General features: G+C 71.4%; 35 protein-coding genes, 1 tRNA gene and 1 pseudogene. 15 read left to right on the top strand and 22 right to left on the bottom strand.

The annotated features are described in order from the left end of the window. Window positions 1–336 precede the first annotated feature (336 nt). Complete coding sequence (locus ABZ371_RS04995; RefSeq protein WP_358673566.1) at window positions 337–693, top strand: DUF805 domain-containing protein; 357 nt, start codon at window positions 337–339, stop codon at window positions 691–693. A 118-nt stretch (window positions 694–811) separates the two neighbouring features. Here the strand turns inward: ABZ371_RS04995 and ABZ371_RS05000 are convergent, their stop codons facing one another. The 3 genes from ABZ371_RS05000 to ABZ371_RS05010 form a co-directional block, all read right to left on the bottom strand. After that, on the bottom strand, window positions 812–1,627 hold the full coding sequence (locus ABZ371_RS05000) for a hypothetical protein (protein ID WP_358673569.1): 816 nt from the start codon (window positions 1,625–1,627) through the stop codon (window positions 812–814). A gap of 182 nt (window positions 1,628–1,809) precedes the next feature. Beyond that, window positions 1,810–2,862 carry a metallophosphoesterase gene (locus ABZ371_RS05005; protein WP_358673572.1) on the bottom strand — a complete coding sequence of 351 codons (1,053 nt, stop codon included), beginning with the start codon at window positions 2,860–2,862 and terminating at the stop codon, window positions 1,810–1,812. A gap of 174 nt (window positions 2,863–3,036) precedes the next feature. Then, complete coding sequence (locus tag ABZ371_RS05010; protein WP_358673575.1) at window positions 3,037–4,149, bottom strand: LacI family DNA-binding transcriptional regulator; 1,113 nt, start codon at window positions 4,147–4,149, stop codon at window positions 3,037–3,039. Window positions 4,150–4,637: 488 nt separating this feature from the next. Between ABZ371_RS05010 and hisC the strand changes: the two genes are divergently transcribed. The 5 genes from hisC to ABZ371_RS05035 all read left to right on the top strand — a co-directional run bounded on the left by hisC (window position 4,638) and on the right by ABZ371_RS05035 (window position 14,070). After that, on the top strand, window positions 4,638–5,726 hold the full coding sequence (gene hisC, locus ABZ371_RS05015; RefSeq protein ID WP_358673577.1) for a histidinol-phosphate transaminase: 1,089 nt from the start codon (window positions 4,638–4,640) through the stop codon (window positions 5,724–5,726). A gap of 355 nt (window positions 5,727–6,081) precedes the next feature. After that, window positions 6,082–7,590 carry a cytochrome ubiquinol oxidase subunit I gene (locus ABZ371_RS05020; protein ID WP_358673580.1) on the top strand — a complete coding sequence of 503 codons (1,509 nt, stop codon included), beginning with the start codon at window positions 6,082–6,084 and terminating at the stop codon, window positions 7,588–7,590. An 18-nt stretch (window positions 7,591–7,608) separates the two neighbouring features. After that, window positions 7,609–8,619 (top strand): cytochrome d ubiquinol oxidase subunit II, encoded by a 1,011-nt coding sequence (gene cydB / locus ABZ371_RS05025; RefSeq protein ID WP_358673583.1) that lies wholly within the window; start codon window positions 7,609–7,611, stop codon window positions 8,617–8,619. 40 nt (window positions 8,620–8,659) lie between these two features. Then, window positions 8,660–12,280: a thiol reductant ABC exporter subunit CydD gene (gene cydD / locus ABZ371_RS05030; RefSeq protein WP_358673585.1), complete on the top strand. Its 3,621-nt coding sequence runs from the start codon at window positions 8,660–8,662 to the stop codon at window positions 12,278–12,280. Between the two features lie 56 nt (window positions 12,281–12,336). Next, window positions 12,337–14,070 (top strand): GAF domain-containing protein, encoded by a 1,734-nt coding sequence (locus ABZ371_RS05035; RefSeq protein ID WP_358673588.1) that lies wholly within the window; start codon window positions 12,337–12,339, stop codon window positions 14,068–14,070. A gap of 226 nt (window positions 14,071–14,296) precedes the next feature. On the opposite strand, the gene ABZ371_RS05040 is transcribed toward ABZ371_RS05035, so the two are convergent. The 3 genes from ABZ371_RS05040 to ABZ371_RS05050 all read right to left on the bottom strand — a co-directional run bounded on the left by ABZ371_RS05040 (window position 14,297) and on the right by ABZ371_RS05050 (window position 17,170). Continuing rightward, complete coding sequence (locus ABZ371_RS05040; protein ID WP_358673591.1) at window positions 14,297–15,142, bottom strand: Cof-type HAD-IIB family hydrolase; 846 nt, start codon at window positions 15,140–15,142, stop codon at window positions 14,297–14,299. Between the two features lie 151 nt (window positions 15,143–15,293). After that, window positions 15,294–16,190: an LLM class flavin-dependent oxidoreductase gene (locus tag ABZ371_RS05045; RefSeq protein ID WP_358673594.1), complete on the bottom strand. Its 897-nt coding sequence runs from the start codon at window positions 16,188–16,190 to the stop codon at window positions 15,294–15,296. Window positions 16,191–16,297: 107 nt separating this feature from the next. After that, window positions 16,298–17,170, bottom strand: coding sequence for a DUF72 domain-containing protein (locus ABZ371_RS05050; RefSeq protein ID WP_358673597.1), 873 nt, complete (start codon window positions 17,168–17,170; stop codon window positions 16,298–16,300). A gap of 171 nt (window positions 17,171–17,341) precedes the next feature. On the opposite strand from ABZ371_RS05050, the gene ABZ371_RS05055 reads away from it, so the two are divergent. Next, window positions 17,342–17,632, top strand: coding sequence for a hypothetical protein (locus ABZ371_RS05055; protein ID WP_358673600.1), 291 nt, complete (start codon window positions 17,342–17,344; stop codon window positions 17,630–17,632). 36 nt (window positions 17,633–17,668) lie between these two features. On the opposite strand, the gene ABZ371_RS05060 is transcribed toward ABZ371_RS05055, so the two are convergent. Next, window positions 17,669–18,211, bottom strand: coding sequence for an RNA 2'-phosphotransferase (locus ABZ371_RS05060; RefSeq protein WP_358673603.1), 543 nt, complete (start codon window positions 18,209–18,211; stop codon window positions 17,669–17,671). Between the two features lie 387 nt (window positions 18,212–18,598). Further along, complete coding sequence (locus ABZ371_RS05065) at window positions 18,599–20,371, bottom strand: SDR family oxidoreductase (protein WP_358673606.1); 1,773 nt, start codon at window positions 20,369–20,371, stop codon at window positions 18,599–18,601. A gap of 420 nt (window positions 20,372–20,791) precedes the next feature. Between ABZ371_RS05065 and ABZ371_RS05070 the strand changes: the two genes are divergently transcribed. From ABZ371_RS05070 to ABZ371_RS05090, 5 genes are all read left to right on the top strand, one after another. Continuing rightward, on the top strand, window positions 20,792–21,805 hold the full coding sequence (locus tag ABZ371_RS05070) for an ABC transporter ATP-binding protein (RefSeq protein ID WP_358673666.1): 1,014 nt from the start codon (window positions 20,792–20,794) through the stop codon (window positions 21,803–21,805). Next, window positions 21,795–22,703, top strand: coding sequence for an ABC transporter permease (locus ABZ371_RS05075; protein ID WP_358673609.1), 909 nt, complete (start codon window positions 21,795–21,797; stop codon window positions 22,701–22,703). Before ABZ371_RS05070 ends, ABZ371_RS05075 begins: the two co-directional genes overlap by 11 nt. Then, complete coding sequence (locus ABZ371_RS05080; protein WP_358673612.1) at window positions 22,700–23,611, top strand: ABC transporter ATP-binding protein; 912 nt, start codon at window positions 22,700–22,702, stop codon at window positions 23,609–23,611. Before ABZ371_RS05075 ends, ABZ371_RS05080 begins: the two co-directional genes overlap by 4 nt. A gap of 30 nt (window positions 23,612–23,641) precedes the next feature. Further along, window positions 23,642–24,361: an ABC transporter permease gene (locus tag ABZ371_RS05085; protein WP_358673615.1), complete on the top strand. Its 720-nt coding sequence runs from the start codon at window positions 23,642–23,644 to the stop codon at window positions 24,359–24,361. A gap of 420 nt (window positions 24,362–24,781) precedes the next feature. After that, window positions 24,782–24,868 (top strand) — tRNA-Ser (locus ABZ371_RS05090). Between the two features lie 164 nt (window positions 24,869–25,032). Here the strand turns inward: ABZ371_RS05090 and ABZ371_RS05095 are convergent. From ABZ371_RS05095 to ABZ371_RS05135, 9 genes are all read right to left on the bottom strand, one after another. Then, on the bottom strand, window positions 25,033–25,848 hold the full coding sequence (locus ABZ371_RS05095; protein ID WP_358673618.1) for an HAD family hydrolase: 816 nt from the start codon (window positions 25,846–25,848) through the stop codon (window positions 25,033–25,035). After that, a complete protein-coding gene (gene serS, locus ABZ371_RS05100) occupies window positions 25,845–27,122 on the bottom strand; it encodes a serine--tRNA ligase (protein ID WP_358673621.1) in 1,278 nt (425 codons plus the stop codon). Before serS ends, ABZ371_RS05095 begins: the two co-directional genes overlap by 4 nt. A 569-nt stretch (window positions 27,123–27,691) precedes the next feature. Next, window positions 27,692–28,627: a prephenate dehydratase gene (gene pheA, locus ABZ371_RS05105; RefSeq protein ID WP_358673624.1), complete on the bottom strand. Its 936-nt coding sequence runs from the start codon at window positions 28,625–28,627 to the stop codon at window positions 27,692–27,694. A gap of 39 nt (window positions 28,628–28,666) precedes the next feature. Beyond that, a complete protein-coding gene (gene efeB, locus ABZ371_RS05110) occupies window positions 28,667–29,962 on the bottom strand; it encodes an iron uptake transporter deferrochelatase/peroxidase subunit (RefSeq protein WP_358673627.1) in 1,296 nt (431 codons plus the stop codon). A gap of 5 nt (window positions 29,963–29,967) precedes the next feature. After that, complete coding sequence (locus tag ABZ371_RS05115; RefSeq protein WP_358673630.1) at window positions 29,968–31,986, bottom strand: copper resistance protein CopC; 2,019 nt, start codon at window positions 31,984–31,986, stop codon at window positions 29,968–29,970. Window positions 31,987–31,998: 12 nt separating this feature from the next. Next, a complete protein-coding gene (locus ABZ371_RS05120) occupies window positions 31,999–32,445 on the bottom strand; it encodes a copper chaperone PCu(A)C (protein ID WP_358673633.1) in 447 nt (148 codons plus the stop codon). Next, window positions 32,442–33,095, bottom strand: a complete 654-nt coding sequence (locus ABZ371_RS05125; protein WP_358673636.1) for an SCO family protein — start codon at window positions 33,093–33,095, stop codon at window positions 32,442–32,444. The genes ABZ371_RS05120 and ABZ371_RS05125 overlap by 4 nt, the downstream gene beginning before the upstream one ends. Window positions 33,096–33,144: 49 nt before the next feature. Beyond that, window positions 33,145–33,879: a YcnI family protein gene (locus tag ABZ371_RS05130; protein WP_358673639.1), complete on the bottom strand. Its 735-nt coding sequence runs from the start codon at window positions 33,877–33,879 to the stop codon at window positions 33,145–33,147. Between the two features lie 100 nt (window positions 33,880–33,979). Then, window positions 33,980–34,816 (bottom strand): hypothetical protein, encoded by an 837-nt coding sequence (locus ABZ371_RS05135; RefSeq protein WP_358673642.1) that lies wholly within the window; start codon window positions 34,814–34,816, stop codon window positions 33,980–33,982. Between the two features lie 257 nt (window positions 34,817–35,073). On the opposite strand from ABZ371_RS05135, the gene ABZ371_RS05140 reads away from it, so the two are divergent. Beyond that, a complete protein-coding gene (locus tag ABZ371_RS05140) occupies window positions 35,074–35,637 on the top strand; it encodes an ATP-binding protein (RefSeq protein ID WP_358673645.1) in 564 nt (187 codons plus the stop codon). A gap of 33 nt (window positions 35,638–35,670) precedes the next feature. On the opposite strand, the gene ABZ371_RS05145 is transcribed toward ABZ371_RS05140, so the two are convergent. Further along, window positions 35,671–37,134 (bottom strand): aminopeptidase P family protein, encoded by a 1,464-nt coding sequence (locus ABZ371_RS05145; RefSeq protein ID WP_358673648.1) that lies wholly within the window; start codon window positions 37,132–37,134, stop codon window positions 35,671–35,673. Window positions 37,135–37,233: 99 nt separating this feature from the next. Beyond that, window positions 37,234–38,658, bottom strand: a complete 1,425-nt coding sequence (locus ABZ371_RS05150) for a PP2C family protein-serine/threonine phosphatase (protein WP_358673651.1) — start codon at window positions 38,656–38,658, stop codon at window positions 37,234–37,236. Window positions 38,659–39,244: 586 nt separating this feature from the next. On the opposite strand from ABZ371_RS05150, the gene ABZ371_RS05155 reads away from it, so the two are divergent. Continuing rightward, window positions 39,245–39,928 (top strand): bifunctional DNA primase/polymerase, encoded by a 684-nt coding sequence (locus ABZ371_RS05155; protein WP_358673654.1) that lies wholly within the window; start codon window positions 39,245–39,247, stop codon window positions 39,926–39,928. A 292-nt stretch (window positions 39,929–40,220) separates the two neighbouring features. On the opposite strand, the gene ABZ371_RS05160 is transcribed toward ABZ371_RS05155, so the two are convergent. The 3 genes from ABZ371_RS05160 to ABZ371_RS05170 form a co-directional block, all read right to left on the bottom strand. Continuing rightward, window positions 40,221–41,186 carry a DUF5926 family protein gene (locus tag ABZ371_RS05160; RefSeq protein ID WP_358673657.1) on the bottom strand — a complete coding sequence of 322 codons (966 nt, stop codon included), beginning with the start codon at window positions 41,184–41,186 and terminating at the stop codon, window positions 40,221–40,223. Between the two features lie 133 nt (window positions 41,187–41,319). Next, a complete protein-coding gene (locus ABZ371_RS05165) occupies window positions 41,320–42,003 on the bottom strand; it encodes an ATP-binding protein (RefSeq protein ID WP_358673660.1) in 684 nt (227 codons plus the stop codon). An 89-nt stretch (window positions 42,004–42,092) separates the two neighbouring features. After that, window positions 42,093–42,920 carry a glycerophosphodiester phosphodiesterase family protein gene (locus ABZ371_RS05170; RefSeq protein ID WP_358673663.1) on the bottom strand — a complete coding sequence of 276 codons (828 nt, stop codon included), beginning with the start codon at window positions 42,918–42,920 and terminating at the stop codon, window positions 42,093–42,095. Window positions 42,921–43,117: 197 nt separating this feature from the next. On the opposite strand from ABZ371_RS05170, the pseudogene ABZ371_RS05175 reads away from it, so the two are divergent. Continuing rightward, window positions 43,118–43,350: pseudogene (locus ABZ371_RS05175) on the top strand (protease); the annotation flags it as partial.

Below are 43,350 nucleotides of genomic sequence, written 5' to 3' on the forward strand. Positions count from 1 at the left end.
GACCATGACCGGTCCCGGGCGGCGCCGCGGCCGTTGCGTCACCGGCCGTCATGGACGGGCCCGCTGCCGTACCGTCACCGGTCACCACGGACGCGCGTCCCGCACCTGTGGGCCGAAGTCGCGCTCCCTGGCCGGTGTCTGTCGGCGGATCCGCTCGAGGAGGGCTTCCGGAGTGGCGTTCGGCGACGGAATGGACACGGTATAGCGGCAGGTGGATGTACGTTCTCGCAGCGGTCCGAACTCGGTTGACCGCATCCTTATCTGTGCTTTATGTTCCGCTGTGCTTGGCCGAAAGTGTGTGCGCCCCGATCGGGGGCGCCAGGGGAGGGAAGCACAGTGAACTGGTACCTGAACGTACTCAAGAACTACGCGGGATTCAGCGGGCGGGCGCGCCGCAAGGAGTACTGGATGTTCGTACTCTTCAACGCCATCGTGGCCGCGGTGCTGGTCGGCATCGGCGCCGCCCTCGAGACCCAGATCCCGTACATCATCTACATGGTGGCTGTGCTGATCCCGACGCTCGCCGTCGTCGTCCGCCGTCTGCACGACACGGGCCGCTCGGGCTGGTGGTTCTTCATCACGTTCGTCCCGCTCGTGGGCGGCATCATCCTGCTCGTCTTCATGTGCACCGAGGGTGCGCGCACGGCGAACGAGTACGGCGCCGACCCGAAGCTGGTTCCGCAGGGGGTCTGATGGCGTGCTCCGTGAGGAGCTTCACCACCTGGTGACGCGGAGGCCGGGGCGGCGACGAGCCGCCCCGGCCTCCGTCGTTCCGGGAGCCGTGCGCCATCTGCCGGGAGGCCGGCGCCCGTCACTCCGGCTGGTGCTCGGGGCCGCCGAAGTCAGGGCTGGTGAAGTCGGGGCTGGTGAAGGTCGGCCGCGGCCCGGCGGCGGGGCCGTCCCGCGGACCGGAGAAGTCCGGCCGGCTGTAACCGATCTTCGGCATGCGGTTGGCCGAGCGGTGCGGAGTCCGCGCGGCCGGTCCGGCCGTCGGGTCGGCCAGGGCGTCCCGGAGGAAGGGCAGGATGCCGCGTTCCAGCAGGGCGTGGCGCCAGGCCTCCCGGGCGCGGGCCACCTCCTCCGGCAGTTCGTCGCCCTCGCCGGGAGCCGGCAGCGCCGTGGCGCCGTTGCGCAGGGCGGTGACGAGCAGTCCGGCGGCGGCGACCAGGATGGCCGCCGCCGCGGCGGCGGCGAAGAACCATCCCGCGGTCACCATGGTCGAGGCGAAGGCCAGTGAGGGACTGATGGCCTTCAGGACGTAGCCGACCAGCAGGAATATCGCGGCGGCCGCTCCCGTGAGCACGGGAGCCAGCGCGGCGATCACCGCCAGGGTCCCGGCGCCCGTCCGGTCGGGCCCGCCGGGCGGCGGATCCGCGTCCGCGGCCTCGGCGGCAGGCCCGCGGAGCTCGCTGCGGGCCTTCACGTAGTGGTCGTACTCGGTGGCCGCCGCCGAGGTGATCAGTACGGTCGCGTCGAGGGCCATCGTCCGCAGCTGTTCCGCGTTCAGCCGGTCCCCGACCCCGTCCAGATCGGGGCGTTCGTGCGCATGGCGCAGGGCGTCGGCGAGGATCCGCTCGTACTCGGGCCTGTCCTCGGCGAGCAGGTGCGGAGCGCTGTTCATGTGCATCCCCCGATACTCCGTAGGGCCTGATCGACCGCACGGGGGCGGGTGATCGGGCGGAAACGGAGGAGAGCCTGCTACTGATACGCCGATGGTAGAGCGACTACGCCACGGGGTGACAGAGGGTTTCCGGAAATAGGCCCAGCAGCCTGCGGCGTCGGGTAGCGGGGCGCCTTCCCCGGCAGGGGTCAGTCACGCAGGGGGAGTTGGACGACGAGGAGCTTCCCGGCCATGGTCACTCCGCCGTCCATGGCGATGGCCAGTCCCTCCGCGTACACGTGCGGGCCGTCGACCACGGTGCGCCGGCTGTCCTCGCCGTCCTCCGACCCGACCTCGCCGAGCAGGTACGGAATCGGGCTGTGACCATGCACGATCCGACGGCCGCCGTAGGTGGACATCAGCTCGCGCACGGCCTGCGCCCCGCCCTCGTCCCGGAAGGCGAACCGCTTGGTGAGCTTGCGGAACAGGTCCCAGCACTCGTCGGCGTCGTGACGGGTGAGGATGGCGTGCACGGTGTCGTTGACGTCCTCGATGGTGGATCCGTAGTCGAGGTAGGCCGTCGTGTCGGAGTGCATGAGCAGGTGGCCGTCCTCCTCGACGACCGCGTCCAGACGCGCCATCCACTGCAGATGGACGTCCTGAAGCCGTTCCATGTCGCACTTCTGCCCGCCGTTGAGCAGCCAGGCGGCCTGGAAGGTGGCGGTTCCGGCACCCGAGTTGACCGGGGTGTCACCGAACCTCTTCGCACCGATGAGCAGGAGTTCGTGGTTGCCCATGAGGGCCTTGCAGTACCCGCCGGCGGCCGCGGCCTCCGCGGAGAGCCGCATGACGAGGTCGATGACCCCGATGCCGTCGGGCCCGCGGTCGGTGAAGTCGCCGAGGAACCACAACCGCGCGTTGCCGGCGGACCAGTGGCCGTCGGCGTCGACGAGGCCCTGTTCGGCGAGCGCGGCCAGCAGTTCGTCCAGATACCCGTGTACGTCGCCCACGACGTACAGCGGACCGCGTTCGGTGTCGGCGGCCGGGTGCGGCTCGGCGGCGTGCTGCACCTGGAGGGTGTCGCCGCGGTTGATCACGGGGAGGTCGCGCTCGGTCGGGGTGTACCCCTCCGGCAGCTCGTCACCCGCCATGGCGTTGCCGGGATGCGGCAGGGGCACGGGCGCCTGCGCATACGGCGGTACGCGGAAGTCACGCAACGTCGCTGTCCGCACCACGGGTTCCTGACCGGCCCCCTGAGTCATCGACCCCTCCACCACCGTCGCGCCGCCGTACACCTGACGGGCCCTGCCTGGTAGAGGTGGTCCGCGGTGTCGTGCGCCCATCATAGGAATGCGGATCGTGCTGTGTGACGCACCAGGGGTGGTGAATCCGGGCGTACACGTGGTTCCCCGGCCGTTTGGTCCGGATTGAGACGTTCAGTCCCCGGCAGGTGACCGAGGAGGGCTGACCGTGGTGCGGGGTGGACGCCGCTGCGAGGACGTCCGCACGATGAGCTCCGTCGGTATCACCCGCTCCAGCGGACCGTCGTGTTCGACGCCCTCGATGGCGTCGATGAGGAGCTGGACGACCGCCGTGCCGATTCTGCGCGGCTTGAGCGAGAGCGTCGTGATGGGCGGCTCGGTGGTCGCGTAGACGGTCGACTCGCTGCAGCAGACCAGCAGCAGGTCCTCCGGGACCCGTAAGCCGTAGCGGCGGGCCGCGGCGAGCAGATCGGTGCCGTTGGGGTCGAACAGGCCGTACACGGCGTCGGGGCGGTCGGGCCGGGCGAGGAGGCGGTCGGCGGCGACGGCGCCCGCGCAGGGGTCGTGGGCCGGGTAGGACTCGTAGACCGGGTCCTGTCCGACCCGCTCGCACCAGTGGAGGTAGGCGGTGGTGGAGAGGCGGGTGTACGTGTCGGTGGTGGTGCCGGTCAGCAGGCCGATGCGGCGGGCACCGGCGGCCGCCAGGTGGTCCAGCAGGTCGAGGACGGCGGCGCGGTGATCGTTGTCGACCCAGGCCGTGACGGGCAGCGTCCCCGCGGGGCGGCCGTCCGACACGACCGGCAGCCCCTGGCGTACGAGCTCGGTGACCACCGGGTCCTGGTCCGAGGGGTCGATGACCACGGTGCCGTCGAGGGCGACGTTGGACCAGACGTCGTGCCGGGAGGTCGCGGGCAGGATGACGAGGGCGTACCCCCGGGCGAGCGCCGCCGAGGTGGCGGCCCTGGCCATCTCCGCGAAGTACGCGAACTCGGTGAAGGTGAAAGGTTCATCCCCGTACGTGGTCACGGTCAGGCCGATCAGCCCCGACCTGCCGGTACGGAGGGTTCTGGCCGCGGCGGACGGGCGGTAGCCCAGCCGTTCGGCGACCTCGCGGACATGGCGGCGGGTGGAGTCCGGGAGCCTGCCCTTGCCGTTGAGCGCGTCGGAGACGGTCGTGATGGAGACGCCGGCCGCCGCGGCTACGTCCCGGATGCCCGCGCGTCCCGGCCGACCGCTGCGCCGGGGCGTCTCTGTCCGGCTCACCTGGTGCTTCCCTGCTGCTGTCATGGCGAGCCGATAGTAGGGCTCAGAGGGCGGGTCGGGCCGGACGCATATGCACACGTGCGCAGGCGTGTTTCTGCAAGGCGAATACGATCCTGCGCCTTCTTTACGTAGGCATATGAGGCCATACTCCTTGCGATGGCCTCTTCGGGTGCGCGACTGCCCGCCGAACGGCCACGGTGCGGAAGAGGTCCCAACTCACCTGTTCGGGGGATGCGCGCCACGGCGTGAGCCACCGGCGTGCGCGGGAGGAGCCGACGCTCCCCTCGGCAGGCCGTCAGGTGCTGGCGCGTGCGGCGGGTCCGGATCGGCGGTGTCCGGCGGCTCCCCGGGTGGCGGGCCGGATCGGGGCGTCCGGCGGCTTCCGGCCGGCGGCACCCGGGGAGCGCGGGCGGCCCGGCAGGGGACGATTCGGGCCGGGCCATTCGCAGCGCGGCCCAATCCTCATAAGGTGAGCAGTATTGATGTGAACGGATGGTCGAGGAGGACCTGCGGTGAGCGAGACGAGCCCCAAGCTGCGCGCCGAGCTGGACGGCGTCCCTGTGTACGTACCGGGGAAGCCGGCGGCGGCCGACGGTCCCGTGGCCTTCAAGCTGTCCTCCAACGAGAACCCGTACCCCCCGCTTCCGGGCGTGATGGAGTCGGCGCTCGCCGCGGCCGCCCACTTCAACAGGTATCCGGACATGGCCTGCACGGGTCTCATGCACGAACTGGCCGACCGCTTCGGTGTGCCGCTCTCGCACCTGGCCACCGGCACCGGCTCGGTCGGGGTGGCGCAGCAGCTGCTCCAGGCGACCTCGGGCCCCGGTGACGAGGTCATCTACGCCTGGCGCTCGTTCGAGGCCTACCCGATCATCACCCAGGTCAGCGGAGCCACGTCGGTCAAGGTGCCACTGACCGGAGGAGACGTGCACGACCTCGACGCCATGGCCGGCGCCGTCACCGACCGCACGCGGCTGATCTTCGTCTGCAACCCGAACAACCCGACCGGGACGGTGGTGCGCAGGGCGGAGCTGGAGCGGTTCCTGGACCGGGTGCCCGGGGACGTGCTGGTGGTCCTCGACGAGGCGTACAAGGAGTTCGTCCGGGACCCGGAGGTGCCGGACGGCATCGAGATCTACCGGGACCGGCCGAACGTGGCGGTGCTCAGGACCTTCTCCAAGGCGTACGGGCTGGCAGGCCTGCGGGTCGGCTTCGCGGTGGCGCACGAGCCGGTGGCGGAGGCCCTGCGCAAGACGGCGGTGCCCTTCGGTGTCAGCCAGGTCGCCCAGGACGCGGCGGTGGCTTCGCTGCGCCGGGAGGACGAGCTGCTGGGGCGGGTCGGATCGCTGGTCTGCGAGCGCCTTCGTGTCCACGAGGCATTGGCGGGGCAGGGCTGGACCGTCCCCGAGTCCCAGGCGAACTTCGTCTGGCTGCGACTCGGGGACCGTACGTCGGACTTCGCCGCGGTGTGTGAGCGGGCGGGTGTCGTGATCCGGCCGTTCGCGGGTGAGGGGGTCCGGGTCACGATCGGGGAGTCCGAGGCGAACGACGTCTTCCTGAAGGTGGCGGAGTCCTACCGGGCGGGTCTGCGGGCGCGGTAGCAGGGGCGGCCTCGCACCCGTACGCCCACCGGTGGCCCCCGATCTCGACGCCCGAGGTCGGGGGCCACCGGCATGCGGTGGTGCCGACCGTGTCCGGAAGTCGATGACGTCGCCCGCGCGGCGGGAACCCGCAGCCCTGCGGCCCCTGCTTCCGTGCCGGCCGCGGTGTGGCGGTACGGCTTCCCGCCTGGTGTCCGTCCGAAAACGACCCCCCCTCGACGTGATCGAAAGTTCGTGCGCCATAATTGCTTGTGAATGTGAACGCGTTCACAAGCGCGTCCCGTTTCTCCCATGATCGGTGGGATTGGACGGGCGGGCTGCGGCTGTGAGCACGGCGACGCAAGGAGAAGAGGGCGTGAACCTAGCTCTGGCACCAGAGACTCTGGCGCGATGGCAGTTCGGCATCACCACCGTCTACCACTTCCTGTTCGTCCCACTGACGATTTCCCTCGCAGCGCTGACGGCCGGCCTGCAGACCGCCTGGGTGCGCACGGACAACGAGAAGTACCTCAGGGCCACGAAGTTCTGGGGCAAGCTGTTCCTGATCAACATCGCCATGGGTGTGGTCACCGGGATCGTGCAGGAGTTCCAGTTCGGCATGAACTGGTCCGACTACTCGCGTTTCGTCGGCGACGTCTTCGGTGCCCCGCTCGCCTTCGAGGCGCTGATCGCGTTCTTCTTCGAGTCCACCTTCATCGGGCTGTGGATCTTCGGCTGGGACAAGCTGCCGAAGAAGATCCACCTCGCCTGCATATGGATGGTCTCCATCGGCACCATCCTGTCGACGTTCTTCATCCTGGCGGCCAACTCCTGGATGCAGCACCCGGTCGGCTACCGCATCAACGAGGAGCGCGGCCGTGCCGAGCTCACCGACTTCTGGCACGTGCTCACCCAGAACACGGCGCTCGCCCAGTTCTTCCACACGATCACGGCTGCCTTCCTCGTCGGAGGCGCCTTCATGGTGGGCATCGCCGCCTTCCACCTGGCACGCCGGAAGCACATCCGCGTGATGAGGACATCGCTCCGGCTGGGACTGGTCACCGTGGTGGTCGCGGGACTGCTCACCGCCGTCAGCGGTGACGTGCTCGGCAAGGTCATGTTCAAGCAGCAGCCCATGAAGATGGCGGCGGCCGAGGCCCTGTGGGAGGGCGAGCACGGTGCGCCCTTCTCCCTCTTCGCGGTGGGGGACGTCGCCGAGGGGCACAACACCGTCGAGGTGTCGATCCCCGGAGTCCTGTCCTTCCTCGCGGACGACACCTTCACCTCCTACATCCCCGGCATCAACGACATCAACAAGGCGGAGCAGGAGAAGTACGGCCCGGGCGACTACCGGCCCAACATCCCGGTCGCCTTCTGGAGCTTCCGCTGGATGATCGGGTTCGGGATGGCGTCCCTGACGCTCGGCATGCTGGGCCTGTGGCTGACGCGCAGGAGGTTCATGCTCCCGCCGGCCCTGCGCACCGGTGAGGACGAGGTGCCTCACCTGGTGCTCTTCCGGAACAAGGCACTGAGCGCGAAGTTCACCAAGCTGTACTGGATCACCGCCCTCTGGACCATGCTCTTCCCGCTGATCGCGAACTCGTGGGGCTGGATCTTCACCGAGATGGGCCGCCAGCCCTGGGTGGTCTACGGGGTGTTCCAGACCCGGGACGCGGTGTCCCCCGGCGTCTCCCAGGGAGAGGTCATCACCTCGTTGCTCGTGTTCACCGCGCTGTACGCGGTGCTCGCCGTGATCGAGGTGCGGCTGCTCCTGAAGTACGTCAAGGCCGGGCCGCCCGAGCTCACCGAGGCGGACCTCGACCCGCCCACCAGGATCGGCGGCCACGACCAGGACGCCGACCGGCCGATGGCCTTCTCCTACTGAGAGCAGCGGAGCTGAGAGATGGAACTCCACGACGTCTGGTTCGTGCTCATAGCCGTCCTGTGGACCGGCTACTTCTTCCTGGAGGGATTCGACTTCGGCATCGGTGTCCTCACCAAGCTGCTGGCTCGCGACCGCAAGGAGCGAAGGGTCCTGATCAACACGATCGGGCCCGTCTGGGACGGCAACGAGGTGTGGCTGCTCAGCGCCGGCGGTGCCACCTTCGCGGCCTTCCCGGAGTGGTACGCCACCCTCTTCTCCGGCTTCTACCTGCCGCTGCTGCTCATCCTCCTCTGCCTCATCGTGCGCGGTGTGGCCTTCGAGTACCGCGCCAAGCGGCCCGAGGAGCGCTGGCAGACCAACTGGGAGCACGCCATCTTCTGGACCTCGCTCCTGCCGGCCGTGCTCTGGGGTGTGGCCTTCGGCAACATCGTCCGTGGCGTGAAGATCGATGCCGGTATGGAGTACGTCGGCACCGTAGGGGACCTGCTCAACCCGTACGCCCTGCTGGGCGGCCTGGTCACGCTGTCCCTGTTCACCTTCCACGGAGCGGTGTTCGCCGCGCTCAAGACGGTCGGGGACATCCGGCGGCGGGCGCGCGGACTGGCGTTGAGGCTCGGGCCCGTGGCGGCGGTCCTCGCGCTCGGCTTCCTGCTGTGGACCCAGGCCGAACGCGGTGACGGCGGGAGCCTGGTGGCACTGGTCGTCGCCGCCGTGTCGCTGGTGGCGGCGGTCGTCGCCATCGCGGTGGGCCGTGAGGGCTGGTCCTTCGCGTGGTCCGGTCTGACCATCGCGGCGGCGGTCGCCATGCTCTTCCTCACGCTGTTCCCGAACGTCATGCCGTCCTCGCTGAACGACGCCTGGAACCTCACGGTCACCAACGCGTCGTCGAGTCCCTACACCCTCAGGATCATGACGTGGTGCGCGGGCGTCGCCACCCCCGTGGTGCTGCTGTACCAGGGGTGGACGTACTGGGTGTTCCGCAAGCGCATCGGTACGCAGCACATAGCCGACGCCCACGCCACCCACTGAGGCGGATCGACGCCATGAGTGCCACGGGGAGCTGTTTCACGTGAAACCGATCGACCCGCGCCTGCTCCGTCACGCGCGAGCCACCCGTTTCTTCCTGATGGCCGTGGTGGCTCTCGGCCTGGCCGGAGCGGCCCTGGTGATCGCTCAGGCGATGCTGGTCGCCGACGTGGTGGTCGGCGGGTTCGAGGACGGGCTGACCGTCAACGGGCTCCGTACCCCCCTGGTGCTGCTGGCCGCGGTGGCGCTGGGACGGGCTCTGGTGGCCTGGCTGACCGAACTCGCCGCGTACCGGGCGAGTGCCGCCGTCAAGTCCGAACTGCGCGGGCGGCTCGTCGCGCATGCCACCGGTCTGGGGCCCGACTGGCTCGGCACCCAGCGCACCGGGTCGCTGGTGGCTCTGGCCACTCGAGGCGTCGACGCCCTGGACGACTACTTCTCCCGCTACCTCCCGCAGCTCGGGCTCGCGGTCGTCGTGCCGGTGGCCGTCCTGGCCAGGATCGTCACCGAGGACTGGGTTTCGGCGGCGATCATCGTCGTCACCCTGCCCCTGATCCCGCTCTTCATGGTCCTCATCGGCTGGGCCACCCAGTCCCGGATGGACCGTCAGTGGCACCTGCTGTCGCGGTTGTCGGGTCACTTCCTCGACGTGGTCGCGGGGCTCCCCACCCTGAAGGTGTTCGGGCGTGCCAAGGCACAGGCGGAGTCCATCCGCACGATCACCTCGCAGTACCGCAGGGCCACGCTGAAGACCCTCCGGATCGCGTTCCTGTCCTCCTTCGCCCTCGAACTGCTCGCCACCCTCTCCGTCGCGCTGGTCGCCGTCACGATCGGCATGCGGCTCGTCCACGGCGAGCTCGACCTCTACACGGGACTGGTCGTCCTGATCCTGGCACCCGAGGCGTACCTGCCGATCCGCCAGGTCGGGGCGCAGTACCACGCCGCGGCAGAGGGGCTCTCGGCGGCCGAGGAGATCTTCGCCGTACTGGAGACCGAGCCCAGGGCGGCCGGTACCGGGGAGCCGCCGGCGCGGCTGCGACTGGAACTGGAGGATGTGACGGTCAGGCACCCGGGCCGCCTCGCGCCTTCGCTGGACGCGGCCTCCCTGGTGGTGGAGCCGGGTGAGACGGTCGCACTGGTGGGACCCAGCGGGGTCGGCAAGTCCACGTTGCTGGACGTCATCCTGGGCTTCGCCGTGCCGGACGGCGGGCGGGTGCGGGTCGGCGGTACCGATCTCGGCGACCTCTCCCCCGAACGCTGGCGCGAGCGGATCGCGTGGGTGCCGCAACGCCCCCACCTCTTCGCGGGGACCATCGCGGACAACGTACGGCTCGCCCGCCCCGAGGCGGACGACGACGCGATCGCGACGGCTCTCCGGCAGGCCGGTGCCTCCGACTTCGTGGCCGCCCTCCCGGACGGTACGGCAACGGTGCTGGGCGAGGACGGGGCCGGGCTCTCCGCCGGACAGCGGCAGCGCCTGGCGCTGGCCCGGGCCTTCCTCGCCGACCGGCCGCTCCTCCTGCTCGACGAACCGACGGCGAGCCTGGACGGCGAGACGGAGGCGGGCATCGTCGAGGCGGTGCGGCGGCTGGCGGCGGGGCGCACCGTCCTGCTCGTCGTGCACCGTCCGGCACTGCTGGCCGTCGCCGACCGGGTGGTGTCGTTGAAGCCCCGTGAAGCCGGGGCCGAGCCGGCCGGGACGGTCGCGACCGCGCCGATCGATCCCGCCCGGCGGACGGCTCGGTCCGTACCGGCTCCGGACGAGCCGACGGACACGGGCGAGCACAGCGCCTTCCTGGTCACGGGCACGGGCACGGGCGCGGGCCACCGGGTCCTCGCACGCGTCCGTGCGGCGGCCGGAGCACAGCACGGGAAGCTCGGCCTGGCCCTGCTGCTGGGCAGCCTGGCCGTGGGGTCGTCCGTCGGTCTCCTGGCCGTCTCCGGATGGCTGATCTCCCGGGCCTCGGAGCAGCCGCCGGTGCTCCACCTGATGGTGGCCGTCACCGCGACCCGTGCCTTCGGCATGGGCCGGGCGGTGTTCCGGTACGCCGAGCGGCTCCTCTCCCACGACGTGGTCCTCAGGATGCTCGCCGAACTCAGGGTCGCCGTCTACCGCGGGCTCGAACGCGTCGCGCCCGCCGGACTGCGGACCACACGGCGCGGCGACCTGCTGTCCAGGCTCGTCTCCGACGTGGACGCGCTGCAGGACTACTGGCTGCGCTGGCTGCTGCCCGTGGGCACGGCGCTCCTGGTGGGGGCGGGGGCCGTCGGGTTCACCGGCTGGCTGCTCCCCCAGGCAGGGATCGTCCTCGCGGTGGGGCTGCTCCTCGCGGGAGTGGGTGTGCCCCTGGTGAGCGGTGCCTGTGCCCGGCACACGGAGCGCCGGCTGTCGCCCGCACGGGCCGCGCTGGCGGTCCGGGTCGCGGACCTCCTGGACGGCACGGCGGAACTGATCGTGGCGGGTGCCCTGCCCGCGCGGAAGGAACGGGTGCGGGAGGCCGACGCCGTCCTGACCAGGACCGCGTCCCGCGCCGCGACCGCTACCGCCCTCGGTGGGGGGCTGTCGGCGCTGATCTGCGGGCTCACCGTGGTGGGCGCTGCGGTCGCCGCCCTTCCGGCCGTGCACGACGGACGGCTGGCGGGCGTGGCGCTCGCCGTCGTGGTCCTCACTCCGCTCGCGGCCTTCGAAGCCGTGAGCGGCCTGCCGCTCGCGGCGCAGTACCGGCGACGGGTGAGGCGAAGCGCCGAGCGGGTCCACGAGGTACTGGACGCTCCCGTGCAGGTGCGGGAGCCCGCCGCACCGGCTGCCGCTCCGGGCCGTCCGTTCCCGCTCGTGGTGACTGGGCTGTCGGCCCGGTACGAGGGCGCGGAGCGTGACGCCCTGCGCGGCGTCGATCTGACCCTGCTGCCCGGCAGGAGGGTGGCCGTCGTCGGACCGTCCGGTTCGGGGAAGACGACGCTCGCCCAGGTCCTGCTCCGCTTCCTGGACGCCCGGGAGGGGAGCTACCGCCTGGCGGGTGTCGAGGCGGCGGATCTGGACGGGGACGCGGTGCGCCGGTTCGTCGGTCTGTGCGCCCAGGACGCCCACGTCTTCGACAGTTCCATCCGCGAGAACCTGAGGCTCGCCCGCACCGGGGCGACGGACGAGCAGCTGTGGGACGCCCTGGCCGGGGCCATGCTCCAGGACTGGGTGCGGTCGCTGCCGGACGGCCTCGACGCCCTGGTGGGTGAACACGGGGCCCGGCTCTCCGGAGGCCAGCGGCAGCGGCTCGCGCTGGCCCGCGCCCTCCTGGCCGACTTCCCCGTGCTCGTACTGGACGAGCCCGCCGAACACCTCGACCTGGCGACGGCCGACTCCCTGACCGCGGACCTGCTGGCAGCCACCAGGGGTCGCACCACCGTGCTGATCACGCACCGGCTGGCCGGTCTCGATGCGGTGGACGAGGTGCTGGTACTGGACGGGGGCAGCGTGGTGCAACGGGGTACGTACGCCGCCCTCGCCGCCCAGGACGGGCCGTTGCGGCGCATGCTGGACCGTGAGCGGGAACCCTCCGGCGGCGGACCGGGCGGACCGGGGGCGGGGGGTGGCCCGGCGGTGGTACAGGACCGGGACCAGGGCTCCGTCGCCGTGGGCACGCTGCCCTCCTCGGCGGTGCGGTCATGAGGTGACGGACGCAGAGCCGACTTTCCGGGCCGAGGGCCCCTCACTACGCTCGCTGTATGCGCGAGGAGCACGGACACGAGCCGCCGGGAGAGGGTGAGCGGCCTCCCGGCCGTCGCCCGGGCCGGCGGTCTGCCGCTCCCCGCCCGGGCGAGCGGGCCGCACCGACCGAGCGCGTACCGGGCCTGCTCGAGGCCTCGACGTCCGCGGGTGCGGCCCTCGGTCTGCACTCCGTCCTCCGGCGCATCTGCGCGACGGCGGCCGAGCTCACCCGGGCCCGGTACGCCGCCCTCGGCGTCCTGGACGACTCCGCCGACGGACTCGCCGACCTCGTGACCCACGGAGTCCCCGAGGAGATCACCCGCACGATCGACCGCCGGCCCGACGGACGTACGGGCCTCCTCGGCGCAGCACCGCAGGACTCCGTCCCGGCCCGGCTGGTCGCGCTGACGGCCGACCCGGACCTCACCGATTTCCCACCCGATCGACCGGCGGCGCGGACCTTCCTCGGGGTCCCGCTCCGGGTCGAGCGGGAGGTCTTCGGGAAGCTGTGCGTGGCGGAGAGGGACGACGGAGGGGCGTTCGGCGACGACGCACTGCACATGTTGCGGGTACTGGCCACGGAGGCCGGGATCGCCGTGGGGCACGCACGGCTGCACGAAGCGACGCGGGAACGTGAACGGTGGATCGAGGGCTCGGTCGCCGTCACCACGGCGCTGCTCTCGGGCGGGGACGCGGACGACGCGCTGACCGTCGTCGCGGAGCAGGCCCGCCGGCTGGCCGACGCCGCCGCCGGAATCGTGCTGCTCCCGGCGGAGGGCGGCGGTCTGGAGATCGTCGCCGTCGCGGGGGAGACGCCGTCCGCTTCCCTGGGGGTAACCATCGGGCCAGGGAGCCCCGTCGTGGCGGCGCTCCTCGCTGGTGAGACGGTCTTCGTCGACGACCCGGTCACGGACACCCGCGTGGTCACCCGGCTGGCCGACCAGTTCGGCCCGCACATGCTGCTGCCCCTGCGCAGCGGGGGGCGGGTGCTCGGCGCACTCGCCCTGCCGCGCGCACGGGGAGGCCGGCCGTTCACCCAGGCGGAGCGGGCACTGGCCAGCCAGTTCGCCGCCCAGGCCGCGCTGGCGTTGAAGCTGGCCGAATCGCAGCGGGACCGGCAACGGCTCGCCGTGTACGAGGACCGGGACCGGATCGCCCGCGACCTCCATGACCTGGTGATCCAGCGCCTGTTCGCCACGGGGATGACGTTGGAGCGTGCTCAGCGCCGCTCGACGGTTCCGGCCGTGCGGGCCGGGGTGGGCAGGGCCGTCGACGAACTGGACGTCACCATCCAGGAGATTCGCACGGCCGTCTTCGCCCTGCAGCCGGAGCAGGCCGAGGCACCCTCGGGGCTGCGGACCCGGGTGCTGCGGGAGATCAATCTGGCCGCGGTCCCCCTGGGCTTCCGACCGACGCACCGGTTCACCGGCCCCGTCGACACACTCGTCGGGGAGTCGGCGGGCAAGAACCTCATCGCCGCTCTGCGCGAGGCCCTGTCCAACACCTTCCGGCACGCCGCGGCCTCGCGCGTCGAGGTGAGCGTGGACGCGACCGCCGTCCTGGAGGACGGCCGGGAGGCGGTACGGCTGTCCGTCGCCGACGACGGCGTCGGGATCCCGGACAGCGGGAGGCGCAGCGGACTGCGCAACCTGGCACGGCGGGCCGAATCACTGGGCGGATCCAGCTGGTTCGGGCCGGGGACGGGCGGGGACGGCGGCGGTACGACGCTGGTCTGGCAGGTCCCGCTCTGAGGTGACGCACCGGACGCGACGCGACGTGACGCGGGCCCACCAGGCATCTACGTGACCTCGCGCCCCGCCATGGAGGACGGTGCGGGCGGACGGCACCTGACTCGGGCGCCGCCGCTTGGCTTCGGCGGGTGACCCAGGCGGGTGACCCGAGCCGACGACCCGAGCCGATGACCAGGGGTGCGCGACTCGGGTGGCCGGCTCTGCCGGGAGGCGCCGGCGGAGGGTTTCAGCGGGTGGCGAGGATGCGCTCGATGACGACAGCGACACCGTCCTCGTCGTTGGTGAGCGTCACGCCGGAAGCCGCGGCCACGGCGGCCGGATGGGCGTTGCCCATGGCGAAGGAGGTGCCGGCCCACGTCAGCATCTCCACGTCGTTGGGCATGTCCCCGAAGGCCACCACCTGCTCCGCGGTGATGCCGCGCTCGGCGCAGCAGGCGGCGAGCGTGCCGGCCTTCGACACGCCGTGACCGCTGATCTCCAGCAGGGCGGTGGGGCTGGAGCGGGTGAACGAGGCGCGGTCTCCCGCGGCTTCGCGGGCCAGGGACAGGAAGGTGTCGGGAGCCAGTTCGAGGTGGTGGGCGAGGACCTTCAACACCGGGGCGCCGGTGCCGGGAGCCTCCTCGTGGAGCAGTTTCTCCGCCACGGCGACGGTGGCGCCCGGGTCCAGGTGGAACGGCGGATAGGCCGGCTCGTAGTGGATGCCGGTGGTCAGCTCGACGGCGAACGACGTGCCGGGGGCCGCCTCGCGCAGGAGGCGGACCACGTCCAGGGCCACGGCACGGTCCAGGGGGTGGACCTCGAGCAGCCGGCCGTCCGCGTGCAGATCGGCCACGGCGGCGCCGTTCGCGCAGATCGCGATGCCGTGGCCGTGCACGTGGGCGCTGACGACGTCCATCCAGCGGGCGGGCCGGCCGGTCACGAAGAAGACGTCGATCCCCGCTTCCTCGGCCGCTGCGAGGGCGGCGACCGTGCGGTCCGACAGGGTTTTGTCGTCGCGCAGCAGGGTGCCGTCCAGGTCGGTGGCGATCAGCCGGGTCACGGCAGGCAGAGGCGTATCGGTCGCTGAGGTCACCCCGTCATTCTCCCGCACAGGGGTGCACGGTCGTGCGGAGGGGCGCACATATGAGTCCGCGCGCCCCTGAGCGGCGTGCATGTCTGCGGCATATGCCCGTCGCCTGCTGTCCCGGCCTGCACGGGGTTCGCCACGCCCCGGTGGCGGGGGCTCAGCCGAGTTGGGCGAGGCCTTCGGTGGCGATGCGTTCGAAGACCGCGCTGTCCGCCGCGAAATCGGAGTCGGGGATCGGCCAGTGGAGGACGATCTCCGTGAATCCGAGCTCGCGATGTGTTCCGGCGAAGTCGACGAACGCGTCGAACGACTGCAGCGGCCGGTCCGGGGTGAAGCCGGTGAGCAGGATCTTGTCCATCTCCGAGACGTTCCGCCCGACCGACTCGCCCGCCGCCCCGAGCCGGGAGATCTGGCCGCGCATCGCCGCCACCGACTGCTCCGGGGTGCCGGCCTCGTACAGCTTCGGATCGCCTGTGGTGACCCACGCCTGGCCGTACCGCGCGGCGAGCTTCAGGCCGCGCGGCCCTGTGGCGGCGACCGCGAAGGGCAGCCGCGGCCGCTGTACGCAACCGGGGATGTTCCGCGCCTCGCTCGCCGCGTACAGCTTCCCCTCGTGGGTGACCGACGGCTCCTTCAGGAGACGGTCGAGCAGTGGGACGAACTCCTCGAAGTGGTCGGCACGTTCCCGCGGGGTCCAGGGCTCCTCCCCGGACCTGCGCAGAGCCGTCGCGTCGAACCCGTTCCCACCGGCACCGATGCCGAGGGTGATCCGTCCGCCGGACACGTCGTCCAGCGTGATGAGGTCCTTGGCGAGCGTCACGGGGTGACGGAAGTTGGGCGAGGTGACGAGGGTGCCCAGGCGCAGCCGCTCGGTGGCGCACGCGGCCGCCGTCAGGGTGGGGACCGCGCCGAACCACGGTCCGTCGCGGAACGACCGCCAGGACAGGTGGTCGTAGGTGTAGGCGGCATGGAAGCCGAGGTCTTCGGCCCTCCGCCAGTACTTCTGTCCCTCGCTCCACCGGTGGATGGGCAGGATCACGGTGCTCAGACGCATGACCCCGACGATACGCGGCCTTCCTCGCCGCCATGGATGTGCGGACGAGGCGGAAGCGGGGAAGCCAAGCCGACGGTGCCACGGGGCCGCTACGTCGGTGGCCGACCCTACGAGCTCCCGAGCAGGCGCCGCATCGACTCGGCCGCGCGGACGGCGGCGTCACCGCAGCAGTTGTTGAACAGCACGTGGACCTCCCGAGCCCGCTCGGCCATGTCGCGGACGCGCGGGGCCCACTCGGCGAGTTCCTCGGGCGTGTACCCGTGGCGGAACCTCTCCTCCTTGGATCCGGTCCCCCAGGCGGCGTTGCGACCGTGGAAGCGCACCAGGGCGAGGTCCGGAGTGGTGACCCGCGTGACCGGTGGCACGGAGGTGGGGAGCGTCTGGACCATGTCCACGGCCACGGCGGCCGTGTCCAGCTCCGTCAGCAGGGCGGTCGTCGCTTCGGCCTGCTGCTCCCTCCACCAGCCGGGGTGCCGGAACTCCACAGCCATCGGCCACCCCCGGGCACGCTCGCGGCACCGCCGCAGGAACTCCGCCGCCGGCCGCCCCGGTACGAACCGGGGCGGGAACTGGAACACCAGCGTCCCCAGACGCCCCGCGGCCCGCAGTGGTTCCAGAGCAGCGCTGTACCGGTCCCACACCTCGTCGAGCAGACCCGGATCGACGCCTGCGTTCCCCCGTTGCCGTACGAGGGCCGGGCGCAGGTCTGCGGGCAGCGCCTCGGGCCGTGTCGGATGCCCGGTGAGGAGGGAGAACGCCTTGACGTCGAACCTGAAGGTCTCAGGGGTGCGGTCGGCCCACAGGGTGCTGTTGCGGGTGCTGGGCAGCCCGTAATAGGTCGAGTCCACTTCCGCCACGGGGAACTGTGCGGCGTAGTGCCGAAGTCGGCCCTCCGCGTCGCGGTGGCCCTTCGGGTACCAGCCGCTGGACACCAGCGCCTTGTCCGTCCACGAGCAGGTTCCGACCCGGATGCGTCCCATGCCGCCCGTCTTCCCCGGGCTCGGCGTCGAATTCTTCCGTGTGTGCGGGACCGCGCACCAGTGGTTGCCGTGACGAGCGGACGGGGCGACGCTGGAAGGGAGCCGGGCCGGTATCCCGCCCGCGCGGTGCGCACGGCGCCGGACGCGGTTCACCCGGAAGGACTGAGCGCCATGAGGATGCTGCTCATCGCACGGCTGGACACCGAGACCGCCAACCGGGCGGTGGCCGAGGGCACTCTGGAGAAGATCATCGGGGGAATCGTGGAACACCTCGAGCCGGAGGCCGCGTACTTCACCCCCACGGACGGTCAGAGGTCCTGCCTGATGGTCTTCGACATGGAGAAAGCCTCGCAGATGCCCGCGATCACCGAGCCCCTGTTCCGTGCCGGGGCGAAGGTCACTCTGCAGCCCGTCATGAACCTCGATGATCTGCGTACGGGGCTGGGCGGCCTGAAGGTGTGAACCACTCCGTGGCGGTCCGGTGCGGCGTGCCGCCTGTCATGGGCGCAGTCGCAGGAACTGGGGCGGCACCGTCTCGGTGAGCCACACCCCGTTCTCGCTGACGTAGAAGGCGTGGCCCTCCCGGTGCATGGCGCCGGCGTCGACGGACAGCACGACCGGGGACCCGCGGCGTGCTCCGACGCGGGTCGCCGTCTCGCGGTCGGGTGAGAGGTGGACGTGGTGGCGGGCCATGGGCCTCAGCCCCTCCGCACGGACGGCGTCGAGCACACGGGACACCGTGCCGTGGTAGAGGTACGGAGGCGGTTGAACCGGGGACAGGCCGAGGTCCACCGCGACCGTGTGGCCCTGGCTGGCCCGGATGCGGCCGTCGGCCACCGCGAAACGCCTCTTGTCGTTGGTCTCGACGACGTGGTCGATCTCCTCCCGGGTGACGGGGAAACCGTGCAGGGCGCAGGCCCGCAGCACAGCCTCGATGTCCACCCAGCCGTTCGCGTCGAGGGTGATCCCGATGCGTTCCGGTTGATGACGCAGGTGCTTGGAGAGGTACTTGGACACCTTGACGGTGCGCTGGTCGTTCATTCCGCAAGAGTGCCCGCACTGTTCTGGCCGTCGCACCTCATATTCCCGGTCGCCCGTTCCGGGCAGCCGCACGCAAGTGGAGCCTGAATGGCAGGAGTTGGCGTCCGTCGGCCCAACAGCGTTGACGTACAGGGGTATCGACCAACGCCGGTGCCACCTCGGTCCGTAGCCGACGAGTCGGCAACGACCGTTCTGTCGAGGCATGTCGGACGACGTGAACAGTCGAGGTCGGAGGCTCGCCTGCGGGACAGGAGGAAGTCGCGCCCGCGCTCAGTCACCTAAGTCCTGCGGCTGTGACGGGTGTCCAGCCGGTTTGCCCCCGGTCGGCAGCAACACACCGAGCTGCCGGGCAGGGTGCGCCCGGCCGGGCCCAACGACGTAGCCCCGTCAGAGCGGTGGTCTCAACCGGGCGACGAAGCGGAGTGCGCCAGGGCTGAGCCGCGACAGAAGCCGGGCGCCGCGCGCCTCGGGCGTGACGGGCACGACCGCCCGGTTGGACACCACGGCCGAGAGGATGGCCCGGGCCACCTTCTCGGGTGGGTAGTTGCGCATCGCGTACAACCGGCCGGCCCGCCCGCGCAGGCGCTTCTCCTCCGCGGCGTCCACGCCGGCGAAGTGCGCCGACGCGGTGATGCCCGTGTCGACGATCCCGGGACACACGGCGGTGACTCCGATGGACCGCTCGGCCAACTCGGCGCGCAGGCATTCACTGAGCATGAGTACGGCTGCCTTGGAGGTGCTGTACGCGGACAGCGCCCGCGACGGCTGAAAGGCCGATGCGGAGGCCACGTTGACGATGTGGCCCCCCTCCCCCCGGTCGGACATCTGCCCGCCGAAGACCCGGCAACCGTTGATGACCCCCCACAGGTTGACGTCAAGTACCCGACGCCAGTCCTCGCTTGTCGTGTCGAGGAACGAACCGGCGATTCCCACACCCGCGTTGTTCACGAGTACGTCGACGACACCGTGCTCCGCCGCGAGCCGCTCGGCGAACTTCTCCATCGCCTGGTCGTCGCTGACATCGACCGTTTCGCCCCAGGCGGCCGCCGCCCCGCGCAGTCGCGCCGCCTCCGCCGTCCGTGCCGCGCTCTCTTCGTCCTTGTCCACGGCCACGATCCGCGCGCCCGCTTCGGCGAACGCGAGCGCCGTCGCCTTCCCGATGCCACCACCTGCGCCCGTGACCACGACCAGCCGGCCACCGAAGCGGTCCGCATGGGAGCCGGCGGCGCCGACGCCCCGCATGGCCGGCACGTCCTCGCCCGCCGTCTCGACCGCGTCGGCGAACTCGCTGATCCACGCGGAGATCTGGCCGGGCCTCGTGCGCGGCACCCAGTGTTTCGCCGGCAGGGAACGGCGCACCAAGTGCGGTACCCAGGCATCCAGGTCGTCGTAGAGGGACGGCGAGAGGAAGGCGTCACCGGTCGGGGTGATCAGTTGCACCGGGACGTGGGCGTACGCGTCGGTCCGCGGCCGCCGCAGGCGGGTCCGTACGTTGTCACGGTAGAGCCAGGCGCCGTGTGCGGCGTCCCGGGGCAGGGAGGTCGTCGGGTAGCCGTCCGAGGGCACCTTCTCCATACGCCGCAGAATCCGCGGCCACAGAGTGCCGAGCGCCCCGCGCCAGGCCAGTTCGGGCAGAACTGGCGTGTGCAGGGCGTAGACGTACCAGGACTTGGCTCCCTGACCGAGCACCTGGCCGATTCGCCGGGGAGTCGGCCGGGACACCCGCTGCCCGATCCAGTGCCCGAAGTGGTCCAGGGAGGGGCCGGACATGGAGGTGAACGAGGCGATGCGGCCCTTCGTCCTCCCCACCGTGGCGAACTCCCAGGACTGGACGGAGCCCCAGTCATGACCCACGACGTGGACGGGCCGGTCAGGGCTGACCGCGTCCGCGACGGCGAGGAAGTCGTCGGTCAGCTTCTCCAGCGTGAAGCCGCCGCGCAGCGGCCGCGGCGCCGTGGACCGTCCGTGGCCCCGCACGTCGTACAGCACCACGTGCCATCGCTCCGCCAGCCGGTCCGCCACCTCGGACCAGACCTCCTTGCTGTCCGGGTAGCCGTGCACCAGCACGATCGTCGGACGGGCCCGGTCGCCCAGTTCTGCCACGCACAGCTCGATCCCGCCCGTCCGGATCCAGCGCTCACACGATCCCCGCAGATTCACACAGCCCCCTCGTCCGATGTGCGGCCGTCGCGGTACGCGCTCGTAACGTGACACCGACGAATGTGGCAATCCACAGGCCACCACGTCAAGGGCGGCCAGCATCCTGTGGACACGGCCTGTGGACACGGGCTTGTGGACATGGCCGGTGGACAGGACCTGTGGACATGGCCGGTGGAGAAGTTCTGGCACACGTGCCGTGTGCAGGCCTGCCTCGATCCGTCACGGAGTCCCGGCCCGACACGGTGGGCGGAGCCGGGCTGACGAACCCCGAGCACAGCGCACGGGTCCCCGTCCCCCGCGCACGGCCGCCCTCCCCCTGGTCGTCCCCTTACGGGTCCGTACGCCTCGAGTCGGACGCTGATACAGCCGTCTGGTCTGACGACTGCTGTGGTACGCGCCACTACCGTCGTCGATGTGACTGTGATCGCGACCGAAAGCCTGAGCAAGCGGTTCCCCAAGGTGACCGCTCTTGACCGGCTCTCCTTGGACATCGGACCGGGCGTAACCGGCCTGGTGGGTTCCAACGGGGCCGGCAAGTCCACGTTGATCAAGATCCTTCTGGGGCTGTCCCCCGCCACCGAAGGCCGGGCCGCGGTGCTCGGGCTCGACGTCGCCACCGAGGGCGCCGCGATCCGGGAACGGGTCGGCTACATGCCCGAGCACGACTGCCTGCCACCCGACGTCTCGGCGACCGAGTTCGTCGTCCACATGGCGCGGATGTCGGGCCTTCCTCCGACGGCAGCACGCGAGCGCACCGCCGACACCCTTCGCCACGTCGGCCTGTACGAGGAGCGCTACCGCCCCATCGGCGGCTACTCGACGGGCATGAAGCAACGGGTGAAGCTGGCGCAGGCGCTCGTCCACGACCCCCGGCTGGTCCTGCTGGACGAGCCGACCAACGGCCTCGACCCGGTCGGCCGCGACGAGATGCTCGGCCTGATCCGCCGCGTCCACACCGACTTCGGCATCTCCGTGCTGGTGACCTCCCACCTCCTGGGGGAACTCGAGCGGACCTGCGACCACGTCGTCGTCATCGACGGCGGCACGCTGCTGCGCTCCAGCTCCACCAGTGACTTCACGCAGACGACGACGACCCTGGCCGTCGAGGTCACCGACAGCGACACCCACCCCGACGGCACGGGCGCCCTGCGCCGTGCCCTCACGGCGGCCGGCGTCAAACTCGTCGGGCCGGACGGTCTCGACGCCGAGGGGCTGCCCGGTGCGGGTCACATCCTCCTGGTCGAGGCGGCCGGCGACGAGACGTACGACCTGGTGCGCGACAGCGTCACCGAACTCGGGCTGGGGCTCATCCGGATGGAGCAGCGGCGCCACCACATCGCCGAGGTCTTCCGTACCCCTGGGACACCACAGGCCGCGGTGCACGCGACAGCCGGTGCCGCACAGCAGAAGGGAAGCGGTCGTGATGAGCACTGAGACCGGGACCGCGGCCGGGAGCGACACCTCCCGGATCCACAACATCGGATACCGCTCCTACGACGGCGTCCGGCTGGGCCGGGCCTATGCCCGACGCTCGCTGTACTCGCAGTCCCTGCGGGGCTCCTTCGGCCTGGGGCGATCCGCCAAGTCCAAGGTGCTGCCGATGCTCCTGTGCGGAGTGATGTGCATGGTGGCGCTGATCCTCGTCGCCGTGGCCATGGCCACGCCGAACATGACGAAGCTGCCCATCAAGTACACGGACTTCGCGATCTACCTGCAGGCCGTGATCGGCCTCTTCATCGCTTCCCAGGCCCCGCAGTCCGTGTCCAGGGACCTCCGCTTCAAGAGTGTCCCGCTGTACTTCTCGCGGCCGATCGAGCGGGTCGACTACGTCCTCGCGAAGTTCGCCGCCATGGCGTCGGCCCTGCTCATCCTCACCGGACTGCCCCTCGTCATCCTCTACGTGGGCGCGTTGCTGGCGAAGTTCGACTTCGCCGTCCAGAGCAAGGGCTTCGGACAGGGGATGGTCTCGGTGGCACTGCTCTCCGTGCTGTTCGCCGGCCTCGGGCTGGTGGTCGCCGCCCTGACACCGCGCAGGGGCTTCGGGGTCGCCGCCGTGATCGCCGTACTGACCATCACCTACGGTGCGGTCTCGACGGTCCAGGCGATCGCCTGGGAGACGGACTCCGCCGGCGCCATCACCTGGCTGGGACTGTTCTCGCCCATCACCCTGATCGACGGCGTCCAGACGGCGTTCCTCGGCGCCTCCTCCGCCTTCCCGGGCGGTGAGGGCCCCGGAGCCGCCGCCGGCGTCGCCTATCTGATCGTTGTACTCGCGCTCGTCGCCGGCTCGTACGCCGTACTGATGCGCCGCTACCGGAGGGTCGGGCTGTGACCACCATCGAGATCGACCACACCTCGCGCTGGTTCGGCAACGTGGTCGCCGTCAACGACGTGAGCATGACCGTGGGCCCCGGCGTCACGGGGCTGCTGGGCCCCAACGGAGCCGGCAAGTCCACGCTGATCAACATGATGGCCGGCTTCCTCGCCCCGTCGACCGGAACGGTCACGCTCGACGGGGCCCCGATCTGGCGCAACGAGGCCGTCTACAAGGCGATCGGGATCGTGCCGGAGCGGGAGGGGATGTACGACTTCCTGACCGGCCGCGAGTTCGTGGTCGCCAACGCCGAGCTGCACGGGCTGGGCGACGCCGCCGCCCACAAGGCGCTGGCGACGGTCGAGATGGAGTACGCGCAGGACCGCAAGATCTCGACGTACAGCAAGGGCATGCGCCAGCGCGTGAAGATGGCCTCCGCCCTGGTGCACGACCCCTCGGTGCTGCTCCTGGACGAACCCTTCAACGGTATGGACCCGCGTCAGCGGATGCAGCTGATGGAACTGCTGCGCCGGATGGGCGCGGAGGGCCGCACGGTGCTGTTCTCCTCCCACATCCTCGAGGAGGTCGAGCAGCTCGCCTCGCACATCGAGGTGATCGTGGCCGGCCGCCACGCGGCGTCGGGCGACTTCCGGAAGATCCGCCGGCTCATGACCGACCGGCCCCACCGCTACCTCGTCCGTTCCAGCGACGACCGCGCGCTCGCCGCGGCACTGATCGCGGACCCCTCCACCGCCGGGATCGAGGTCGACGTGACGGAGCGGGCCCTGCGGATCCAGGCCGTCGACTTCGGGCGCTTCACCACGCTGCTGCCGAAGGTGGCACGCGAGAACGGCATCCGGCTGCTGACCGTCTCACCGTCCGACGAGTCCCTCGAATCGGTCTTTTCCTATCTCGTAGCGGCCTGAGTAGTGGCCTGAAAGGAGCTGTGAAGCGTCATGTACGACCCCACAGTCGCCCGGCTCACCTACCGGGCCCTGCTCGGCCGGCGCCGGGCCGCCATCCTGTTCGTCCTGCCCGTCCTCCTGGTGGTCATCGCCGCGGCTGTACGGGCGTTCGCCGGAGCCGATGACGGTGTGGCCTCCGGGGTGCTCGGGGGATTCGCCATCGCCACGATGGTGCCGCTGATCGGCGTGATCGCGGGCACCGGAGCCATCGGCCCCGAGATCGACGACGGATCGATCGTCTACCTGCTGGCCAAGCCGGTGAAACGGCCCACCATCATCTTCACCAAGCTGATCGTCGCCGTCTCCGTGACGATGCTCTTCTCGGCCCTGCCGACGTTCGTCGCGGGCCTGATCCTCAACGGCAACGGCGGGCAGATCGCCGTGGCCTACACGATCGCGGCGCTGGTCGCCTCGATCGCGTACAGCGCGCTGTTCCTGCTACTCGGCACGGTCAGCCGGCACGCCGTGGTCTTCGGCCTGGTGTACGCGTTGGTGTGGGAGGCGCTCTTCGGCAGCCTCGTGCCGGGGGCCAGGACGCTCAGCGTGCAGCAGTGGTCCCTCTCGGTCGCCGAGAAGGTCGCCGGGGAGGGCGCGGTCACCTCCGACGTCGGCCTGCCGCTCGCGACCGCCCTGCTGATCGGCGTGACGGTCGTGGCCACGTGGTACGCGGGTCAGAAGCTGCGGGCGCTGAAGCTCGCCGGCGAGGAGTGAGGACCGGTCCACCCGCAGCCCCTGCCCCTCCGGGCGGGGGCTGTTCCATGAGCGGGGCACGGGAAGTGCGTGACGGCACGAGCACGGCTGACCGTTCGGCCGCGGTCCGGCGACGCGGACCGACGACGGGGACGGGGCGACGCGGACGGGCGACGCGGACGGGGACCGTCGGGAAAACCGGTGGTCCCCGAGCGGCGCCCTCGGGCACAGTGAGGGCGGCGCAGCGGGGCCGGCGTGAGGAGCCGGCCCGGAAGTGCGGTGCCCACGAGAACCGGGAGAGGAGCGCGGCGATGACCGGTAGGAGTCCGTCGAGTTCCCTGCGGAGCGGTCCGCGGCCGGCACCGAGGTAGCCCCATCAGCTACGCGGAGCCGCCGCAGGACCCCGGGTGGCCATCGGTGCGCATCGCGCGGCCACCTCCCGGAGGATTGGCCGAGTGGTAAGGCAGCGGCTTGCTAAGCCGTCGTCGGGGCGCGAGCCCCGCGCGCGTTCGATCCGCGCATCCTCCGCAGACCGCAGACCGCAGACCGCAGACCGCAGACCGCAGACCGCAGACCCACAGACCGCAGCACCCCCGTGTGCGGCGCATGGCGTCGTGCGAACCCGGTGCCGCCGGCTTCCCCCGATCACGGGGAAGCCGGGGCCGGGCAGCAGGCCGCCGCCCTCCTCCGCCCTACGCCCGCCGGGGCGAGCGGAGTAGCTCCTCCAGCACGACCGCGATGCCGTCGTGCTCGTTGGACGCGGTGATCTCGTGTGCCACGGCCTTCAGGTCGTCGTGCGCGTTGGCCATGGCCACGCCGTGCTGCGCCCAGCCGAACATGGGGATGTCGTTCGGCATGTCGCCGAAGGCGAGCGTGTCCGCCGCCTTCAGCCCGAGGCGGCGGGCGGCCAGCGACAGACCGGTCGCCTTGCTCAGTCCGAGGGGCAGGATCTCCACGACGCCCGGGCCCGCCATGACGACGTCCACCAGACTGCCGACGGCCTGCCGGGCCGCCTTCGTCAGCGCGTCGTCGCCGAGCTCCGGATGCTGGATGTAGACCTTGTTCAGGGGCGCGGCCCACATCTCGGCGGGGTCGTCCACGAGGAGAGCGGGCAACGGCCCTTCCTGTACTCGGTAGCCGGGTCCGACGAGGACCGCGCCCTCGAGCCCGTCACGGCTCGCGGCCAGCGCGAGCGGACCTACCTCCGCCTCGATCTTCGACAGGGCCAGGCCGGCGAGCTGCCGGTCCAGCGTCAGGGAGGTCAGCAGCCTGTGCTCGCCGGCGTGGTACACCTGCGCTCCCTGGCCGCACACCGCGAGCCCGTCGTACCCGAGGTCGTCGAGGATGTGCCGGGTCCAGGGCACGGCACGTCCGGTGACGACGATGTGGGCGGCGCCGGCCGCGGTCACCGCGGCCAGCGCCTCCCGCGTGCGCGTGGAGACCGTGCCGTCGTCACGCAGCAGCGTGCCGTCGAGATCGGTGGCCACCAGCTTGTAGGGGAAGCTCACTTGGAGACCGGCTCCAGGACCTCGCGCCCGCCCAGGTACGGACGCAGGACTTCCGGCACCCGTACGGAACCGTCGGGCAGCTGGTGGTTCTCGAGAATGGCGACGATCGTGCGCGGTACGGCGCAGAGCGTGCCGTTCAGCGTGGCGAGCGGCTGGACCTTCTTGCCCTCCCGCATGCGCACGGAGAGCCGGCGGGCCTGGAAGCTGTCGCAGTTCGACGCGGAGGTGAGCTCGCGGTACTTGCCCTGGGTGGGGATCCACGCCTCGCAGTCGAACTTCCGGGACGCGGACGCACCGAGGTCACCCGTGGCGACGTCGATCACCTGGAAGGGCAGCCCCAGGCCGGTGAGCCACTGCTTCTCCCACTCCAGGAGCCTGCGGTGCTCGGCCTCGGCGTCCGCCGGGTCGACGTACGAGAACATCTCCACCTTGTCGAACTGGTGCACGCGGAAGATGCCCCGGGTGTCCTTGCCGTAGGTGCCCGCCTCGCGACGGAAGCACGGCGAGAAACCGGCATAGCGCAGCGGCAGCTTGTCCGCGTCGACGATCTCGTCCATGTGGTACGCCGCGAGCGGGACCTCGGAGGTGCCGACCAGGTAGTAGTCGTCCTTCTCCAGGTGGTAGACGTTCTCCGCGGCCTGGCCCAGGAAGCCCGTCCCCTCCATGGCGCGCGGGCGCACCAGCGCCGGGGTGAGCATCGGGACGAAGCCGGCCTCGGTGGCCTGGGCGATCGCCGCGTTGACGAGGGCCAGTTCGAGCAGCGCGCCGACACCCGTCAGGTAGTAGAAGCGCGAGCCGGAGACCTTGGCGCCCCGCTCCATGTCGATGGCGCCCAGCGCCTCGCCGAGCTCGAGGTGGTCCTTGGGCTCGAAGCCCTCGGCACCGAAGTCGCGGATGGTGCCGTGCGTCTCGAGGACGACGAAGTCCTCCTCACCTCCGACCGGGACGTCCTCGTGGACGATGTTGCCGAGCAGCAGGAGCAGCCGCTTGGCCTCGGCGTCGGCCGCGTCCTGGGCGGCGTCGGCGGCCTTGACCTCGGTCTTCAGCTGGTCGGCCTTCCGCAGGAGCTCAGCGCGCTCCTCGGGGCCGGCCTTGGGGATCAGCTTTCCGAGCGATTTCTGCTCGGAGCGGAGTTCGTCGAAACGGACGCCGGACGACCTGCGCAGCTCGTCGGCGGAGAGCAGGGCGTCGACGAGGCCGACGTCCTCTCCACGGGCGCGCTGGGAGGCGCGAACACGGTCGGGGTCCTCACGGAGCAGGCGAAGGTCAATCACCCCCCAAGGCTACCGGTGCGGGGATCAACCGCTCGAACCACTATCGACGAGCGCGCCACTTTGCCCTGATTGTCGGAATCGGGATTCCTGCTGGGAAAGTGTCGCCATCCCGGGGAGGAGTGGATCAGCAAAAGGGTCCTTTACCTCGAAAAGCGGGCAAGTTGCCTTCCTGTTCCGCACACCGCCCTTGTGGCGAAGGGGAGTTGGAGTGACGCGCCCTATCGCATTGTCCACAGGAGTGACCGCGCCGAATGAGTTATCCACAGGCTGTGTGGAAGATCTGTGGACATCGGAAGGGATCGTTCCGTAGGTGTTCTCGCGGCCCCGGAATCGCCACTCAAACCTGGCCCATGCACTCATTCGAGTGGGAATTTCGTATCCAGGGGAGTTGATCAATGAATTACAGGTGTCGGCCGACCACTCCCAGGCCCGTCAGGCCCTCGGAACCCTGGGGCGTTTTGTCGACCTTGTCGCTGCGAGGTGTCGACTTGTCCCCAGCCCGAGGCGTCTACCTGTGGATAACTCTGTGGGTAAGTGGAGAACGCAATGCCGACCGGCGTTCCCCGCCGTCAGATGCGCCCGTCCTGGCTACGGGCCAACCAGTCGGAGGCTTCCGTGAAGTCCCGATCCGAGGTGCCGGCCCGCAGGGCGCTCACCTCTTCCGGAGTGACCCCGGCACGCGGGTAGGAGCCCAGGAAGCGGACCTTCGGGCAGATTCGCTTCAGCCCCATCAACGCCTCGCCCACCCGGCGGTCGGCGATGTGTCCCTCCGCGTCCACGGCGAAGCAGTAGTTGCCGATGCCCTCGCCGGTGGGGCGCGACTGGATCAGCATCAGGTTCACCCCGCGCACGGCGAACTCCTGCAGCAGTTCGAGCAGGGCCCCCGGGCGGTCGTCGCCGAGCCAGATGACCACGGAGGTCTTGTCCGCCCCCGTCGGCGCGGACGGCCTCGCCGGGCGGCCCACCAGCACGAAGCGGGTCTGGGCGTTCTCCGCGTCGTGGATCTCCGTGACCAGGGGCTCGAGCCCGTAGGTCGCGGCGGCGAACTCACCCGCGAAGGCGGCGTCGTAACGCCCCTCCTGCACGAGCCGCGCGCCGTCCGCGTTGGACGCGGCGGACTCCCACGCCGCGTTCGGGAGATTGGCCGCCATCCAGTTCCGCACCTGCGGCTGGGCGGCCGGGTGCGCGGTGACGGTCTTGATGTCCGACAGCTTCGTCCCGGGGCGCACCAGCAGCGCGAACGTGATGGAGAGCAGCACCTCCCGGTAGATCATCAGCGGCGCGCCCGTGGTCAGCTCGTCGAGCGTGGCGGTGATGCCGCCCTCGACGGAGTTCTCGATCGGGACGAGCGCTGCCGCCGCCTCCCCGTTGCGCACCGCGTCCAGTGCCGCCGGCACCGAGAGCATGGGGGCGAGCTCGCGGGTGGCGGCTTCGGGGAGAGTGCGGAGGGCGACCTCGGTGAAGGTGCCTTCGGGGCCGAGATAGGCGTAGCGCGTGGCTGACATACGGTCACCCTAATGGGCCGCCGGAGCGGCCGTGCGGGCTCACGACTCCAGGAGGCGCTGACCTACGTACTCCCCGGCCGCGGCGCCCCCCGGTACGGCGAAGAGGCCGCTCGCCTCGTGCCGGATGAACGGCGACAGGGCGTCTCCGCGGTCGAGCTTGCGCTGCACGGGGATGAACCCCTTGAACGGGTCGGCCTGCCAGCAGACGAAGAGGAGCCCCGCCTCCGGGGTGCCGTCGTCCGCCATGCCGTCGTGGTACGAGAAGGGCCGCCGCAGCATCGCGGCGCCGCCGTTCTTCTCGGGGGAGGAGATCCGGGCATGGGCGTTGTCGGGGATCAGCAGTCTGCCGTCCGGCCCCGCCTTGTCCAGATCCATCTCGGTGCTCTCCGAACCTCCGCTCAGGGGTGCGCCGTCCGCCTTGCGTCGCCCGATGACCCTTTCCTGCCGGCCGGTGGGGAGCTTCTCCCAGTCGTCGAGCAGCATGCGGATCCGCCGTACGACGGCGTACGAGCCGCCCTCCATCCACGCGTACGCCGGCGGGCCGCCGGACGGCACGAAGACACGTGCGCCGAAGTCGCTGTCCGCCGGCCGCGGGTTTCCGGTGCCGTCGATCTGGCCCATCAGGTTGCGGGCGGTCATGGGCCGTGACGTGGCGCCCGGAGTGCGGTTGAAGCCGTTCATCTGCCAGCGCGGCCGGACCGCCGGACCGGCTTCCTTCTGCACGGCCCGCAAGGCGTGGAAGGCCACGAGCGCGTCGTCGGCACCGATCTGCACCCACAGGTCACCCTCGGACCGCTTCGCGTCCAGGTGGTCGGAGGAGAAGGGGGGCAGCGGATCGAGCGAGGGGGGCCGGTGGGCGGTCAGGCCCGTACGTTCGAAGAAGGTGCGTCCGAAGCCGAACGTGATGGTCAGGGAGGACGGCCCGGCGTCGAGCGCCACTCCTGTGTCGTCAGCTCCGCCGTCGCCCGCCGGCTCCCCGGCCATGAGCCGTTCCGCCACGGCGGACCAGCGGCGCATCAGTGCGGCGGCCTCCCTGCGCCCCGCCCCGGCAGCCAGGTCGAAGGCGATCAGGTGCCCGCGGGCCTGGAGCGGGGTGGTGATCCCCGGTTGATGTTTCCCGTGAAACATCGCCTCGGTCGCACCGATCGTGGTCAGCGGGGCGGGCTCGTCGTCGCGGGTCGCGGCGTAACCGCCCGCGCCGCCCGCGGCCCCCAGCACCAGGCCGGCCGCCCCGGCGGCTCCCGCTCCACCGATCAGCCGCCGGCGGGAGAGGCCCCGTCCGCCGTTCTCGTCGGTGGCGGCGGGTGTGGCCAGCTGTTCCGTCTTCTTGCTCAACCTGCTCAGCCGATCTTCACGTTCTCGTCGATGGTCGTCTGGTCGATGTCAGATGTCCGCACGGTCACCGAGACCGTCCAGTCACCCGCCATGGGGATCTGTACGCCGCTCGCCGTCCAGTGTCCCGCGGTGAGGCGGTCGGGTAGGACCGGCAGCGGGCCGATGTCCTTGGACTCCAGGGTGAACGCCAGCCTCACCTCGGGCACGTCCATGGGGGCGTCATCGGCACCGTCCACCCAGAGGTGCACGTCGTTCGAGCCGGTGCTGCCCGGGGTGATGTCCAGCCGCACGGTCCCCTTGCCGTTCGCGCCCCCGGTGTCGAACGGCGCGCTCAGATTCACCTGCCCACCGCTCACCGGCGCGGTGGCCGCCGTCGTACCGCGGGCGGCCTCCTCCTCCGTACGCCCGGGTTCGGTGGACGTCAGGATCGTCGTGACCGCCAGGAGCACGACGGCGACGCCGGCCTCGATCAGCACGGACCGGCGGAGCCCGGAGCGCTCCGGATCGGCGTCGCGCGCCCGCCTCCGGCTGGTCGCCGTCAGCGCGGCACGCTGACGTGCGAGCTGGGCGGCGCGCTCCGGGGCCACCCCGCCGTCCTCGTCGGTCTCCGCCGGCGCACCCTGCGGATCGTCCGCCGTGACGGCCGTACCGGCCACCGCTTCCCCAGCCGTACCGGCCCCCGCACCCGTCCGCGGCCCCGGGACGGCAGCCGGATCGGAGTCGGCGTCCGGAGCGGTCACGGCGTCCGCGGCCCCGGCACCGTCGGCCAGGCGCCCCGTCCACCGCCGCGAGAGACCCGCGACGCACACGAGCACGGCGACCAGCGCGACCTTGACGAGGAGGAGCTGCCCGTAGCCGGTACCGGTCAGGGCGGACCAGGAGCCGACCTGCCGCCAGGACTGGTACAGCCCCGTCGCGGCGAGTACGAGCACACTGCCGAACGCCACCCGGGAGAACCGCCGTACCGCCCGGCCCGGGATGTGCGGCGTGCGGTACAGGGCCACCAGGAGCGCGGCCAGTCCCCCCAGCCACGCGGCCACGGCGAGCAGGTGGAGCACGTCGACCGGCATGGCGATGTTCGGCTGGATGCCGGTGGAGGCGTGCTCGGCCAGCGCCCACGTACCGGCGATGCCCGCGGCGATGACGGCCCCGCCGATCGCGAGCCCGAAGGTCAGGTCCTGCCTCTCCTTCTCGTCCTCGCGCCGGGCGTACGCCCCGAAGAGCACGGCGACGAAGAGGGCCGAGGCGCCCAGCAGGAGGAGCCTGGAGACCAGTGCGGCCCCCGGCTTGGTGTCGAGGACGGTCCGCAGTCCGTCGAGGTCGAAGGCGTCGGCGAGTCTCCCCGACCCGGTGTACGGGTTGCGCAGGAGCAGCATGGCCAGCGTCGCCGCGGTGAGGGTGACCCAGCCGCGCACGACGAGCCGCTGGAGGGCCTGTACGCCCGCCCCGCCCTGCCAGCAGGCGAGTACGAAGGCCGCCCCGCCGACGAGGAGGACGAACCCGGCGTACGCGGCGTAGCGCGCGAGGTCGTAGAGGAAGCCCACGAGGCCGCCACCGGCCTCCTGGGAGGGGAGCGCGACCGTCGTCTCCGAGGGGGCTCCGACGGAGAAGGTGAACGCTCCGGAGACCGGGTGGCTGTCCGCGGAGACGGCCTGCCAGGCGACGGTGTAGGTGCCGTCGGGCAGACCGCCGTGCAGCGGCACCCCGTACCGGACGGTCCCGCCGCTCGACAGGTCGCGCGGGGCGCCGTCGTCGGCCCGTTCGCCGCTCGGGTCGAGGACCCGGATCGAGTCGGTGCCCATGGCGATCTGTTCGGAGAAGGTGAGGGTGACCTCCTCGGGTGCCGTGGGGACCACCGCCCCGTCCTGCGGGTCGCTCCCGGTCAACGCGGCGTGCGCGGACGCGGGGCCCGCGCCGGCCAGCAGCAGGCCGAACAGCAGGCCGACCAAGGCCGTGACGAGCGCGGCCGCGGCGAACGGCCGGCGTATCGGGGAGTGCCCGGGGGACGGGGCGGTGGTGGTCATGGCGTCAGCACCTCACTGCTTCTTCGGGTTGTAGGTGGTCTCCTTCACGGGAACGTCGACCGTGATGGGGTCGGCCTTCTCGAAGTGCAGCTTCAGGGCGACCGTGTCTCCCTGTCTGGGCCGCTTCTTGAGGTCCATGAACATGATGTGGTTGCCGCCGCGCTCGAGATCGAGCTCACCACCGGCCGGGATCTCGAACGAGGTGACCATCCGCATCGCCTGGTTCTTCGTCTCGTGGATGGTGACGCTGTCCGAGAGGGAGCTGGTCACCGAGGTGAGCCGGTCGGTGGCGCCGCCGAGGTTCCTCACGACGAGGAAGCCGGCCGCCATGTCGCTGACGGGCTGCGGCATGAAGGCGCCGCTCACCTCGAGCTCCGGCCCTCCGGACGGGGAACAGCCGGTGAGCGCGAGCCCCGTGACGAGGGCCGCGGCGCCGACGAGTGCTGTGCCGCGGTTCACGGGGTCTTCCCCTCGATGATCTCGGGGAGGTCCTCGGTGTAGTCCTCGGCCGTGGTGTCCTCGCCGTAGAGCACGTACCCCTTGTCGGTCTTCGGGGAGAACGCGATGACCTGGGCGCCGTGCATCGAGACGACGGTGCCGTCCTTCTCCTTCTTGGGCGCGTCGATGCCGATGCCGATCTGCCGGGCGCCCGCCTGGATGGCCGGGAAGTCGCCGGTGAGGCCGGTGAAGCCGGGGTCCTGGGCCTTGAGCCAGCTGCCCAGGGACGCCGGGGTGTCGCGTTCGGGGTCGGTCGTGACGAAGACGACCTGGAGCTTCTCCTGGTCGGCCTTCGGCAGGGCGCGCTTGGCGAGCGCGATGTTGCTCATGGTGAGCGGGCAGACGTCCGGGCAGTTGGTGTAGCCGAAGTAGATGAGCGTCGGCCTGCCCTTCGTCCTCTCGCGCAGGTCGTACGTCTCGCCGTGGGTGTCGGTGAGGACGAGATCGGGTTTCGTGAACGGCTGGTCGAGCACCGTCGCGGGCTTCGACTCCGTCTCGGCGGACACCTCGGCCACGGACGGGTCCGCCGGGGTGTCGCCGCCGCAGGCGGACAGGGTCAGTGCGGCCACGGCGGCGAACGCCGCGGCCAGCACCGTCTTCTTGCTGTGCATGGAGAGCTGGTTCCTGGTCTGTGGTGGTGCGGGTGGTGGAGTCGTGCGGTCAGGCGGTGCGGCGGCGGCCCGCGAGGACACCGAAGGCGACACCCGCGATGCCGACGACGATGCCGATGACGCCCAGGACCCGGGCGGTGCTGTCGTCGGCCGACGACGAGGACGCCTCGCCGGCCGAGGCCGTCGAGCCCTCAGCCTTCGCGTCGTCACCGCTCTTGTCGTCCGCGGCGCCGCCGTGGGCGTCCTCGGCCGGGGCGGTCAGCGCCAGCACGGGAGCGGGGCTCTCGGGCTCCTCGCCCCCCTCGGTGGGCTCCTCGATCCAGCGGACGACTTCCTTGTTGCTGTACGTCTGGAGCGCCTTGAAGACCAACTGGTCGGCGTCCTCGGGGAGCTGGCCGACGGAGAGGGGGAACTGCTGGAAGTAGCCGGGGGCGATGCCGCTGCCGTCGGCGGTCCAGGTCACCTTGGAAACAGCCTCGTTGATCTTCTTGCCGTGTACGTCGAGGGGCTTCGCGAGCTTGCTCTTCGTGATGTCGATCTTCCATCCCGGGACCGCCTGCGCGCTGACGGAGGCCAGCGGGTGGTCGGTCGGGAGGTTGACCTCGAGCTTCACGGTGGAGGCGTTGTCGCGCTCGTTGGGCACCTTGAAGTTGATGGTGGCGTAACCGCCCTTGGCGGCCGCGCCCTGGGGCTGCACGCTGACGTGCGCCGCGGCGGGGCCGGCGAGCAGCAGGGCGGTGGAGACGGCGACGCCGCCCGCGATGGCGATGCGTGAAACGTTCATGGCAGGGATCACTCCACAAGGCACGAAGGAAGGTGGTCCGGCGCGCTGGTGCACGACGGCATCACGACCGCTCCTCCCGGTTCCCGGCGGAGGGGTCGCGTCAGGCTGCGCGTACGAATACGGGCGGCGGGCCCCGCCTGATCACCATGTGCTGCAGAAGACCCCCGGTCCCGGACGCCGGAGTGTCGTCGGCGGCGGGAGGGAGGAGCGGCCCGGTCGTGGGCCGCCCGGGCAGGCCGGCCCGCAGGGCGCGTACGAGGGCCATGGCGGCGCGCAGCGCCCGGAGCCTGGCACCCGCCACGAGCTGCCGGCCGCCGTGCGCCGAGAGCCGGGCCAGCCGGAAGAGGGCGATCTCGCCCCGGCGCAGCAGCCAGCCGGTGGCGAGGGCGGCGAGGAGGTGGCCGAGGAGCATGGGCAGGCTCGGCAGCAGCCCCGACAGCACGGCGGTCAGCGCGCCGGGGTCGGCGGCCGCGGCGCCGTCCTGGGCCGTGGCCGCTCCGGACGCCAGGTGCGGGTGGCCCTGCGCCACGGTCGCGGGGTCGATGCCCGCGGCCGAGACGATGCGGTGGGCCTGCCCGGCGCTGAGCTGCGAGGGCCCGGCACCGCACACCAGGCCGGCGGCGAAGCGGATCAGCGGGTCGTCCCCGGACGGCGTCGCCGTGAGGGGGGTGTGGCTCCCCGCGCTGAAGACTGAGTGCAGGGCGACCTGTCCCGCGGCCAGTGCGGCGGAGATCGAGTGGAGGGACCGTTCACGGCCGGCGAGCGCCGCCGCGACGGCGAAAACGCCCAGGAACGCGGCGAGGAGTGTCCACCCGGGCACGGCCGTGCCCGCGGCGAGCGCATGCCCGGCAGCGGCCAGCACGACGCAGACCGCGGTGAACACCGCGGTCCTCAGAAGCCGCAGACCGGCTCCGGCGCGTGCGACAGGCATAGACATGGCGGGGTCATCATCGCACTGCGCCCGCGGTCCGCGTGCGGCAGGTCCGTAAGGTCGGTATCCGCCCCTGCCGGGTCGATCGAGGAGTGTTGTACCTGTTCGCGAAGGCTTCCGGCGGCTTCGGGTGACGGACATACACCGGTATACGGAACATTCGCATCCGCCGAATGAGCGCTGTCACGGACGAACCGTGCTTACGAAGCGTGTACCGCGGCAATACGTAACCGTATGTCGAGCCGCAGCCAGGAGGCTGGAGCATGAGCATGTGGTGGTCACTCCATTTGCGGCGCGAGGCTGCGAGCGTTCCGCTCGCCCGTCGTTTCCTGCTCGGCGCCATGGAGACCGCGGGGGTGGATCCCGACATCTCCTACGACCTGTCGGTCGCGCTCAGCGAAGCCTGTGCGAACGCCGTGGAGCACGGCGGCGGGCTCGGGGAGGGCGGCGATGACGCCGGGCACCCCGGGGGCCGCAGCGAGCAGTACCGGGTCACCGTCCACCTGGACGGTGAGACGTGCCGCATCGAGGTCGCCGACTCGGGGCCGGGTTTCCCCGCACGGCGCACGCTCCACACCGCCGCGCACCGGTCCGCCGGACAGCCGCCGGATCCGTCGCGGTCCGCTGGACCCCAGCCCCTCGCGGCCGGCTGCGGCGTCCGGCAGGCGGAACAGCCTCCCGCCCTGGCGGAGAGCGGCCGGGGGCTCTGCCTGATCGAGGAGCTCGCGGACCACGTCCACTTCGGGAACGCTCCGGGGCGCGGCGCTGTCGTGAGCTTCGACAAGGTCCTGAAATGGCGTGAGGGCGCGCTGCTCATGGTGTGCTGAGCAGCGCGCCCGGGGGCTGCGGGGCGCCGGGGATCAGCCCTTCAGGCCGGCCATCCACGCCTCGACGTCCTCGGCCCGGCGCGGCAGCTTGTCGGAGAGGTTCCGGTTGCCGTCCTCGGTGACCAGGATGTCGTCCTCGATGCGGACGCCGATGCCGCGGTACTCCTCGGGCACGGTCAGGTCGTCGGCCTGGAAGTAGAGTCCGGGCTCCACCGTGAGGCAGACGCCCGGTTCCAGGGTGCCGTTGACGTACGAGTCGGTGCGGGCGGCGGCGCAGTCGTGGACGTCCATGCCGAGCATGTGGCCGGTGCCGTGCAGGGTCCAGCGGCGCTGGAGGCCGAGTTCCAGGACCTTCTCGACGGACAGGTCGCCCAGCAGGCCCCACTCGACCAGCTTCGCGGCGAGGACCCGCTGCGCGGCGTCGTGGAAGTCGCGGAAGGCGGCGCCGGGCTTCACGGCCGCGATGCCGGCCTCCTGGGCCTCGTACACCGCGTCGTAGATCCTGCGCTGGAGAGGGCTGAACGAGCCGTTGATCGGTAGCGTGCGCGTCACGTCCGCCGTGTAGTACTCGTCGGTCTCCACACCGGCGTCGAGCAGCAGCAGTTCGCCGGGACGGACGGCGCCGTCGTTGCGGACCCAGTGCAGGGTGGTGGCGTGCGGGCCGGCGGCGCAGATCGATCCGTAGCCGATGTCGTTGCCCTCGACGCGGGCGCGGAGGAAGAACGTGCCTTCGATGTAGCGCTCGCTCGTGGCCTCCGCCTTGTCGAGCACCTTCACGACGTCCTCGAAGCCGCGCGCCGTGGCGTCGCAGGCCTTCTGCAGTTCGGCCACCTCGAAGGCGTCCTTGATCAGGCGGGCCTCGGAGAGGTGGACGCGCAGTTCCTCGTCGCGCTCCGCGGTGACCTTGTCGGTCAGGGCGTTCTCGATGCCGGTGTCGTGGCCGCGGACGACGCGCACGGGGCCGGTGGCCTCGGCGAGCGCGGCCGGGAGTTCGCGGACGTCCTTCGCGGGGATGCCCAGCCGCTGCTCGGCCTCCGCGAGGCTGTGGCGCCGGCCGACCCAGAGCTCGCCCTGTCCGTCGAGCCAGAACTCGCCGTTCTCCCGGTCGGAGCGGGGCAGCAGGTAGACCGTCGCCTCGTGGCCCGAGCCGGCGGGCTCCAGCACCAGGACGCCGTCCTGGGTCCGGTCGCCGGTGAGGTAGGCGTACTCGGTGGAGGCGCGGAACGCGTACTCGGTGTCGTTGGACCGCGTCTTGAGGTTGCCCGCGGGGATGACGAGCCGCTCGCCGGGGAAGCGTGCGGAGAGTGCGGCGCGGCGCGCGGCGGTGTGGCCGGCCTGGGCGATCGGCTCCAGGCCGTGCAGCTCGGTGTCGGCCCAGCCGGACTTCATGTTCTCGGCGAGCTCATCGGAAATGCCCGGGTACAGGCCGTTCTTCCGCTGCTTGATCGGCTCTGCTTCTGCGGCTTCCGGGGTCTCCGGGGTGAGCTCCTCAGACACGATTTGTCTCTCCTTATACGACACTGGACCCCGCCCATCGTACGGTCGTACGGAAGGGGGTCCAGGGCCGGAAGACCTCTTACCGGCCGGGCGCCGCCGTCAGTCGAAACGCGCGGCGAGCAGGACGACGTCCTCGCCGTCGCCGTCCCGGTCGAGGCCGTCCGGCAGGAGTGTGTGCAGGACGTGGTCGGCGAGGGCTCCAGGATCCTGCCGCAGCACCTTCGGCGCACCGGCAGCCGCCGCGTGCAGCCGCGCGAACGCGTGGTCCATGGAATCGGCGGTGCGGCGCAGCAGCCCGTCGGTGTACAGCAGCACCGTTTCTCCGGAGCCGGGTGAGAACTCGACGCTCGGCGCCTCCCAGCAGGAGAGCATGCCGAGGGGTGCGGAGAGGGACGTCTCCACGAACGCGGTCCGCCGGTCTCCCGTCACCAGCGGCGGGGTGTGCCCGGCTCCCGCGAGCAGGACCGTGCGGCGGCCGGGTTCGCAGTAGGCGTAGAGGGCGGTGGCGGCCGTCGCCGGTTCGGTCAGGCGCAGCAGCAGTTCGAGGTCGGAGAGTACGGCCACGGGGTCCTCGCCCTCCATGACGGCGTAGGCCCGCAGGCCGGCACGGAGCCGGCCCATGGCGGCCAGGGCGGCCGGCCCCGTCCCGCCGACCGAGCCCACGGCGAGGCCGAGGGCGTCGTCCGGCAGGGGCAGCGCGTCGTACCAGTCGCCGCCGCCGCGCGGGGCGCTGCGATGGCGCACGGCCAGCCGTACCCCGGGCACGCGGGGCAGTCGGATGGGAAGGAGCTCCTCGGCGATGGCGGCGATGTCCGCCCTGGCGCGTTCGAGCTCCGTCAGGCGGGCCAGGTGTTCGGAGGCGTGGCGGGCGTACAGCCCGATCAGGTGGCACTGGCGTTCGAGGGGTTCGGCCGGTTCGTCGTACAGCCAGACGGCCGCACCGAGCCGGCCGGCGGCCACGGTGGTCAGGGGCAGGGCGTAGCTGGCGGCGTAACCGAGGCGTGCGGCCACCTCACGGCAGCGCGGGTCGAGGCTCGCGTCGCCGGGGATGTCGGGGCAGGCGAGCGGCCCGTCGGTGCCGGGCAGGCCGTCGAGGAGGCTGCCGTAGGGGGTGGCGTCGCGGGGGACGGTCTCGATGTGCCCGAGCTCCGCGTGGGCCAGGCCGAGGCCGATGGTGCGGGAGGTGACGGCCCCGTCGGCCGGTTCGAGCACGAGGAGGCCGCGGCGGGCGCCGACCAGGGCCGCCCCGGCGCCGAGCAGCTCGCGCAGGGCGTCGTCGAGGGTGCTCGTACCCGCCAGTCGCTCGGTGAGTTCGTGCAGCGTGGTGAGATCGGAGACCCAACTGGCCAGCCGGTCCTGGATGAGGGCCGCCGGCGCGGGGGGCACGGCCTTCAGCGGGGCGGCAGTCTGCGTCGAAACAGGAACCACGGGATCGATTCCAGCCACTTTGGGCAGGTGCGGGGCACTCATGACAGTCGGCTCTCCGAGCAGTGCGTTTCGGTGCATAGCATCGCGAACCCCCATGTCATTCTGTGCCGCTATCAGTGCGTGCACAGGTACACGCACTCACATCTACACGCAGACGTAAGGTGATGTCCAGCATTGTCCTCGCGGTATTCGGGGGGTCTGCATGTCGGGTAACTTGGCCAAAAATTGCACCCCCGTGCGGTTATTTGCGATCGACTGGGTCTGCCCGGCAAGGGGCGCTCTCGGGGTGAAGTGCCGGAGAGCGCGTCATCCCGGTCATGCTGGGTACGTAATCGTTGATGGCCAGGGGCAGTTGCGACCGCCCCGGAACCCGACAGAGTGCCCGGACGTCCTCACCCGTGACGACCGCACCCCGACCCGCGAGCGGCGGGGTCTGCACCAGGGACGGCACGCGCGAAACGCACGCCGCCCGCGCGATGTTTTGACTGGACTCGGCTCTGTACAACTCGGTTCAGCTCCATCTGTTCGGTTCCACCCTGTACGGCCCGGCTCTCGCTCGGCACTGATCCACCCGTGCCGCGGCCTGATGAGCCCGTACGCACAGTGATACGACCCACGCGTGGAGTAACGGGCGCGTGGCGTGATGTGAACCTCGGCGTTCAACGGAAAGGAACGAGCGCTCATGCGCGAGATCCTCGGAAGGCGACGCAGGCACCGGCCCAGGGGCAGGAAGCGTTCCGCTCAGCTCGACGCGGCGCTCACCTGTGCCACCGCGTGGAAATGGCCCGTGGTCCCCGGAGTGGGGCTCGCCGTCTCCGGAGCGCGCGGTGAACGCGGCCGCGGCTGTGCCTGTCCCGACCCCGAGTGCGCCGTACCCGGCGCACACCCCTTCGATCCCGGCCTCCTGGCGGCGACCACCGACACCCGCATGGTCCGGTGGTGGTGGACCGGCCGGCCCACGGCCCCCGTCGTCCTGGCCACGGGTGGCCGGGCGCCCTGCGCGCTGAGCCTGCCGGCCGTGGCGGGCGCCCGGGCGCTCGCCGCGCTCGACGCCATGGGGCTGCGGCTCGGCCCCGTGGTGGCGACGCCCACCCGCTGGTCGGTGTTCGTCGCCCCGTACACCCTGGAACGGCTCGGTGAGCTGCTGCACGCGAAGGACCGGGTGCCCAGCTCCCTGCGCTTCCACGGGGAGGGCGGCTATCTGCTCCTGCCCCCCTCCGAGATCGGCGCCGGGCAGGTGCGGTGGGTGCGGCCACCGTCGTCCGGCAGCGACGCGCCGTGGCTCCCGGACGTGGAACTCGTCCTGGACGCGCTGGTGGAGGCGAGCGACAGCGCTCCGGACGGCGGGAGCCGGCTCGCGTACTGACCGACACCACGACGCCGTCGACGCGTCGTACGGGGAAGACCGGGAGCACCGGCGGACGGGCCACAGCGGCGCCGAACCGCCGGTGCTCCGGCGTGCGCCCCGGCTGTCCGGGCCCGGACATGAGGACGCCCGATCGCTGGCGACGGGGGATGCACCAGCGACCGGGCTTCCAGAACGGTAACAAGAGATCTGCTCTGAGCAAATTCGATCTCGCCTGAAAGGGCGGCGATTTACTCAGCAGTACGGGGAGTTGTGACGCGGGTCACCGGCACCCCCCTGGCCCGCGTCACTGTCAGCTCAGCGTCACCTGGCGGTTGGTGAGCCCGCCCCTGGCCCGGCGCTCCTCGCCCGTGAGCGGGGCGTCGGACGCGAGCGCCTCGGCGAGCCGCTCCGCGAACCCCGCGGCCGGCTTCTCGCACTCCTCCGCACCCATGGCACTCGGCAGGTCCCAGACGGGGACCATCAGCCCGTGCGCGCGGAACGACCCCACGAGACGGGTTCCCTCGCCGAGCGAGGACGTCCCTGCGGCGTGCAGCCGGGCGAGGGCGTCGAGGAGCTGTTCCTCCGGATGCGGCATGACCCAGCGGAGGTGGTTCTTCTCCGGCGTCTCGCACCAGTAGGCCGCGTCCACGCCGGAGAGCAGCGTGGTCGGGATGGCTGCCGCGTTGGCGCGCTCCAGGGAGGCGGACACCTCGGCGGAGGCGTTCTCCGCGTCCGGGACCCAGAACTCGAAGCCGGAGTGCACGACCGGCTCGAAGGCGGCGCCGGGGTCCAGGAGGTCCTGCAGCCGCGGGCCGTCGGCGGGGACACGGCGGGCGGCGACCGGCGAGCCGGGCTCCGCCTCGAGCGCCCGCTGCAAGGTGTCCGCGAGGTCCCGGCTGAGATCGCCGGACGAGGTGTCGTTCTGCAGGGCGAGCAGCACCGAACCGTCGTCACGTCGCAGCGCCGGCCACGCCATCGGCAGTACGGTCGCGAGCGACACGGAGGGCACGCCCTCGGGCAGTCCGCCCTTCAGCGTCAACTCGACCGTCGCCGCGGGGACGAGCTCGCGCAGGGCGACCCAGTCGCACTCGCCCGCCAGCCCCTCGAACGGGCGCTGGACCAGCTCGGTCACCGCCTGGGCGGCGGCCCGTCCGTGACAGGCCTTGTAGCGGCGGCCGGACCCGCACGGGCAGGGTTCGCGAGCCCCGACGACGGGAATCTCACCATCCTTGAGCTGCGGCTTCCCGGCCTTGGACTGAGGGCGCTTCTTGGCCATGGTGGGCGTTCTCCCGATTGCGACAGTGCGGTCTCGGCCGCGAGCCTAGCCGTCCCCGGCGCCGTCGAGGCACACGCACTCCACACCCGGGCCGGTGCGCGGCGCGCCGCGCACCTCGTCGTCGCTCCCGCGCTCAGCCCGCGTCGTCGAAGGCGTCGAGAACCCCGGAGAAGTCCAGCCCGGCCAGGGCACCGAGCCCGCCGATCGCGGCCGGATCCCGCGTCCCGCCCGTGTCGCGGCGGCCGGCGGCCGCGTGCCCGGGAGGCGTGGCGGGTGTGCCGCCGCGCTCGGGGGGCCCGGCGGGTGTCCCGTGGGCCTCCTGCCCGTGGTGCCCCGAGAGCAGGGCCCAGACGGTGACCTCGCCCGCGGTGTCGTCGCGTACCCCCCACTCCCGGGCCAGGGAGCCGATGATGGTGAGCCCGCGGCCACCGCGCGCGGTGACCGAGGGAGTCGACGGCACCGGTCTGGTCGGGCCGCCGCCGTCCGTCACCTCGACGGTCAGATCGCCCGTCCTGTCCACGCGCCAGGCGGCGCGGACGTCGCCGTCACCCACCTCCGTGTGCCGCCCCAGCGGCCTGCCGTGCCGGCAGGCGTTGCTCAAGAGCTCCGAAAGGACCAGGACCGCGTCGTCGACCACCGCGTCCGACACCCCGTTGCCGCGCAGCTGCTCCCGCATGCGGTGCCGCGCCTGTCCCACACCGGCAGGACCATGGGGTACGGCCATGCTCGACGACGCGGGCACTTCCTGTGCCACCACAAACGCCACCCCCGAGACCTCCTTCGCCCCACGCCAGGGATTGGATGCCCTCCTGGACATCACCGGAAACCGGCCAAAGCCCTGCTGGTGATGCACTCGTCACGTGCGGACGCGGAGCGAATGCGCCGGAGCACTACCGGTGACCGGCGTCAGGAGCGGCCCAATTGCGACAGAACCTGTCTGGGGCGGTTGGTGATGATCGCCTCCACGCCCAGGCGCACGCACAGTTCCACGTCCGCCGGCTCGTTCACGGTCCACACGTGCACCCGGTGGCCGGCGCGGTGCAGCCGCTCGATGTACCCGGGGTGGTTGCGTACGATCCGCATCCCCGGCCCGGCGATCCGCGCACCGGCCGGCAGCCGTCCGTCGCGCAGCCGCGGTGAGACGAACTGCAGCAGGAAGACGGTGGGCAGTGCGGGGGCGGCCGCCCTGACGCGGTACAGGGACCGTGCGGAGAAGCTCATGACGCGCACGGGAGGGGGCCCGTCGCCCGGCGGACCGTCCAGTCCGTACCGCCTGAGCAGGTGGAGCAGCCGCTCCTCGACCTGCCCGGCCCAGCGGGTGGGGTGCTTGGTCTCGATGGCCAGCTGCAGCCGGCGCCCGGTGGCACGCACCTCGGTGAAGAGGTCGAGAAGCCGTTCCAGGGTGAGTACGGAGGTGAGCTCGCCCGGCACCGGATCCCAGTCCGGGGACTCCTCGCGGTCCTTCCAGGAACCGAAGTCGAGGGCGGCCAGATCGGCGAGCTCCAGCGCGGAGACCGCGCCCCGGCCGTTGGACGTGCGGTTCACCCTGCGGTCGTGCACGCAGACGAGCTGGCCGTCCGCGGTGAGACGGACATCGCACTCCAGGGCGTCGGCGCCGTCCTCGATCGCCTTCCGGTACGCGGCCAGGGTGTGCTCGGGGGCGTCGTCCGAGGCGCCGCGGTGCGCGATGACCTGGATGGGGTGCTGCTCGGCGGGTAGACGTGCGTGGGTCACCGCCACATGGTGTCACTGTGGCGCGACGGCGGTTCGGCACATGTCAGGTCGGACCGTTTTGCCTGATGTAAAGATTGGTGTGCGGATGCACAGGTCCTGCTTACAGTGGCCTGACGTGCTGTGGGAAAAGCTGACCGCAGACACGTGCACAGCGGATCTCTTGCCGAATGCCGAGTGGAACCGAGGAGTAAAGAGCTGTGAGCACCGAGAACGAGGGCAACGAGGACAACGCGGCGGCGCCCGTACCGTCTGTTCCGTCCGCACCTCCCGTGCCGGCTGCCGCTCCCGAGGGCACCCCGCCGGTGGCCCCGCCCGCCTCCGGCACCCCCTCGGGGGCACCCGTGGACGCGCCGCCGGCCCAGGTTCCGCCCACCACGCACCAGCACGGTGCCGAGTCACCCTTCGGCCCGCAGCAGCCGCCCCACCAGCC

It is taken from the genome of Streptomyces sp. NPDC005899, assembly GCF_040629645.1.
Lineage (GTDB): Bacteria > Actinomycetota > Actinomycetes > Streptomycetales > Streptomycetaceae > Streptomyces.

What these genes read in the sequence shown, in the direction of transcription:
- pheA (WP_358673624.1), bottom strand. Translation starts at nt 28,627, where the DNA reads ATGTCAGCCACGCGCTACGCCTATCTCGGCCCCGAAGGCACCTTCACC.
- ABZ371_RS05085 (WP_358673615.1), top strand. Translation starts at nt 23,642, where the DNA reads ATGTACGACCCCACAGTCGCCCGGCTCACCTACCGGGCCCTGCTCGGC.
- ABZ371_RS05060 (WP_358673603.1), bottom strand. Translation starts at nt 18,211, where the DNA reads ATGAACGACCAGCGCACCGTCAAGGTGTCCAAGTACCTCTCCAAGCAC.
- ABZ371_RS05125 (WP_358673636.1), bottom strand. Translation starts at nt 33,095, where the DNA reads ATGCACAGCAAGAAGACGGTGCTGGCCGCGGCGTTCGCCGCCGTGGCC.
- ABZ371_RS05150 (WP_358673651.1), bottom strand. Translation starts at nt 38,658, where the DNA reads ATGGGGGTTCGCGATGCTATGCACCGAAACGCACTGCTCGGAGAGCCG.
- ABZ371_RS05155 (WP_358673654.1), top strand. Translation starts at nt 39,245, where the DNA reads ATGCGCGAGATCCTCGGAAGGCGACGCAGGCACCGGCCCAGGGGCAGG.
- ABZ371_RS05115 (WP_358673630.1), bottom strand. Translation starts at nt 31,986, where the DNA reads ATGACCACCACCGCCCCGTCCCCCGGGCACTCCCCGATACGCCGGCCG.
- ABZ371_RS05005 (WP_358673572.1), bottom strand. Translation starts at nt 2,862, where the DNA reads ATGACTCAGGGGGCCGGTCAGGAACCCGTGGTGCGGACAGCGACGTTG.
- ABZ371_RS05140 (WP_358673645.1), top strand. Translation starts at nt 35,074, where the DNA reads ATGAGCATGTGGTGGTCACTCCATTTGCGGCGCGAGGCTGCGAGCGTT.
- ABZ371_RS05075 (WP_358673609.1), top strand. Translation starts at nt 21,795, where the DNA reads ATGAGCACTGAGACCGGGACCGCGGCCGGGAGCGACACCTCCCGGATC.
- ABZ371_RS05035 (WP_358673588.1), top strand. Translation starts at nt 12,337, where the DNA reads ATGCGCGAGGAGCACGGACACGAGCCGCCGGGAGAGGGTGAGCGGCCT.
- ABZ371_RS05135 (WP_358673642.1), bottom strand. Translation starts at nt 34,816, where the DNA reads ATGTCTATGCCTGTCGCACGCGCCGGAGCCGGTCTGCGGCTTCTGAGG.
- ABZ371_RS05045 (WP_358673594.1), bottom strand. Translation starts at nt 16,190, where the DNA reads ATGCGTCTGAGCACCGTGATCCTGCCCATCCACCGGTGGAGCGAGGGA.
- ABZ371_RS05130 (WP_358673639.1), bottom strand. Translation starts at nt 33,879, where the DNA reads ATGAACGTTTCACGCATCGCCATCGCGGGCGGCGTCGCCGTCTCCACC.
- ABZ371_RS05160 (WP_358673657.1), bottom strand. Translation starts at nt 41,186, where the DNA reads ATGGCCAAGAAGCGCCCTCAGTCCAAGGCCGGGAAGCCGCAGCTCAAG.
- cydB (WP_358673583.1), top strand. Translation starts at nt 7,609, where the DNA reads ATGGAACTCCACGACGTCTGGTTCGTGCTCATAGCCGTCCTGTGGACC.
- ABZ371_RS05165 (WP_358673660.1), bottom strand. Translation starts at nt 42,003, where the DNA reads ATGTCCAGGAGGGCATCCAATCCCTGGCGTGGGGCGAAGGAGGTCTCG.
- ABZ371_RS05010 (WP_358673575.1), bottom strand. Translation starts at nt 4,149, where the DNA reads ATGACAGCAGCAGGGAAGCACCAGGTGAGCCGGACAGAGACGCCCCGG.
- ABZ371_RS05050 (WP_358673597.1), bottom strand. Translation starts at nt 17,170, where the DNA reads ATGGGACGCATCCGGGTCGGAACCTGCTCGTGGACGGACAAGGCGCTG.
- ABZ371_RS05055 (WP_358673600.1), top strand. Translation starts at nt 17,342, where the DNA reads ATGAGGATGCTGCTCATCGCACGGCTGGACACCGAGACCGCCAACCGG.
- ABZ371_RS05000 (WP_358673569.1), bottom strand. Translation starts at nt 1,627, where the DNA reads ATGCACATGAACAGCGCTCCGCACCTGCTCGCCGAGGACAGGCCCGAG.